The organism is Streptomyces sp. NPDC059524 (genome assembly GCF_042749255.1).
In the GTDB taxonomy this organism is placed as follows: Bacteria; Actinomycetota; Actinomycetes; order Streptomycetales; family Streptomycetaceae; genus Streptomyces; species Streptomyces xanthii.
The window spans coordinates 40,938-98,608 of the sequence record NZ_JBHYTK010000001.1; the positions used below are offsets into that span (position 1 = coordinate 40,938).

Sequence of the window (57,671 nt, forward strand, 5' to 3'; positions counted from 1 at the left end):
GGTCAGTCCGGCGCGCAGGGCGCTGTAGCCGAGTCCCCCCAGTAAGGGGCGCGGGTGGACGCACATGTATCCGGCGGGGGTGGGGCCGTAACGCGCGGGCCGCCCGGCGGCGCGGGCCGCGTCGTCGTCGCGGCCCGCGAGCCAGCCCAGGTAGGCGCGGTACGGGGTGACCGGCGGCAGGCCTGCGTCGTCGCCCGCGCTGCCGTACAGCGTGAAGAGTTCCTTCACGAGCAGCGGCATCGACCAGCCGTCGAGGAGCAGGTGGTGCGTGGTGAGCACGAGTTTGTGGTGGTCCGGGCCGAGCGCGAGCAGACCGAACCGGATGAGCGGCGGGGTGCCCGGGTCGAAGCGCTCGGTGCGGTCGTCGGCGACGTACGCGGCGACGGCGCGCTCGCGTTCCTCGTCGCCGAGCCCGGTGAGGTCGCGGGTGCGCCAGGGCAGCGGCACCTCGTGGGGCACGAACTGCACGGGCCGCTCGACGTTCTGCTGCCAGAAGCCGGCCCGCAGGTTCGGGTGGCGGCGCAGCAGACCGCGTACGGCCGCCTTCAGGTCCTCCTCGACGAGGGGGCCGCGCAGCTCGAAGACCATCTGGACGGTGTAGACGTCCGTGCCCTCGGTCTCGGCGCCGTAGGCGACCTGGAAGAGGAGTCCTTCCTGGAGCGGGGACAGGGGCAGGACGTCGGCGAGTCCGGACTGCGTCATCGGGCTACCTTCCAGGCGGCTTCGAGCTGGTCGATCTGGTCCTGACTGAGCGAGACCAGGGACAGGTCGGAGGGGGTGATACCGCCCGCGTCGGGGCGCGTGGTGTGGGTGACGAGGGCCTTCAGGGCGTGGAACCAGCTCTCGGCGAGGTCGCGGACGGCGGCCTCGTCGAGGAGCCGGCCCGCCCAGGTCCAGACGGCCTGCAGACGGGGACCGGAACTCTCGTCCCGGGTGTGCGCGTTGACCTCGACGGCGTGCGCCAGGGGCAGGGTGGGATCGGTGCCGTCGCCGATCAGGTCGGCGTCGGGGGCGGCGGTCCACAGGCTGCCGTCGGCGGCGGGGAAGCGGCCCAGGTAGTTGAACCCGATCGCGGGGGTGCCGTGCGGGGCGAGCGCGGCGAGGCTGCGGCCGGTGCGGGCGTCGAGGTGGCGCAGCAGGCCGTGGCCGATGCCGCCGTCGGGGATCTCCCGCAGCTGTTCCTTGACGCGTTTGACGGCCTGTCCGGCCGCGGGTCCGCCGGCCAGCGCGTCGGCGCGGTCGAGCGGTCCGGGCGCGATCCGTACGGGGTACATGCTGGTGAACCAGCCGACGGTGCGGGAGAGGTCGGCGCCGCTGTCGCCGCTTTCGCGGCCGTGGCCCTCCAGGTCGATGAGGACGGCGTCGCTGTCGCCGAGGCCGCGGCGCCGGCGCCAGTCGGCGACGGCGAGCGCGAACGCGGTGAGCAGCACGTCGTCGACCCGGCCGTGGAAGGCGGCGGTGACGGTGGTCAGCAGGGCGTTCGTGGTGCCGGTGTCGAGGTCGAGGCTGATGCCGCGGGCGGTGGCCGCCGTGTCCAGGGCGGGGTCGAGCGGCTCGGCGGTCACGGGGGCGCCGCCGCCGGCCAGGGTGCGGGTCCACAGCTCCAGTTCGGCCGCGCGCTCGGGGCGGGCCGCCTCGGCCTCCAGGTGGCGGGCCCAGGCGCGGAAGGAGGTGCCGACCGGCAGGGGGGCGCCGGTGGCTCCGGGTTCGGTGGCCTCCCAGGCGGTCTTCAGGTCGGGCAGCAGGATGCGCCAGGAGACGCCGTCGACGACCAGGTGGTGCAGGGTCAGGAGCAGCCGTCCGGGCCGGTCCGGGCCGGCGTCGAGCCAGACGGCCTGGCCGCAGCGTCCGGCGAAGGGGTCGAGGCGGTCGCGGGCGGCGGCGGCCTGCTCGGCGGCCAGGGCGCGCAGCCCCGCGTCGTCGAGTCCGGCGGCGTCGACGCGGCGCACCCAGTCCTCGGCGCGGACGGTGCCGGGGGCGCCGACGCGCATCGACCAGCCGGTGCCGGTGTCCTCGCGGGTGAACACCGCGCGCAGCACGTCGTGGTGGTCGAGGAGGGTGCGGATCGCGGCGGTGAGCCGTTCGAGGCCGAGGTCCGGCGGGACCGGGACGACCATGGACTGGCTGAACGCCTCGACGGGGCCGCCGCGTTCGCGCAGCCAGTGCATGATCGGGGTGAGCGGCACCTCGCCGGTCGCCTCCGTGTCCAGGGCGCCCTGCCCGGCGGGCTCGGGTGCCTGGTCGAGGGACTCGGCGACGGTGGCGAGCGCGGCGACCGTCTTGTGCTCGAAGATCTGCGCGGCGTTCAGGGAGAGCCCGGCGCGGCGCGCCTTGCCGACGAGCTGGATGACCATGATGCTGTCGCCGCCGCGGTCGAAGAAGCTGTCGTCGATGGAGACGCCCTCGGCGCCGAGGACCTCGCCGAACAGCACCGCGAGGAGTTCCTCGCGCGGGGTGCGCGGGGCCCGGCCGGCCGCGTCGGCCGCGCCGAAGTCCGGGACGGGCAGGGCGCGCCGGTCCAGCTTCCCGTTGGGGGTGAGCGGCAGGGCGTCCAGGCCGACGAACGCGGCGGGCACCATGTAGTCGGGCAGCGCCGCCGCGATGTGCGGGCGCAGCACGGCGGCGTCGGCCCCGGCGCCGGGCGCGGGCACCACGTAGGCGACGAGCCGCTTGTCGCCGGGCCGGTCCTCGCGCACCAGGACGGCGCACTGGGCGACGTGCGGGTGGGCGCCGAGCACGGACTCGATCTCGCCGAGCTCGATGCGGAAGCCGCGCACCTTGACCTGGTGGTCGGCCCGGCCGAGGAACTCCAGGACGCCGTCGGGGCGGCGCCGGACGAGGTCGCCGGTGCGGTACATACGGGCGCCGGGGGCGGGGGCGAACGGGTCGGCGACGAACCGTTCCGCGGTGGCGTCGGGGCGCTTGAGGTAGCCGCGGGCCAGACCGGCGCCGCCGATGTACAGCTCGCCGGTGACGCCGGGCGGGACGGGCCGGAGCCGGTCGTCGAGGACGTGGCAGGTGGTGTTGTCGAGCGGGGTGCCGATGGGGACGGTCGTCTCCTGCTCCCAGGGCGCCCGCATGAAGTGGTGGGTGGCGAAGGTGGTGGCCTCGGTGGGCCCGTACCCGTCGACGACCATCGTGTCCGGGGAGGCGGCGAGGACCCGGCTGACGGCGGCCGGGGAGACGACGTCGCCGCCCGTCCACACCTCGCGCACGCCGGTGAAGCAGTGTGGGGACTCCTCGGCCAGCAGGTTGAACAGGCCGGAGGTGAGCCACATGCCGGTGACGCCGCCGTCGACGATCGCCCGTTCCAGGGCGCGGGTGTCGAGGTCCCCGGGCGGTGCGACGACGACGGCGCCGCCGGACAGCAGCGGCACCCACAGCTCGTACTGGGAGGTGTCGAAGGAGTACGGGGAGTGCAGCAGCACCCGGCGCTGGTGGCCGGTGCGCCAGCAGCGGTCGGCGGCGAGCGCGGCGACGTCGCCGTGGGTGATGGCGACGCCCTTCGGGTTCCCGGTCGACCCCGAGGTGTACATGACGTAGGCGAGCTGGTGCGGGTGGACGGGGACCACGGGGAGTACGTCGCCGTCGTCGGGGAGCGCGTCGACGACGAGCACCTCGGCGTCGCCCGCCCAGGAGGCGCAGGCGTGCTCGGCGTCGGTGACCCGGTCCGTGAGCAGCACCCGGGCGCCGACGTCGGCGGTGATCAGCCGCATCCGGGAGGCCGGGTAGCGGGTGTTGAGCGGTACGTAGAAGCCGCCCGCGCGGACCACGGCGAGCAGGGAGACGACGAGGTCGGCGGAGCGCTGCTGGAGGACGGCGACGGCCGACTCGCGGCCCACGCCCGCGTCCGCGAGCCGCCGGGCGAGCCGGCCGGACCTGCGGTCGAGTTCGGCGTAGGTGAGTTCGCGGCCGTCGTCGCCGACGACGGCGACGGCGTCGGGGGTGCGGGCGGCCTGTGCGGCGAACTGCTCGGCGAGGCCGCCGGGCGGCACGGGCCGGGCGGTGTCGTTCCAGCCGTCGAGCAGCGCGCGCTCCGCCGCGTCGAGCAGCTCGTGGCCGCCGACGGGTGCCTCGGGGGCGGTGACGGCCGCGTCCAGCAGGACGAGCAGGCGGCGTACGACCGACTCGGCGGTGTCGCGGTCGTAGAGCGCGACGTCGTACTCGAGGTCGCCGTCGATGCCGGCGAAGCCCCCGGTGTCGGTGCGGTGCTCGACGAGGTTGAACGTGAGGTCGAACTTGGCGACGCCGAAGTCGACGGGCTCGGGCCGTACGTGCAGGCCGCGCAGGGCGGCGCGGGCCTCGAAGTCCTGGTAGGAGAGGACCACCTGGAACAGGGGGTGGCGGGCGGCGGAGCGTTCGGGCTGGAGCCGTTCCACGACCCGGTCGAAGGGCACGTCCTGGTGGGCGTAGGCGCCCAGGGCGGCAGCGCGGACCCGGCCGAGCAGTTCGGTGAAGGAGGGGTCGCCGGAGGTGTCGGTGCGCAGTACGACCGGGTTGACGAAGAAGCCGACGAGGTCGTCGAGGGCGCTGTCGGGGCGGGCGGCGGTGGGGCAGCCGATGGGGATGTCGGTGCCCGCGCCCAGCCGGGTGAGCAGTCCGGCCAGCGCGGCCTGGAGCACCATGTGGCTGGTGGCGCCGTGCTCGCGCGCGTACGCGTCGATCCGGGTGTGCAGGCCGGCGCCGATGCGCAGCGGGACGGAGCCGCCGCGGTGTTCGGCTACCGGCGGGCGGGGCCGGTCGGCGAGGACGTCGAGCTGGTCGGGCAGTCCGGCCAGGGTCCGTTCCCAGTAGGCGAGCTGCCGTCCGGCGAGGCTGTCGTCGGCCCGCTCGTCGCCGAGGAGCTCGCGCTGCCACACGGCGAAGTCGCCGTAGGTCACGGGCAGCGGCGGGTAGTCGGGGGCGTGTCCGGCGAGGCGGGCGGAGTAGGCGGTGGCCAGGTCGGCCAGGAGCGGGCGCAGCGACCAGCCGTCGCCGGCGACGTGGTGCATCAGGACGAGCAGCACCTTGTCACCGTCGGGCAGTGTGAACAGGTGGGCGCGCAGCGGGAGTTGGCAGTCGAGGTTGAAGGGGGTGCGGGCGGCGGCGGTGAGCGCGGCGGCCAGTTCCTCCGGCTCGGTGCGGGTCTCGACGATCCAGGGCCTGGCCTCCTCGGGCGGCAGCAGTCGCGGGGCGGCGCCGCGTTCGCCGCGCGGGTAGACGGTGCGCAGGCTCTCGTGCCGGGCGACGAGGTCGTGCAGGGCGTCGCGCAGGGCGCCGCGGTGCAGCGGGCCGGTGATCCGCAGCGCGATCGGCATGTTGTAGGTGGGCGCGGCCCCCTCGACCTCGCGCAGGACCCACATGCGGTGCTGGGCGTACGACATGGCGGGCTCGGTGCCGTGCGGCACGGGGCGCAGCGGCGGGCGGTCGGCGCGGGCGGCTCCGGCGGCGCGCTCGGCGAGGCCGGCGGGGGTGGGTGCCTCGAAGAGGTCCTGCACGGTGAGTTCGGCGCCGAGGCGCTCGCGGACGGCGCCGATGAGCCGTCCGGCCAGGAGGGAGTGGCCGCCGAGGGCGAAGAAGTCGCTGTCGCCTCCGATGCGGGCGCCCGTGCCGAGTCCGAGCACCTCGGCGAAGACGTGGCGCAGGGTCTCCTCCTCGGGCCCGGCCGCGGGTTCGAGGTCCTCGGGAGTGTCGTCGGTGGCGGTGGCGGGGGCCGGGAGCGCGGTGCGGTCGAGCTTTCCGTTGGCGGTCAGCGGCAGCGCGTCGAGCGGCGTGAAGGAGGCGGGCACGCAGTGGGCGGGCAGCGTCGCGGCGAGCAGCCGGCGCCAGTCGGCCGGGTCGGGGGCACGGCCGGCCACGGGCACGGCGTAGGCGGCGAGGCGCCGGTCGCCGGGCCGGTCCTCGCGGACGACGACGACGGCCTCGGCGACGCCGGGGTGGGTGGTCAGGGCGTTCTCGATCTCGCCGAGTTCGATGCGGAAGCCGCGGATCTTCACCTGGTGGTCGCCGCGGCCCAGGTAGGCGAAGGTGCCGTCGTCGAGGCGGCGGACGAGGTCGCCGGTGCGGTACATGCGGGAGCCGGGCGGGCCGTAGGGGTCGGCGACGAAGCGTTCGGCGGTCAGCGCGGGGCGGCCGAGGTAGCCGCGGGCGAGTCCGGCACCGGACACGTACAGCTCGCCGGTGAATCCGGTGGGGACCGGGCGCAGGGCCGCGTCCAGGACCCGGGTGCCGAGGTCGGGCAGGGGGCCGCCGACGAGGGAGCGGGCGCCGGGGACGGCGTGCTCGGGGCCGAGCGGGGCACAGGTGACGTGCACGGTCGTCTCGGTGATGCCGTACATGTTGACGAGCCGGGCGGTGGTGCCGCGCCGGGCGTACCAGTCGGCGAGCCGGGCGGGTTCCAGGGCCTCCCCGCCGAACACGACCTGACGCAGGGCGAGTTCGGGCGCGTCGGCGCCGCGTTCGCGGTCGGCGGTGTCGAGCTGGTGGAAGGCGGTGGGCGTCTGGCTGAGCACGGTGACCCGTTCCCGCGCGAGCAGGTCGAGGAAGTCGCCGGGCGAGCGGCTGACGGTGTACGGGACGACGACGAGGCGGCCGCCGTGCAGCAGGGCGCCCCAGATCTCCCACACGGAGAAGTCGAAGGCGTAGGAGTGGAACAGGGTCCACACGTCGTCGGTCCCGAAGTCGAACCAGGGGCGGGCGGCCGTGAAGAGGCGGAGCACGTTGGCGTGCGGGACGACGACGCCCTTGGGGCGGCCGGTGGAGCCGGAGGTGTAGATGACGTACGCCGGGTGGCCGCTGCCGACGGCGGCGCCGGGGTCGGTGTCCGGGTACGCGGAGAGGTCCTGGGCCATGGCCTCGGGGTCGAGCACGAGGACGGGCCGGGCGTCCTCGAGCATCCAGGCGAGCCGGTCGGCCGGGTAGTCGGGGTCGAGCGGCAGGTAGGCGGCCCCGGACTTGAGGACGGCGAGCAGCGCGACGACGAGGTCGGCGGAGCGCGGCAGGGTGAGCGCGACGAGCCGCTCGGGCCCCGCGCCGGCGGCGACGAGGTGGTGGGCCAGGCGGTTGGCGCGGGCGTCGAGTTCGGCGTACGTGAGCCGCTCGCCCTCGTGGCTGACGGCGACGGCGTCGGGGGTGGCGGCGGCGCGGGCGGCGAACAGGGCGTGCAGGGTGTCGCCGGTTCCCGGCGCGGGGTGCGGGGCGACCGGGTCGGGCGGCTGCTCCTCGCCGGGCAGGCGGGCGGGCGGCACGTCGGGGCCCGCGTGCGCCGCCGCGGTCAGGAACCGGGTGAAGCGGGCCAGGTGGGCGGCGGTCCCGGCGTCGTCGTACAGGTCCGCGTTGGCCTCGAGGTCGAGGCGGAGTCCGGCGTCGCCGGGCTCCTCGTAGAAGGAGAACTTCAGGTCGTCGACGGGTCCGGTGGACACCGGGTGCACGGTCGCGCCGAGGTCGCCGAACCGGGGGGCGTGCCCGTACGGCATCACGTTGACGACCGGGCCGTGCGTGGTGGTGCCGACGAGGCCGAGTGCGCGGCGGATCTCCTCCTGGCCGAGGCGCTGGTGGCGCAGCACGGGCGTCATGGCGTCGCGGGCGGCGCGCACGAGGTCGGCGAGCGGGGCGGCCGGGCGCGGCTCCAGGTGCAGCGGGTGCACGTGGGCGACGGTGCCGGCGGCCTGACGGGCGGCGGAGGTACCGCGCACGGTCACCGGCAGGCTCAGGGTGATGCCCGCCTCCCCGGTCAGCCACTGCAGGTACGCGGCGACGACGGCGGGCGCGGCGACCGGCCAGCCGGTGTCGGCGGCGCGGGCGATGTCCTCCAGGCCGTCCAGGACGTCCCGGCCCAGGAAGACGGTGTGCCGGTGCGCGTGCGCGGCGGCGGGCGCCGTGGCTCCGGCCGGGGACACGGGGGTCCGCAGCGGCTGGGCGAGCCAGTGCGCGCGGTCCCGGTCGTGGGCGGGCGATGCGCGCCACCGCGCCTCGGCGTCGGTGAGGTCGCGCACGGAGCCGTCGGCGGGCCCCGGGGTTCCGGTGTAGGCGCGGGCGACGCGGTCGGCGACCAGCCGGAAGCCGAAGCCGTCGAGCAGGAGGTGGTGCACGTGCTGGAACCAGCGGTGGTGCCCCTCCCCCAGTTTCAGCAGCGCCTGGGTGAACAGGGGGCGGCCCGCGGTGACGTCGAGGGGCCGGCCGATGACCTCGCGCATCCAGGCGTCGGCCGCGGCGGCCGGGTCCGCGGCCGTGCTGACGTCGACGAGGTGGACGGTGAACTCGGGGTCCGGGGCGGGGCTCTGGCTCACGGTGCCGTCGGCGTCCGTGTGGAAGCGCAGCCGCAGCGCGTCGGTGCGGGCGACGACCTCGCGCAGGGCCCGCTCGAAGCGGTCCGTGTCCAGCGGGCCCGTCAGCTCGATGTACTCGCCGGTGTTGAAGACGGGGCTGCGCGGGTCCCGAGCCTGGGCGAACCAGATGCCGAGTTGGGCCGCCGTCAGCGGCAGGCGCGCTACGTCGGGAACGGGAACAGGCACTCTTCCCCCAAAGTCCGGGCCGTCCGCTGCTGGTCGGCGCAGTACCGGCTCAGCCTCGCGGTCGGGGTTGACGGCGCGCTGACCCGGACCTGATGCGGGGCGTCAGCGCAGCCCGGACTCGAAGGCGTAGATGGCCACGTGGACGCGGTTGCGCACGCGCAGCTTCTGCAGCAGGTTCTGCACGTGTGTCTTGACGGTGTGTTCGGACAGCGTCAGGGACTGCGCTATCTCGGTGTTGGACAGGCCGCGCGACACGAGGTCGAGGACCTGCCCCTCGCGGTCGGTCAGCGTGTCGGGCGGCACGTCGGACACGGTGCCCGTGCCCTGGCCCGTACGGGTGCCGACGCCGCGCGGCCGGGCGGGCGCGGCCTGCTCGGGTTCCGGACGGGCGCCGCGGCTCAGCGCGTAGCCGGCGGCGGCCAGGGACACGGCGGCGGCGAGCTGGCGCGCGGTGGTGGTGGCGGGCAGGTGTCCGCGCAGGAGCCGCGCGCTGTGCGCGTCCGGGTCGCAGCCGCCCACGGTGAGCACGGGCAGTTCGGGGTCGACGCCGGCCAGAAGCGCGGCGACCTCGTGGGGCTCGCGCGGTCCGTGCACGACGAGGACGTCGGGGCGGTGCGCGCGCAGCGCGGCCAGCGCGCGGGGGCCCGGCTCGTCGTCGCCGACGAAGGCGAGGCCCTCGTGGTCGGCGAGCAGCGCCATCACGCCCGCGCGGGCGAGGGCGTCACCGCCCATGAGGAAGATCCGCACCGTGCCCGGCGCGGGCGCGGCGGCACCGCCGGGCAGTACCCGCAGCCTGGTGGACCGTACGAGCTCGGCTCCCGCTTCCGGCATGACGTGCCCCCTCACGCACTCGGTGGATGCCGAGCACGCTATCCGCCACCGGGCCCGCGGCCCCCGGGGCTCCAGCCGGTCTCGAGGGCCGGGCGAGCGCTTCCGGAGCAGGCCCCCTCCGGGAGCGGGTCCTAGAAGACGTCGGCCATGGCCGCCGCGAATCCCGGGTCCAGGGTGGTGCGCGCCGAGGTGTCGTGGGAGGTGTCCAGGCCCGCGTCGTGGCAGGCGGTGCTCAACAGGTAGCGGTCCAGGGCGTGGTGGGTGGCGAAGGACCACTCGCCGCGCGAGGCGCGGTGGCCGTCGGGGGCGAGCAGCCGGCCGGTGCGCAGCCCGAAGCCGAACTCGGTGAAGCCGAGCCGCATGCCCTGGCCGAGCGCCTTCGTGTACGCCTCCTTCAGCGTCCACAGCCGCAGGGTCTCGGCGGTCTGCTCGTCCTGGGGCAGCGGGGCGAGTTCGGCGGCCTCCGACGGGGTGCACATCTGCGCCTGCAGCAGGTCGAACCGCATCTGCCGGTCCGCGGGTTCGGCGTCCACGCCGATGCGTCCGTCGCGGCTGAGCCCGACGGACATGAGGTCGCCGGTGTGCGTGAGGCTCAGGTCGATCTGGTCGAACCCGCGCAGGTAGGGCCGCCCGCCCAGCCGGTACGACACCTCCAGCGACTCGGGGTCCACGCGCAGGGCCGCGGCCGCCGTGTACTTCATCAGCAGCCGCGACGCGACGAACCGGAGCCGCACGGTCGGGTCGGGGAGCCGCCGGTAGCGGGTCCAGTCCCGGCCGAGCAGCCGGCGCAGCCGGGGCTCGGTGACGGCGGCCGGCACCCATTCGCCCCAGGTCGTGTACACGACGGCGTTGCCGTACGCGGCCAGGTGCTCGGGCACTCTGCGCCACGGCCCTGTGGGCCGGACGTGCAGGGGCGGAGCGATCCTCGGCTGGTCCACTGCAGGCTCCCTTCTAGCCCGAGACGTGCGTGTCGTACACGTCGAAGCTGCGCCCCTCGCGGTGCCGCAGGAGCACCTCGTCCAGGACGGACCGGGTGACGGTGTCGGGCAGTTCGGGGACCGGTACGCCGAGCCTGCGGCCGATCCGGCTGAGGGCGAGGACCGCCCAGTCCGGCTGGGCGAGGAAGGAGTCCGTGCCGTCCTGGCCCTGCCACACGCCCAGGCAGGCGGCGGCGGCGAGCACCAGCACGTACCGGTCGGCGAGCGCGCAGACCCGGGGGTCGGCGAGCAGGTCACGGGCCGACTCCGGGAGCGCGGCGCACTGCTCGCGCAGGGCCCGCGTCTCCTGGACGAAGGCGTCGGCGAGGTCGGCGAGCGCGGCCCAGGCCGGGCCGCCGCCGCGCAGCGGTCCCAGCCGGTGCGCGACACCGATCAGGGCGGCGGTCAGCACGTCGTCGCCGCCGGTCAGGGACAGCTTGCGGTAGTCGAGGGGCGGGACGGGCGCGGTCAGCAGGAACAGCCGCGCGGTCGGTTCCTCGGTGGCGAACCACGAGGTGCGGGCCAGCGCGCGCAGCCTCGGCACGAGCACGGCCCGGCAGGCCGCGTTCCCGGCGTGGCCGAGCCCGGCGACGGGCAGGTCGCGCACGAGTTTCTGGAAGCCGCCGTACGCGGGTCCCCGGTCGTAGCCGCGGGCGCCGAGAACGGTGGCCAGTTCCTCGAGGTCCTCGCGCAGCAGGTCCGGCATGGTCAGCTTGACCGCCGCCGCGGTCAGATGGGCGCTGTCGGGCAGCAGGCTCAGGGACCGCAGCCCGGTGACGGCCATGCTGTCGCAGGCCAGCAGGTCGGCGAAGACCCCGGCGAGCGCCTTGTGATGGCGCCGGGCCGGCTGTCCGCCCTCGCGCCCGGCCGTGGCGGCGCGCACCGCGAACCGCAGGGCGCTGTCCACCCCGGCGACGACGGTGCCGGGGATGAGGCAGCGGTTGACCATGTAGGTGCGCAGTGCGAGGGGGACGCCGTCGCCGACGTCCCCGACGAGCGCGTCGGCGGGGGCCGGGCAGTCGGCGAACTCCAGCCCGGAGAAGTGGCTGCCGCGCATTCCGGGGGTGGGAACGCGCGGCAGCCTGCGCAGGCCGCCCGGCGGGAGCCGCTCGGGATCGAGCAGCAGCACGGAGTGACTTCGTGAGCCGGCCGTGGTCGCCGTGCGGGCGTACATGACGAGCGCGTCCGCGCGGTCGGCGTTGATGACGACGTCCTTGCGGCCGCCGAGCACGAAGCCGCCGCCGACGGCGGAGCGCGCCGTGAACTCGTCGCGCAGGATCGCGTTGGCGTGCGCGAGTTCGTGGTGCACGATCGTGACCCGCCCGCCGCCGCCCTGGAGGAGCAGGCGCGCGGTGTGCGCGCGCTGGCGCTCGTCACCGGCCGCCCAGACGGCGGAGGCGCCGAACAGGGAGGTGATCCCGTGGCCGAAGCCGAGCGCGACGTCCCGCCGGAACACCGGCCGCAGGACGCGGGCGAGCACGTCCGGGCGGGCGAGCCGGCCGCCGAGGCCGCGGGGGACGAACTCGGCTCCCAGGCCCACGTCGGACAGCAGCGCCTCGGTGGCCTCCGGGGTGCGGCGCGCCTCGTCGGCGGCGAGCAGGGCCCGGTAGCCGTGCGGATTGTGCGGGTCGTGGGGGTCGCCGAGGAGCCGCTCGAGGCGGGCGGCGCGCTCGGTCCCGTCGAGGGGCTCCTGCGGGGGCGGGCCCGGCCGGGGCGCCGGGGGCGCGTCGAGGACGGACGACGCGTTCACAGGACGGTGACCGCGCTCTCCGCGTGCCGCTTGGCGAGTTCGAGGGTGGCCGTGCTGTTGCGGCCGAGCGCCTCGCGGACGTAGCGGCGGGCCCGGGCGACGTCCGCGTCCTCGCCCAGGACGCGCGTGATGTTCTCCTCGCGCAGCACGACGCTGTGCTGGGAGGAGACCGTCACGCCCGTCTCGTCGGGGACGACGGACCATTCGCCGGTGTGCGCCGACATCAGCAGCGGGGTCGCCGTCTGCTTGTAGACGATGCGTCCGGCGTGCGGGAAGCAGACGCGGACCGACTCGGTCGTGTGCGTGCCGCCGTCGGCGGTGCGGGTGTCCATCGACATGACCTGCACACCGGGCTCGTCCTCGGTGAAGTCGAGCCGGGAGACGTGCGGCACCAGCTCGGGCCAGTCGCCGATCCGGTAGAGGAAGTCGTAGACGAGTTCGGCGGGGCCGTTCACGCGCACGGAGTCCTCGAACGACAGGACCAGTTCGTCCAGGCGGCCCCAGCGCTCGGCGAGGCGGCGCAGGTTGTCCAGTTCCGCGCGGCTGTTGGTGTCCGTGGCCCGCCGCACCCAGGCCACGTCGTCGGCGTCGTCGTCGGCGACGGTGAACTCGTGCAGCAGGGTCAGCCGCGACCGGTCGGCGCCGAGCGCGTCGACGATCCATGTACCGCCCATGGACTGGACGGGCCGGGCGGGCAGTTCCTGGCGGAACTCGACGCGCCGGCGGCCCGGGTCCAGGAGGCGGCGCGAGGTCCAGGACCTGACCTCGTCGTTGGCGACGGCCCACATGCGCAGCCGTTCGCTGTCGCCGTCGAACTCCAGCTGCTCCACGTGCACGTTGGGCGGGAAGAACAGCGGCCAGCGGACCGCGTCGGAGATCAGTCCGTAGACCACACCCGCGGGCGCGGCCACCGTCACCTCGTGCGTCGTGCGGTGCACTCGCTCAACGGCCATGTCCAGTCCCTCACTTCCTGCTCAGGGGGCGGCCCGGGACGGCCCGCCCGCCCTGTACGCCGGTATCGACCCTGTCCTGAACGGCTCGAAGGGCACCGGAGCCGCGCTCGAGGGGCGCCTCAGGTCCGGCGGGAACCGGGTGGGCGGGGGCCAGGGCGGTGTCCAGCGCGGCCGGGGTCAGGTACTCGCCGCGCGCGGCGAGGTAGCCGTCGGGGCGGACGAGCGCCCAGCCGCCGGCGGCGAGGCCCAGCGCGGCGCACAGGGCGCCGTCGGGGTCGGGCAGCGGTGCGGGCCCGGCGCCGCTGCCGCCCACGGAGCGCACGGACAGCCAGGCCCCGTACCGGTCGGCGGCCTGCTGTGCGGCGCGCACGGGCCGGCCCGACGGGTCGTGGCCGCCGGGGGCGACGAGCAGGCTCCAGCGCACGTCGCGCAGTTCGCTCACGAGGGCGTCGCTGACGCGGGCGGCGCCGGCGACGCGTTCGCCGGGCGCGGGCACGTGGCGCCGGCGCGGCACCATGACGGGCGCCGCGACGGGGGTGGCGACGGGGACGGGTTCGGGTCCGGCGCCGGTGGTCAGCGGGGAGTCGGCGTAGTCGAGGCGCAGGCCGGACATGCCGCCCAATACCTTGCGCTGGATGGCCCGGCGCAGGGCGGGCAGGGCGCGGACGACGGAGAAGACGACCGGGAGGGCCACGCCCGCCAGCGCGTTGCGGAACTGGACCAGCGCGGTGGCCGTGCGGGTGGAGCCGAGCAGCGCCTTGCCGACGGGGACGCGTTCCTCGCCGTAGGTGTCGAGCAACCGCGCTCCCGCATGGCCCTGTTGGACCGCGGCCAGTTTCCAGGCGAGGTTGTACGCCTCCTGGATGCCGGTGTTCATGCCCTGGCCGGAGGCGGGGCTGTGCACGTGGGCGGCGTCGCCCGCGACGAACACCCGGCCCTCGTGCATGCGCGGCACCATGCGCTGCTGGAACGTGAACACGGAGGTCCACTCGGGTTCGCCGACCCGTACGTCGGTGCCGAGGCCCCGGGAGAGCTTGGCGGTGAACCGGTCGGCGGCGCCGGTCGCGTCGGGGGTGTCGGGGGCGGTGTCGAGCAGCCTCCAGCGCCCCTGGTCCGCATAGGGGACCATCATCAGGGCCTGGCCGCCGGTGTGCACCCAGTAGATGCTGTCGGGCGGCAGGTCGGTGCGGACGGGGGCGTCGGCGAGCATCCACGTGTCGCGGCTCTCGCCGAGCAGGGGCAGCCCGAGCGTCCTGCGGACCGTGCTGTGGCCGCCGTCGCAGCCGACCAGCCAGGGCACCGTGCACTGTTCCTCGCTGCCGTCGCCGTGCCGCAGCCGCACCCGGACGCCGTCCGCGTCCTGCTCGAAGCCGGTCAGGCGTACGCCCCATTCGACCTCGGTGCCGAGCCGGGAGACGGCCGCGCGCAGGACGGCCTCGGTGCGGGTCTGCCCGATGATGACGCTGTAGGGGTGGCGGGTCGGCATCGACGCGTAGTCGGCCTCCAGGCGCACGAGGCGGCGTCCGCCGGCGTACATCGTGAACGCCCGGTTGCGGCGGCCGTGTTCGAGGATGCCGTCGACCGTCCCCATCTGGTCGAACGTCTCCAGGGTGCGCGGGTGGACGGCGACCGCGCGGCTGGTGCGGGAGGGGCCCGAGGCGGCGTCGACGAGGCGCACCCGCAGGCCCCGGCGGGCCAGTTCGTGGGCCGCCGTGAGGCCGACGGGCCCGGCGCCGACGACGAGGACCTCGGTGCCGGGGCTCATCGGGCGCCGGCCGTGACCGGCTCGGCGGGGGTGCTGCTGCGGTCGGCCAGCAGCTCGTACAGGCCGGGCTCGGGGGTGGCAAGGCCGCGCAGGCCGCCGACGAGCGCCTGGAAGTCGGGGTGGGTGACGGCGGCGCGGTGGGCGGCGGCGTCCTGCCACTGGGCGAGCTCGAGGAAGACGGGCTCGCCGCCGCACAGGCGCAGCGTCTGGTGACCGAGGTAGCCGGGCTGGGCGCTCATGTAGGCCGTGACACGGTCCTTGGCGGCGAGGAACTCCTCGACGTCGCCGTGGACGGTCAGCTTGTTCACGAAAGTCACCATGTCGGGTCTCCTGTCAGGCGTACGCGGAACGTGCGGGGGTGGGAAGAGGTGGGTCAGGCGGACAGCCGGCGGCGCAGGACGCGGCGTTCGGGCTTTCCGGTGGGGGTGCGCGGCACGGCGTCGAGGGCCTCGGCGGTGTGGATGCGCTCGAAGACGGCGAGGCGCCGGTTGGCCCGTTCGGCGACGGACGCGAGGACGGCGTCGCGGGTCCCGGGCTCCGGGTCGCGCAGGACGATTCCGGCCCACACCGTGGCGCCGTGCACGGGGTCGGGCCGGCCGACGACGACGCACTCGGCGACGCGCGGGTCGTCCTCGATGACGCGCTCGACGGCGGTCGGCGACACGAGTTCGTTGTCGTGCTTGAAGACGTCGCCGAGCCGGTCGACCAGGTACAGGCGGCCGTCCTCGTCGAGGTAGCCGATGTCTCCCGTGGAGAACCAGCCGTCGGCGTCGATCCGGGACGGCTCGTCGTCGTCCAGGTAGCCGGCCATGACCTGCGGGCCGCGCACCTGCACCTCGCCGGAGGCCCACACCGGCACCGGCTCCCGTGAACCGAGGTCGACGACGCGGCACTCGGTCCCGGGCAGCGCCCGGCCGACGGCGCCGCGCACCGCATCGTCGCCGAAGCTCTGGGTGTGGGAGAGCGGGGAGAGCTCGGCGAGTCCGTAGCCCTGGACGACGGGGACGCCGAGGGCGGCCCGAAGCCGGCTCGCGGCCTCGGGGGACAGCGCGGTACCGCCGGACAGGACGGCCTTCAGGCGGGGCCCGGCCGGGACGCCCTCCGGGCCGTCGGCCAGGCGCGGGTCGCCGGCCAGCCGGTGCAGCCGGGCCGGGAGCCCGTAGTAGTGGGTGCAGCCCTCGCGTGCGGCCACGGCGAGCGAGGCCACCGGGTCGGGGTCGGGGCACAGGATCTGCGAGGCGCCCGCGGACACAGCCGAGTTCAGGTGCATCACGTGGAACAGCGGCAGGTGGTTGAGGGTGACCGAGGCGGCGTCGAGGCGGTGGGCCAGGGCGGTCTGCGTGGCGTTGGCGACGAGGTTGCGGTGGGTGAGCCGTACGCCCTTGGAGCGTCCTGTGGTGCCGGTCGTGAACTGCAGGCAGGCCACCGCTGCGGGGTCCGGGGCCGGGCCCGCCGACTCGAACGGGTCGTCGGGCACGCCGTCGAGGGCGACGTGCAGCGGCACGGTGTCCCCCGGGACCACGCCGTCGTCGGCGTCGGTGACCAGGACGGTGTGCAGCAGGGGAAGCCGCTCGCGCAGCTTGGTCAGCTGTTCGGCGGTGGACCTCGGCACGACGGCGACCTCGATCCCGGCGGCGGCGCACACGTGGTGCAGGGCGTGCTCGTTGACCAGCGGATTGATCAGGGCGACGGTCGCGCCGCTGCGGCTCGCACCGTAGTAGGCGGCGGGGAACACCGTGTCGAGGGTGTGGGCGACGCCGACGACGGCGCCCGGGCCTCCGGCGAGCCGGGCCAGACCCCGGGCGATGCGGTCGGCGCAGGCGTCGAGCTCCCCGTAGGTGACGGTGTGCTGTCCGGTGGTGAGGGCGGCGGAGTGCGGGGCGCGTGCGGCGGCACGGCGCAGCAGTCCGTCCAGCGGCAGTTCCGGGTACGTGAAGCGCGGCACGGCGAGCGGCCCCCTTCGACGGGTTGACGGGCTGTCGCTCACCAAGCTGTGCGCCGGTGCTCGAGAAAGGTTCGAAAGCCGCTCGATCCCCGCCTCAGGAACCGCCGGGAAGCGCCGGAGGGCGGGCCCCGTGCGGCGCGAGCGGTCCTCCACCCGTCGTCCAGCGGTCGTCGACCCGTCGTCGACCGATCCCTGAGAGCGTCACGGACGACCTGTCCACGGAGCGAGGGAGTCGGCGTGAGCGCGTACCGGCGTTGGCACTACCGTCTGCTGCGGCAGACCTGGAAGGGGCTCATCGCCATGGGCACGGTCCATCTGGCGGGCGAGATGGGCCAGTTGGCCGTCGAGACGGGCCGGACGGATCCGCCGCGCACCGCCCTCCAGGGGCCGCCGGCGGGGCACCCGGAACAGCTGTGCCCCGAGGTGCCGCTGAGTGTCCTGGAGCTCAGGCTGATGCGGGAGCTCGGCCGGATCTGACGGTGAGCTCCGGCCCGCGGCCGTTCAGGCGGGGCGGATGCCGAGGCCCTGCCCGAACAGGCCGCGCGGGTCCCAGCGGGCCTTCGCGCGTTGCAGACGGCGGTAGTTGTCCTTGTAGTAGAGGCGGTGCCAGGGCACGCCCGAGGTGTTCCACCGGGGGTCGGTGAGGTCGGGGTCCGGGTGTCCGGCGAGGCAGCCGTCGTTGCCGCCCGCTCCGGGCACGGGCACACCGCCGGTCGCGGCGAACACGTCCCGGTACAGACGGCGCAGCCGGTCGACGGCGTCGTCCGAGGGCCGGCCGTCGACGGTGAACTCCGCCGCCAGGACGGAGTCGCGGTGCGCGCCGGCGGTGGCGAACGTGGGCCGTGTGTTGGCGCGGCCGCCGCCGGAGCCCAGCGTCACGGTCGGCGCGCCGTGGGCGCCGGGGGCCGTGAGGTGCCGGTGCAGGGCGTCGATCTGCGCGTCGTCGAGTCCGCGCCGCAGCCAGGCCGACTTGGTGGGCCCGCCGTGCCCGCCGCCGTCCCGGTCCGTGTCCGGCGCCGACTGCCAGGGGACGACGGTCAGTTCTTCGGTGAGCGTGCCGGGGTCGAGGCCGTCGGTGAGCTCGTCGGCGTAGCGGCGCAGCAGGCCGCGCGCGTCGGGCAGGGTGGCGTCGAAGCGGGTGCGGACGACCGCGGCGTTCGTGTCCCCTCCGGGCAGGACGAGGCTGCTGTGCAGCGCCGCGTAAGGGGAGTCGGCGTCGGCGTGCTGCTCGTGCCAGTCCCCGTGGTTGCGGACGAGACGGTGGAAGCCGGCGCGCTCGGTGGTCGCGCGCGGGAGAGCCATGGTGTGGGCGAGGAGGGTGCCCGGCGGGCGGGGCAGCAGGGTCGTGGGGTCGGATCCGCCGGCGTCCGGGGAGCGGAACCAGCATCGGGTGACGACACCGAAACTTGCGCCGCCGCCGGTGTGGGCCCACCACAGGTCGCGGTGCGGGTCGTTGCGTTCGCGGCTCGCCACGACGGCGCGGGCGGTGCCGAACACGTCGACGACCACGACCTCGATCGCGAGGAGGTGGTCGGCCATGAAGCCGAAGGAGCGGGTGAGGGCGCCGGGGCCGCCGGCCGTGACCTGTCCGACGACGCCGCCGTGGTCCGGGCCCGCTGCGGGGAGCGTGACGCCCCAGCCCTCGTACAGGGTGCGCCGCACGTCCGTGAGCCGCGCCCCGGTCTCGACCATGAAGGCCCGCCGGTGCGGGTCGTGGGCGACGGCGTTCATCCGCCCCAGGTCGACGACGGCCGCCGCGCCGCCGTCCGCCACCGGACGCCCGGCGTCGTGGCCGCCGTACCGCACCTCGACGCGCTGTCGACGCCGCGCGGCGTCGGCGACGGCCCGGACGACCTGTGCGGTGGTGACGAGGGCGGGGAACGACGACGGTGCCGGTGCCGGTGCGGTGGGACGGGTGACGGGGCGCGGGACGCTAGGAGCGGTGGTCATCGTGCACCTTTCTCGCGTGGACGGCACGGGACGCGTGGCGGGCGGGGCCCGCGGCGCGCGTGCCGGTCGGGACGGGCTCGGGGTGCGTGAACAGGTCCGTCCGCACGTGGACGGGGGCGGCCCCGTAGGCCACCTTGGCGGTGATGCGGGCGCCGATCGGGGTCCGGGTGACCAGGTGGGCTGCGGCCGCCCTGGCCAGCGTGGCGGCGCGTCCCGCGGTCCCGAAGAACGCCTTGGCCTGGAGGCGCTGGGCTCGGGTCACCGCGTCGGCGGCGGGCGCGCGCAGTTCCTGGAAGCGGGCGAGGCGGGTGTGGCTCGTGTCGCCCGCGTGCAGGGCCTCGACGAGGACGGGGTGCAGGGCGGCGGCGTCCTGGAGGGCGAGGTTGACGCCCTGGGCGCCGAGCGGTCCGTGGGTGTGGGCGCTGTCCCCGAGGAGGACGAGTCCGTCGCGGGACCACCGCGGGGCACGGGCGGCGAACACGTCGAGCAGCTTGAGGTCCGACAGGCCGGTGAGGTGCTCGGTGACGAGGTCGGCGAACTCCGGTACGGCGGCGGCCAGTCGGTCCTTCACCACGCCGATTCCCCGTTCGGCGACGGCGGGCCAGGACCGGTGCGGCAGGGTCCAGCCGATGCGGATGCGGTCGGGGTGGGTGTCGTGGACGAGGACGGCGGTGCCCTCGGCGCGGTGGACGCGGACGTGCCGGGTGGTGCGGCCGGGCGCGGGCACGGAACACCACACGAGGTCCTGGTCGAAGGTCTCGGTGCGTCCGGCGTCGATGCCGGCGAGGGCGCGGGTGCGCGAGAAGCGTCCGTCGGCGCCCACGACGACGCGGGCGCGCACGGTGAGGGGGCGCCCGTCGGGGCCTTTGGCGACGGCTCCCGTGCGGGGGCCGTCGTCCTCGGTCAGCGCGGAGAGCCGGTGTCCGTCCCGGTAGGTGAAGCCGGGCTGGGTGCGGCAGGCCGCGAGCAGGGTCTCCAGCAGGTGCCGCTGGGGCAGAGCGAGGAGCCGGCCGTAGGGGGCGTCCAGGCGGGTGTAGTCGATGTCGAGGAGGAGCCGGTCGCGTTCGAGGACCTGGAATCCGCGCAGGGCGCGGTCCCCTCGGGAGCGTGCCGCGTCGAGCACGCCGAGTTCGTCGAGGATCCGCTGGCCGCCGGGTTGCAGGATCTCGCCGTGGAAGTCGCGGGCGAAGGACCGGGACTTCTCGAGCAGGGTGACGGCGACGCCGGAGCGCAGCAGCATCAGGCTCAGGGCGAGGCCGGCCGGGCCCGCGCCGACGACGCAGACGTCGGTGTTCTGCGCCCGGGTCACGGCGCGCCCAGGGGCGTCGGGGCGGCGGCCGCGTCGATCCGGGCTGCCACCCGGCAGGCGCGTCCGACGAGCCGGGGCAGTTCGGGGCCGCGTACGAAGAAGTGGTCGCCCGGCACGGTGCGGCGCACGAAGGTGCCGTCGGTCCACTGCCGCCAGGCGTCGAGCGCCTGCGGTGTCACGACCGGGTCGTGGCTGCCGCCGACGGCGAGCACGGGCACGGGCAGGCGCCCTGGGGCGTCGAGGGCGGCGGCGCGCAGGGAGCGGGCCAGCCTGAGGTCGTCGCGCAGCACGGGCAGGACGGCGCGGTGCCAGACGCTGTCGGGCTCGGCCAGCGTCCCGCCGGGCGCGGAGCCGACGTCGCCCACGAAGCGCAGGAGCTGCTCGTCGCTGATGTCGTCGTCGGACGCGGCCGGGGGCCGCACGGTGTGCGGGGCGGGGCAGGCTCCGACCGCGAGCAGCCGCGGCCCGGGCAGCCCCGCGTCGAGCAGGGCCCGGGTCAGGGTGTGGGCGACCATGCCGCCGAGGCTGTGCCCGTAGAACACGTACGGGCCGTCCGAGGCCGCAGCGGCGATGTCGTCGAACAGGGCGTCGAGCAGTGCCCGTCGCCCGGTCGGCCGCGTCTCGTGGCGGCGGGAGTCGCGTCCGGGCAGCAGCACCGGGACGACCTCGACCCCGGGGCCGCAGCGCCGCGGCCAGCGGCCGAAACCCGACACCCCGGCGCCGGCGTGCGCGAAGCAGTACAGCCTTACGTCCATGGCACTCCAGCCTCCGCGCGTTCCCTGGAGAACGGCTCGAACTCCTCGTCGGGTCCCGCCGCCGGCGTCATCGGACGGCCCGTCAGGCGGCGTACAGGTCGAAGGTCGAGGAGCGGCGCGGGCCGCTCATGACGTCGAGCTGCGGGTCCACGGCGAGCATCGCCTGGTGCAGCCGCTGGAGCTGGGGGGCGGGTTCGACACCGAGCTCCTCGATGAGGCGGCGCCGCAGCCGCTGGTAGACGTCGAGCGCGCTGGCCTGCCGGCCCGAGCGGTACAGGGCGACCATCGCCTGCGAGTGCAGGCCCTCGTGCTGCGGGTGACGGGCGATCAGGTCGGTGAGCTCGGCGATGACCTCGACGTGCCGGCCCAGGCGCAGATCGGCGTCGATGCGTCGCTCGCGGGTGACGAGACGGCTCTCCTCCAGGCGCATCACCTCGATCGTCAGGATGGGCCCGACCCGCACGTCGACGAGCGCGGGGCCCTCCCACAGGCCGAGGGCCTGCCGGTAGGTGGCGGCGGCCTTCTCGTCCTCGCCCTCGTCGGAGGCCTGCTGGGCCTCGCCCACCAGACGCTCGTACTCGTGCACGTCGACGGCGTCGGACGGGACCTGGAGCAGGTAGCCGCCGTGCCGCGTGGCCAGTACGTCCTTGGCGGCGCCCGGCACCCCCGGCCCCATGGCGGTGCCCAGGCGGCGGCGGAGCTGGAGTATGTACGTCTGCAGGGTGGTGAGCGCGCTCTGCGGCAGCTCGGTGCCCCAGACCTCCTCCATGAGCGTGGGGACGGGTACGACCCGCCCCGGGTAGAGCGCGAGCAGTGCGAGGATCTGCCGTGGCTTGGCCGCCGTCGGAACGATCGACATCCCGTTGACGGCGGCACTCAGCGGACCCAGAACCTGAATCTTCATGGTCTCCTCCGTACCGGTATCCGATGAGCGTCGATATTGCGCCGCAGAACGGATTCCTGTCCTTTCCTGACAAGCGTGGAGCGAGTCGAACCGTAGCCCCTCGCGAACTTTCGGCACGTCATCTTCCAGTAGTCTTCGAGCAGTTCTCCACGTGTCGCTTCCTGACACGGCACTGACGCGGACCTGACCCTTTCGGGAGAGGGTCTCGAAGTGCCTTCCGGAAGATTCCCGGCGCCATTAGCTTCGGCCCCATGGAAAACGGTGGAAAGCACGACGTGCCGGCCGCGGCCGACCCGCTGACCCGGCAGCTGCTGCGTCAGATGGTGGCCGGCGCCATGCAGCTCGACCCCTCCGAACTCCCCGACGACCAAGGCGATCTGGTCGACCACGGGCTGGACTCGATCAACACGATGCGGCTGATCTCCGCATGGCACCGGCGTGGGATCGAGGTGGGCTTTCCCGAGCTGATGGCCCGGCCCACCCTCGGTCACTGGTGGGATCTGATTTCCCGGTCCGACCCCGCACAGCACCTCGAGGCCGCACCCACAGCTCCTTGAGAGACGCTCGCGTACGCCCCGCGGCCACGCCGCACCGTCTAAGGTCCGATAGCCGAAGAGCTGCCCATGGTTTTCCGGGAAACCGGAAAAGGACCACCAGACGGAGCCCCCATGAAATTCGGCGTGAACTTCTTCCCGGTCATCGATCCGGCGAAGAAGAGTGCGAGCACCTATTACGACGAAAGCCTTCGGCTGGTCGAACTGGCCGAGGCCCTCGACTTCGAACACGTGCAGACGGTGGAGCACTACGGCTCCCCGTACGGCGGTTACAGCCCCGACCCGGTCGTGTTCCTGACCGCCGCGGCGGCGCGCACCAGCCGCATCCGTCTGGTCACCGGCGCCGTCATCGCCTCGTTCGCGCACCCGGTGCAGACGGCGGCGCGTCTGGCGCTGCTCGACAACCTCTCGCACGGCCGCCTCGACGTCGGCTTCGGCCGCGGCTTCCTGCCCGACGAGTTCGAGCTGTTCGGTGTGCCGATGGAGGAGAGCCGCACCCGGTTCACCGAGGTCGTCGACGCGTGCACCGCCCTGTGGAGCGGCGAGGAGGTCCGCTTCGAGGGCGAGGTGCACCGCTTCGGCCCCGTCACCGGCTTCCCCCGCCCCCACCAGCACCCGCACCCGCCGGTGTTCGTGGCGTCCGCGACCAGCGCCGAGTCCTGCGCGCTGGCCGGCGCCCGGGGCCACCACCTCCAGGTCGTGCCCTCGGTGACCAGCCGTGAGCAGCTGATCGGGATGACCACCGCCTACCGCGCCGCACGCAGCGCCGCGGGCCACGAGGGCCCGGGCCGCATCCAGATCAAGTACACCTGCTACCTCGGCGAGGACCGCGAGGTGGCGCTCGCCGACGCCCGCGCCAACGAGCGCAACTACGTCGAGATGATGGCCGGCGCCGTGGCCTCGTGGGCCGAGGCCCGCTCGGAGCAGTACCCGGGCTACGAGAAGTTCGTCGAGAAGGCCCGCGCCTACGACTTCGACAAGGCACTCGCCGACCACAAGGTGCTGGCCGGCACGCCCGCCGACGTCCGCGCGCAGATCGAGACGATCCGCGGCTGGTACGGCGCGGACATCTGCCTGAGCCTGCAGTTCAACCCCGGGCACGTGCCCTACGAGCGGGCCGAGCGCGCGATGGAACTCTTCGCCGCCGAGGTCGCCCCCGCGTTCACCGGGTCCCACGACGGCGCGCCCGTGCCCGCCGCCGTGGCCGCGTGAGGGGGAACGGCATGCACTCCGACCAGCCTCTGCGCCTGTACGTCTTCCACCACGCGGGCGGCTCCCATCTGCTGTACCGCGAATGGCCCGCCCTGCTGCCCGCACACTGGGACGTCCGTCTCATGGACGTGCCCGGCCGCGGCCGTCTGGCCGGCCGCCCCCAGATCGACGACGCCCGGGAACTGGCCGCCTTCTTCCTGCGCTCGACGGCGGCGGAGCCCTCGGGCCCCTTCGCGTTCTTCGGCCACAGCATGGGCGCCCTCGTCGCCTACGAGATGACCCAGCGCCTGGCCGCGGAAGGCCGCGAACTGCCCGTGTGGCTCGGCCTGTCGGCGCGCGGCGCGCCACGTCCGCAGGGCGAGGCCACCCGCCGCCACGCACTGCCCGACGAGGAGCTGCGCCTGCACCTCGCCGCGATGGGCGGCACGCCGGTGGAGGTGCTGCGCGACGCCGACCTGTGGGAGATGTTCTCCCCCGCGATCCGCAACGACCTGAAGCTCGTGGAGAGCTGGCGCCCGCTGCCGGACACCCCGAAGCTGACCATGCCGGTCGCGGTCTACGGCGGCACGCAGGACGTCGTCGTCGCGCCCGAACGCCTGGCGGCCTGGGAAAGCTTCGCCGAGCGGTTCCAGGGGCTGCGGATGCACGAGGGCGGCCACTTCTACTTCCAGACGGACCCGCGCCCGCTGATCGAGAAGATCACCCGGGACGCGACGGCGGCCCTGACGGCGGCGGTGAGCCCCTCGTGACCGCGCCGGACGCGGACATAGCCGTCGTCGGTCTCGGCGCCTGGGGCGCGAGCGCCCTGTGGCAGCTGGCCCGGCGCGGCCTGCGCGTGATCGGCGTCGACCGCTACGGCCCGGCGAACATCAACGGCTCCTCGTACGGCGAGAGCAGGATGTTCCGCACGGCCTGCCTGGAGCACCCCGGCCTGGTGCCGCTCGCGCAACGCTCGCGGGAGCTGTGGCAGCAGCTGGAACGGGAGAGCGGCACCCGGCTGCTCGAGCCGACCGGCGCCATGCTGATCGGCCCCGAGGACGGACGGATCGTCGGCGGCGCCCTCCGCGCGGCCCGCGAGCACGGCCTGGACATCGAGGTGCTCGACCGCGACGCCCTGCGCCGCCGCAGCCCCGCGCACGAGGGCCTTCCGGCGGACCACATCGCGGTGGTGGAACCCGCCGGCGGCCTGACCCTGCCCGAGGCGACGATCCGCGCCGCGCTCGCCTCGGCCCGCACGGCCGGGGCACAGATCCTCACCGACACCCGGGTCACCGCCCTGGAGTCCGAGAGCGCGGGAACGGCCGTGCACACGGCGGCCGGACGCGTCCTGCGCGTGCGGCAGGTGGTGGTGACGGCCGGCCCGTGGCTGGACCAGCTGGTGCCCGGACTGCCGCTGGAGGTCGTCCGGATGCCCACCACCTGGTTCACCCCGCGCGAGCCGGACGAACGCTTCACCCTGGAGCGGCTGCCGGTGTTCATGCGGGAGGTCGAGAACGGGGACGTGCTGTGGGGCCACGGCACCCTGCCGGGCCGCACCGAGCTGAAGCTGGGGCTCGAGGACGGCGGCCGGCACTTCCGCGTCGTGGACCCGGAGACCCTGGACCGCTCCGTGTCCCCGTCCGACTGGTCCGTCCTCGGCCACCGGCTCGCCGACGCGGTGCCGGGCGTCGGCCGGGAGCCGTCCCGGGCCACCGCGAACATCTACGCCCGCACGCCGGACGGCCAGTTCCTCATCGGACGGCCCCGCGGGCATCCGCGCCTGGTGGTCGCGGGCGGCTGCAGCAGCCACGGGTTCAAGCACGCCACGGGGGTCGGGGAGGTCCTGGCCGACCTCGTCCAGGGCAAGGAGCCGGCCTTCCCCCTGGGCTTCACCGATCCCGACCGGTTCGAGTGACGCGCGCGGCGTGACGCGCGGGGAGGTAGGGGGAGATGCAGTTCCGCATTCTCGGTCCCGTGGAGATCCAGGACGAGCGAACCGGTCTGAGGATCCTTCCGACGGGCGCCAAGCAACGCGCCCTGCTGGGCGCGCTCGTGGTCAAGTCCGGGCACGTCGTGTCCGTCCACCGGCTGATCGACGAGCTGTGGGGGGAGAACCCGCCCGCCAACGCGACCAACGCGCTGCAGGCGCACGTGGCGCGGCTGCGCCGCCTGCTGCCCGTGCCCGAGCCGGGATCGGGGGAACCGCACCACGAGTGGATCGTGACGCGCTCCCTCGGCTACGTCCTGCGTCCGGGCCACAGCACGACGGACGCGCAGCGGTTCAACGAACTGGCCGCGCGCGGGCGGGCAGCCGCCGCGGACGATCCGCAGCAGGCCACCGAACTGCTCCGCGACGCCCTGGCACTGTGGCGGGGGCCCGCCCTGGAGGGCAGTGTGCGCGGGGACATCTGCGCCGCCGAGGCGGCCCAGCTGGAGGAGAACCGGCTCACCGCCCTGGAGACCCTCTACGACGCCTGCCTGCGGGCGGCCCGGCACGACGAGATCATCGGCGAGCTCGAGGAGCTGACGACGGACCATCCGATGCGGGAGCGGTTCTACGACCTGCTCATGGTGGCGCTGTACCGGTGCGGGCGGCAGGCGGAGGCGCTCAGCGTGTACGACCGGGCGCGCAAGCGCCTGGTGCACGAGCTGGGCGTCGAGCCGGGTCCCGCACTGCGCGGCCGGATGGACGCGATCCTCCAGCACGACCCGGGCCTCGCGGCGCCGGGCGCGCCCGACCGGGTCGCCTCCGTGGTGGCGATGCCGCTCCCGCCGCGCCCACCGGGCCCCCTGCCCGGGGCCGGCCCGGACGCGACGGTGCTGAGCCTGAGCGGGGAGATCGCCCGGCTGCAGCACCGCATCGAGCGGCTCTCCCTGGAGCACGAGGAACTGATGCGCCGCTTCGACCGGCTGGTCGCACAGCCCGCCGCGGGCCAGTAGGCACCGCCGCGGCGTCCGCCCGCACGGCCCGCTCACGCGCCGTGCGGGCGGGCCGTGTGGAATCCGCGCCGGTACCAGAGCAGCGGGGCGTTGTCCGCCGTGCCGTGCCGGAACTCGACAGGGGTGGCGAGCACCAGGTCGTGGTCCCCGGCGCGCACGATCCGCGCCGTGCGGCAGCGCACGAGCAGCGCCGCGTCCGGCAGGTACGGCGTCCCGGAGCCCTCCCACGCGTCGAACGCGCCGCCCGCGAAACGGTCGACGTCCTGCGTGGCGAAGCGCCGGGCGAGGTCCCGGTGCTGCGCGCCGAGCACGTTGACCACGAACTCGGGGGTGGTCGTCAGGGTCGCGTGGCAGCTCGAGGTCAGCGCGACGCCCGCGAGGATCAGCGGCGGGTCCAGCGACACGGAACTCACCGAGCTGGCGGTGAACCCGCGCCGCCGCCCGTCCGGGTCGAGCGCGGTGATGACGCTGACGGGGGCGGCGAGCTGTGCCATCGCGTCCCGGAAGGACTGGGCTGACGACGGCGCGGCCTGAGCGGCCTCTGCGGACCCGCCGGACCCGCCGGACCGGCCGGCGTCGCCGGTTCCCGCGGGCCTGTCCCGCACCGCTGTCGTGTCCAGGGCTGTCATACGGTCTCCTCGGTCATGCGCCGGCGCCGACGAGCGGGGCCAGGGCGCGGTGGGGTGCGGGCAGCGGGATGTCGCGCGGCACGGCGCGGCCCCAGGGGAAACCGTCGTGCATCTCGATCCGGCCGGGAGCCGAACCGTCACGGCTCCGCTCCACGGCGAGCGACACCAGCACCTGCGGGCGCGGGTTCAGTTCGACGAAGCACCAGCGGTCCGCGTCGTCGCCCTCCGGCGGCCGGAACCCCACCACGCCCTGCTCCTCGTCCAGTTCGAACGAGAACGAGTCGAAGGGCAGGCCGAGGCCCAGGCCGCGCGCCTTGGCGTAGGCCTCCTTCAGGGTCCACAGGCGCAGGGTGGCCCGGTCGCGGCGGCCGCCCGCGGTGAGTCCGGCGAGATAGGCGCGCTCCTGGGGGGCGAAGGACTCCACGACCCAGTCGAAGCCCCGCTCCCCGCCCCGGTCCAGGCGTTCGATGTCGACGCCGACGCGGCGGTCGCGGGCCACGGCCATGACGTTGAACCCGTGCGCGTGCGACAGGTTGAAGTCCAGGTCGCGCGCTCCGTCGGGCAGTCCGCCGGGCGGGGCCTGGAGGAAGGGCCGGCCGCGCGAGGAGCGCCACAGGACGGCCTCCGCCTCCGGGATGCCGGTCTCCAGCGACAGCACGCGCCGCACCAGACAGTGGGCGACGAGGTACTGCCGCCGGTCCCGCTCGAACAGGAAGCGTCCGGCGGTCTCGCGCTCGTGCTCGTCGAGCCAGTGCGGGGCGAGCAGGGCGCTGGTCGGCTGGTCGAGCCCGTCGTTGGGGCAGAACCAGAGGCCGACGGTGTCCTCGCGGGCTGTGGGGTGCACAGGGTTCATCGCGCACCCGCCCCGGCCGGCACGCGGGCCTGGTCCCGTTCTCGCCGGATCTGCCGCAGCAGGCCGGCGAGGACCCGGCCGGTGCCGATCTCGGTGAACTCGGGTTCGGGTCCGTGGACTTCGTCGAGGATCGCCGCGACGGTCTCGTGCCAGCGCACCGGCTGGTGGATCTGCTGGAGCAGGGTCGCGCCGACGAGGTCCTGCGCGTAGGGGCGGGCGGTGGCGTTGGCGATGACGGGGAAGGCGAGCGGGGCGAAGACGGTCCGTGCCACGACGGGTTCGAGCCGCTCGGCGGCCGGTGCCATGTAGCGCGAGTGGAAGGGGCCGCTGACGTCGAGCCGGCGGACCATGCGGGCGCCCGCGTCCTCCAGGATCGGGCCCGCCTCGGCGAGGTCGTCGACCGGGCCGGCGAGCACGATCTGGCCGGGGGTGTTGAGGTTGGCCAGGTCCAGGGTGGCGAAGCCGGCCCGCATCAGGAGGAAGCGGAGCCGGGTCTCGGGCAGGCCGACGACGGCGCTCATGCCGCCACCGGTGATCTCGGCCATCGCGGCGGCCCGGGCGGCGACCAGGCGCAGTCCGTCGGCGAAGCCGAAGGCGCCCGCCGCGTGCAGGGCGTTGTACTCGCCGAGGCTGTGGCCGACCGCGAGATCGGCCGGCTCCCCGCCGTCCTCCAGGTAGGCGCGGTGGGCGAGGGCGCCGACCGCGAACAGGGCGGGCTGGGTGTAGCGGGTGTTGCCGAGTTGCCCTTCGGGGTCCTCCAGGCAGAGCCGGCTCAGGCTGTAGCCGAGGACGTCGTCCGCCTCCCGCACCAGGTCGGGGAAGCGTGCGAACAGGTCCCGGCCCATGCCGACGCTCTGGGCGCCCTGGCCGGGGAACATGAGGATCCGCGTCATGGTGGTCATCGAGTCTCCTTCGAGGATGCCCTCACTTTTAGGTGGGGGAGGAATCGGAGTTCCCGTGTGAGCGGGGCAGGGAAGGCCGATGTGCCGTCAGGGCGGATGGGGGTGCACCAGAACCGCTGGTGAGGGGCCCTGCAAGGATCAATGGGGCTCAACTGTCAGTCCTCCCGGATAGGTTCGGATGCGTGATGGCGGAGGCGAGCACTGCGACGACCGGGTACGCCCGGTACACGTTCCGTGTGCGCTTGTCGTCCACGGCCCGGCGGGAGCTCGAGGCCGAGTGGGACCGCTGCCGTTGGGTCTGGAACGAGTCGGTCGCGAAGTCCAAGGCCGTGCACGCGCACAGCCGGGCGACGGGCGAGAAGGTGACCTGCGGTCCGGCTCAGCTCGACAAGATGCTGACCGAGGCCCGCAAGCGCACCCCCTGGCTCGCGGAAGGTGCGAGCGTTCCTCAGCAGCAGGTGATCCGCGACTTCGGCAAGTCGAGAGCGAAGGCACTCAAGGACATCAAGGCGAGATTGCCGGTGCGGCAGCGGGCTGGGATGCCCCGGCATAAGAGGAAGCGTGAGGCGCTGCCCAGCCTGAACTACACGCGGCGCGGATTCCGGCTGAACGACGGGCGTTTGCACCTGGCGGGCGGGATCGTTGTACGCCCTGTGTGGTCGCGGGAACTTCCTGAGGCACCGTCCAGCGTCCGCCTGTACCGGGATGCGGTCGGGCACTGGTGGGCGTCGTTCGTCGTCGCCGCGGTAACCGAGGAACTGCCCAGGACGGGCCGTTTGATCGGAATCGACTGGGGAGTCAAAGAGACCGCGACCACCACGAGCGACACTCACGATCTGCCGCATCCACAGCACGGAAGGACGGCCGCGCAGAAGCTTGCGAAGTACCAGCGGATGATGGCCCGTCGTAAGCCGAAGCGCGGTCAGCCCAGCTCGCGGGGCTACCGTGAGGCGAAGCGGCAGACTGCGAAACTGCACCGCAGGATCGCGAACCAGCGGACCGACACCGCCCGCAAGTGGGCCAAGCGAGTGGTCCGCGACCACGACGCCCTTGCCGTGGAGGACTTCCGGCCGAGGTTCCTCGCGAAGACCACCATGGTCAGGAAGGCGGCCGATGCCGCTATCGGCGCCGCCAAGAAGGCCCTGGTAGAGATGGCCCGCAAGCACGGCCGGACCGTGCATCTGGTCAACCCCGCGCACACCACGATGGACTGTGCGCGGTGCGGAGCGAGAGCCAAGCACCGCCTACCTCTTTCCGAGAGAACGTATACGTGCACCGTGTGCGGAACCGTCTCGTCCAGGGACAAGAACTCCGCCCGCGTGATACTCGTCCGGGCTGGTCTTCAACCCGGCTAGTGCTGATCTTGTAAGCCCTGAACCCCCGCCGGGGGTCAGGCGAAGTGAGCTAGGAATCCCCCTCGTTCACGAGGAGGAGGAGTCAATGCTTTCGGCTCAGACGCCACCGGGGCAGGGAAGGCGTGTTCGGCCAGATCGCCGAGGTCGGCGGTGGTGAAGAGGGTCTCCAGGGAGATCTCCCGGCCGCCTGCGGCGGTGATCCGGGCGGACAGGCGCAGGAGTTGACGGCTGGTGGCGCCGAGTGCGAACAGGTCCTGGTCCGGGGTGATCCGGCCGCCCGTCCCGAGTTCGGCGGCGACCAGCGGCGCCAGCAGTTCGAAGGGGGTGCCGGGCGAGGTCGGTCGCTCCTGCGGTGTCGACGGCTCCTCGGCGGGGCCGATGCCCCACACCGAGCCGAGCCGCGCGGACAGTGCGCCGGTGGCCACGGGCGCGGGCGCGGGTGCCTGTACGGGGTCCTGCGCGCCTACCGGTGCCGGGGCGGCGGCGCCGGTGGGCAGCGGCGGGCGGGTGCGGGCGAGCGGGGTGGCCGGGAGCGCGGCCCGGGGTGCGGTGATCGCGGGCCAGTCGACCCGCTCCCCCGCGACCCACGCCGTCAGGGCGTCCCGCTCCGGTGCGGGGGCCTCGGGCCCTGACTCGACGGCTCCGCCGCCTTCGGTGCGCACGCGGTGCGCCAGCAGGCGCAGGCCGGCGGCCGCGCCGGCGGCGTCCGTGATCAGGCCGGCGCGCACGGGGCGGTCGGTGCGGCCCTCGCGCAGGGCGCGGGCGACGCGGCCGGCGCCGAGGGACGGGTCCCGTTCCCACAGGTCGGCGATGCTGTCGGCGAGCGCGGCGAGGTGCTCGGGGGTGTCGGCGGACAGCGGCAGTGCCCAGGTGCCCGTGTCGTGCGGTCCGGGTCGCGCGGTGGGCGGTTCCTCGACGACGAGGCTGCCGTACGAGCCGCCGCCGGCGAATCCGTTGACCAGGACGCGGCGGGGGGTGCCGGGGGCGGTGCGCCAGTGGCCGGCGTCGCCGGTGGCGAGGGTCACCGACTTCGCGGCGCCGGCGAGTGCCGGGTTGACCGCGGAGGTGAGGAGCGTGGGATACACGTCGCGGCGCCGGAACTGGGCGATCACCTTGCCGAGTTGGGCGAAGACGGAGGCCGCCTCGAGGTGCCCGGTGTGGGGCTTGACCGTGCCTACCGGGACCGGTGCCGCCTCCTGGGCTCCCCCGGAGCCGGCGGTGTCGAACAGCCGTCCGAGGGCGGTGAATTCGAGGGCGTCGGCGAGCGCGGCACCGGCCGCGGCGGCCTCGACGTAGCCGATGTCGTCGGGGCGCAGTCCGGCGTCGTCGAGCGCGGAGCGCATGGTGGCCTCCTGCCGTACCGGGTCCGGGACGCCGAACTGGCGGGTGGTGCCGGAGTGCTGGAGGGCGCCGCCGCGCAGCACCGCGTGGACGGGGTCGCCGTCGGCGAGGGCGCGGTCCAGCGGCTTGAGCAGGAGCGCGCCGACGCCTTCGCCGACCAGCCAGCCGCTCGCGCGGTCGGTGAAGGCGCAGGAGTCGTCGTTCTCGGCGACGAGGCCCATCTCGGAGAGGACGTCGAGGTGGTCGGGGTGGAGCACGAGGTTGGCCCCGGCGGCGAGCGCGGCGTCGCAGCGGCCGTCGGCGACGGCGCGGTACGCGGCTTCGACGGCGGCGAGTCCGGACACGCAGCCGCTGTCGACGAGCACGCTGGGTCCGGTCAGGCCGAAGGCGTGCGAGGTGCGGTGGGCCAGACCGCCGCGGGTGGCGTGGGTGCCGTCCTCGGGCCGTCCGCCGGCGCGGGCGGCGACCCCGTACAGCGCGTGGTCCTGCCACATCGAGCCGACGAAGACGCCGACCCGGTCGCCGGCGCGGTCGGGGGTGAGGGCGGCGTCCTCGAAGCAGCGCCGGGCCACGGAGAGCAGCAGGCGTTCCTGCGGGTCGACCGCGCCGGCCTCGTCCTCGGGGATGCGGAACTCCTCGCCCTCGACGGCGAGTACGTCGTCGAGGTAGCCGCCGACGGCCGCGCCGGCCCTGCGTGCCCGGGAGTGCAGGGGCTTCCAGCGGCCGGCCGGTGCGGGTCCGGTGGCGGGGGTGCGGGAGGCGAGCAGGGTGTCGAGTTCGTCGAGGGTGCGGGCGCCGGGCAGGTCGGCTGCGAAGCCGACGACCGCGACGGCCCGGTCGGCGGGCCGGGCCGCGGGGGCCGAGGCGGTCGGGGCGAGGGCGGCGCGGCGGGTCCGTGCCTGTTCGGTGAGTGCGCCTCCCCACAGGGAGAGGAGCAGTTCCTGTCCGTCGTCGACGCCGAAGTCGGCGCGCACCGCGTCGAAGTCCATCTCGCCGACGGCGCACAGTCCGAGCCCGCGCTCGGGCGCTCCGGTGAGCAGTAGTTGGGCGATGTGCCCGGCCTCGATCGTGGAGAAGCGGGCGGCGTTGCGCTCGCCGTAGGCGGGGGCGATGGCGGCGGGGGTCGACACGAGGAAGACGCCGAAGCCGGCGGCGTCCACGAGCGCCCGGTTGTGGTGGACGTGCAGGTCGGTGCCGTAGCGGGCGTCGGGCGCGAGGGCGACCAGGGCGCGCTCGGCCGGGTGCAGGTAGTAGAGGCCGGCGTCGAGGCCGCGGACGGCGCCGGGGGCGGCGTAGACGTAGACCTGGACCGGGTAGAAGCCGCCGCCGGAGGGGTAGCGGCGCTTGGCCCGGCCGTCGAGGTCGCCCCAGGTGACGGCGGCGAGCAGCGTGAGGAGGTCCTCGGCGGGCAGCGGGTCCTCGGCGAACTCGCGGAAGGAGGAGGCGTCGAACAGGGCGCGGGGCTCGTCGTCCGTGACCGGCGGGACGGGGACGCGGCGCAGGGCGGCGGGCAGGCGCCGTTCGGCGATGCGGGCCTCCTTGAACGCGGCCTTGGCCTGGGGGTCCAGGGCGATCCGCACGTCGGTGCCGGTGCCCGTGCCCGTGGTGGCAGGTCGCGGGTGTCCGGGGGCGGGCGCGGCGGCCGGGGTGACGCTGCGGGCGATGGAGCGCGGGGTGGGGCTCTGGATGAGGACGTCGACGGGGACCTGGGCCCCGGTCTCCGCCTCGATCTCCTGGGCCAGCCGGATCATGGTGAAGGAGGTGGCGCCGAGGTCGAACAGGTCGTCGTCCGGGGCCACGTGGCCGACGCCCAGGACGGCGGCGGCCCGGCAGGCGATGTCCTGCGCGTCCAGGGCGCGGGGTGCGGCGGCGGGCTCGGCGGCCTGTTCCGGGGCCTGCTCGGGCAGGGCGGCCTTCAGGAGGGCGCCGAGCGTGGGCTTGCTGATGAGCGCGTCGACGGGCAGGGCCGTTCCGGTGAGACGCTCGATCTCCTGCGCGATGCGGATCATGGTGAACGAGGTGGCGCCGAGGTCGAACAGGTCGTCCGTGTCGGCCGGTTCGGCCACGCCGAGCACGTCGGCGACGACGGCGCGGATCTCGCGGCCCGCGGCGTCGGCCGGAGCGGCGGCAGGCACGGCGGCAGGGACGGGTTCCGCCTCGGGCGCGGCGCCGAAGAGCGCGGCGGCGGCCCGCCGGTCCAGTTTGCCGTTGGTGGTCAACGGGAGGTCCTCCACGAAGCGGAAGCGGTTCGGCACGAGGTAGCCGGGCAGGACGTCGGCCAGCGCGCGGCGGATCTCCGGGACACCGGGGGCGTCGCCGGGCGTGCGGGGGACGCAGAGGGCGGCCAGGATCTGTTCGCCGGAGGCCGGCTCGTCGACCGGGAGCACCCGGGCGTCGGCGACGCCGGGCACCCCGGTCAGGGCCGCCTCGATCTCCTCCGGTTCGATGCGCAGGCCGCGCAGCTTGAACTGGCCGTCGATCCGGCCGAGATAGCGGATCTCCCCGTCGTGTCCGAGCAGCCCGAGATCGCCCGTGCGGTAGAGCCGGGGCGAGTCGTCGAGGTCCGGGAACGGCGACGGGACGAACCGCTCCGCGGTCAGCTCCGGCCGGTCGTGGTAGCCGAGCGCGACCTGGCGGCCGCCGATGAGGATCTCCCCCGCGACGCCCGGCGGCACCGGGCGCAGGCGGTCGTCCACGACGTGGATGCGGGTGTGGCTGACGGGGCGGCCGATCGGCACGGTCGGTTCGTCCCAGTCGGGGCGGCACGCCCAGTGGGTGACGTCGACGGCCGCCTCGGTCGGCCCGTAGAGGTTGTGCAGGGCGGGCCCGGAGGTGCCGAAGGCCTCGTAGAACCGCCGCATGGTCGCCACGGGGAGGGCCTCGCCGCTGGTGAACACGGCGCGCAGGGAGGTGCCTTCGGCCGCGTCGGGGTGGCGCAGGAACATGCCGAGCACCGAGGGCACGAAGTGCGTGACGGTCACGCGCTCCTCGCGCAGCAGGCGGGCGAGGTAGGCGGGGTCGGTGTGGCCGCCGGGGCGGGCGACGACGAGGGAGGCGCCGGCGACGAGCGGCCAGAAGAACTCCCAGACGGAGACGTCGAATCCGTAGGGGGTCTTCTGCGCGACCCGGTCGCGGGCGGTGAGCCGGAAGCGGTCCTGCATCCACAGGATGCGGTTGGCGACGCCCTGCTGGCTGTTGCGGCAGCCCTTGGGCCGGCCGGTCGTGCCCGAGGTGTAGATCGTGTAGACCGGGTCGTCGGGCCGCACCGAGACGGCCGGGCGGGTGCCGGGCAGCGCGTGGAGCGCGGCACGGTCGGCGTCCCGGTCGGGGCAGATCACCGTGGCTCCGGCCGCTTCCGGCACCTCGGCGAGGGCGGCGTCGGCGACCACGACGCGGGCGCCGCTGTCCTCCAGCAGGTAGCGCACCCGCTCCGGCGGGTTGGCCGGGTCGACGGGCACGTACACGGCACCGGAGCGGACGATGCCGACCAGGGCGGTCACCAGGCGTTCGGAGCGGTCCATGTGGACGGCGACGTGGTCGCCGGGCCGCACGCCGAGGTCGTGCAGCCGGCGGGCGAGCCGGGCGCTGCGGCGGTCGAGGTCGCCGTAGGTGAGGGTGCCTCCGGCGTGATGGACGGCGTCCCGGTCCGCGCGTCCGGCGAACGCGGCCTCGACGAGCTCGACGAGGGTGAGCGGGGTGTCGGGGTCGACGGGAGCGACGACGCCCAGATCGTCCAGGGAGGCCTGCTCGGTCCGCTCTGTCTGCTCGGTCTGCTCCGGCTGCTCCGGCTGCTCCGGCTGCTCCGGCTGCTCCGTCCGTTCGACCTGTCCGGCGGCGAACTCCCGTACCCGGTGCGCGTACCGGTCGAACATCGCGTCCAGGCGGTCCGGGCCGAGGGCGCCGTCGGCCGCGTCCCACTGCCCCATCAGGTCGTCGCCGACGAGCAGCGGGACGTGGTCGAGCGCCACCTGGGCGGTCTGCGACTGGCTGGTGCGCAGGTCGACGTCCGCCGGGTGCAGCGCGGGGTCGATCTCGGGTACGCGGGTGAAGACGACGGGCAGCCGCAGCGCGCCGCCCGAGCGGAACACCCGGGTGCGCAGTTCGCCGAGCCCCGGCACGAGTCCGGCGCGCTCCAGATCGGCGCGGACCCGGTCCCACAGGACGCGGGCGCGCGCGGCGAAGTCGTCCGGGAGCGTGTCGTCGACGGTGACCCAGGCGAGCTGGGTGAAGTCGGCGACCATCGCGTCGGCGTGAGCGAGCGCGGCGGGCCGGTCCCAGGAGACGACGGTGACGGTGAACGGGTCCGTGCCGCCGAACTCGGCGCGCAGTTCGTCGGTGTACGCGGTGAGCAGCACCATGTCGGCGGGTACGCCGATGGCCGCCGCCCGCTCGGTGAGCGCGCGCCACGAACCCAGGGGGGCCTTGCGGTGGGCGCGGGGTGCGCCGGGAGCGGGCTCGGGCAGGGCGGGGCCCGGGGGCAGCGCGGCGAACTTCTCGCGCCACGCGGCACGGGCCTCTTCCCCGGCCGGGGTGCGGCGCAGGGCGGGCAGCGTGCGCAGGTAAGCCGTGGGGTCGGCGGGGCCGGACAGCACACTGTCGTCGCCGTCGTGGAGGGCGAACAGCTGCCCGAACAGCAGGGCGAAGCTGCGGGCGTCGGCGAGGAGTGCGTCGAGCACGACGTGCAGGACGATCGTGCCGTCGGGCAGCGTGCTCGCCTCGAGGGCGTACATGGGGCTCGTGCCCAGCGGGAACGTGGTGTCGCGCAGGCGTGCCGCGGTCCGCGCGAGCTCGGACTCCGGATCGGCCGCGCCGGTCAGGTCGTGCCGGGCGATCCGGTAGCGGCCGGTGACCGGGGCGACGGTGAGGGTGCCGTCCTCGTGGACGGCGGCGCGCAGCATGGGGTGGTGGGCGAGCAGCCGGTTCCAGGCGTCCTCGAGCCGGTCGGTGTCGTGCCGGCGCAGCAGGAACTCCTGGTACACGCGGGTCTCGGCGTCGCCGCCGAGACCGCCGATCCGGCCGACGAGGTAGGCGGACTGCACCTCGGTGAGCGGGACGGGCTCCGACGCGCCCTGGCCGGACAGCGCGGCGGGTGCGGCGAGCGCGGCCCCGCCCTCGTCGGCGATCCGTTCCAGGGCCGCGCGCAGGGCGTCGAAGGCGGCCCGGGTCCGGGTCTCGTCGACGTCGGTCGGCGCGAAGTCCCAGGAGAGCAGGAGGGCGCCGTCGCGTTCCTGGACGCAGCTCTCCAGATGCACGCCCGGGGTGAGGGTCGCGGAGGCTTCGAGGTCGACGTGCGCCGCCCAGCTGTCCGGGTCGTCGCCCAGGGCGGTGAGGCTGCCGAGCAGGCTGGTGAAGACCATCGGGATCGCGGCGGTGCGGCGGCCCGGCGCGGACCGGGCGTGCTCGCGCAGGGCGCGCACCCCGCTGACGGCGGAGTGCTCGAGGTCGCTCCACAGCCGGGCCCGCACCAGGTCGAGCCGTTCCGCCGCCGTCCCGGTGGCGGGCGGCGCGACGAACACGGACGTGGAGATGAACGGGCCGACCAGGCGCGGCACATCGGGGTGCACGCGGCGCCGGTTGTACGTGGTGAGGACGACGGGCAGCGGCGCCGGCTCCTCCCCGCCGCCCTGCACGGCGGCGGTGCACAGGGCGAGCAGCAGTGCGGTCGGGGTGGCGCGGGCCTCCTTGGCCGCGGCCTTCACCCGCTCCCAGCGCTCCGGCTCCAGGCGCAGCGCGATCCGGCGGTGGGCCGGGCCCGACGCCGCACCGCCCGCCAGGGGAAGCGGCCGGGCGAGGTCGACGTCCGCCAACTGCTCGCGCCAGTACGCCAGGGACTCCTCGGGCACCTGGGTCCCGGCGCCCGCCGCGCAGTACGCGCGGAAGGTCAGCGCCGGTTCGGTGACGGCGCTCCCCCGCGCGTACCGCTCGTACCACTGCTGGAGCAGCAGGGAGACGCTCGGCCCGTCGGCGATCAGCTCGTCCACGGTGAACAGCACGCGGGCCCGGCCGCCGCCGAGGAGGGCGACGCGGATCGCGAACAGCGGCCAGCGGTGCGGGTCGGAACCGGCGAGGGCCTCGCGGCGCAGCCGCGCCAGTTCGGCGTCCCGTGCCCCGGTGTCGAGGCCGGTCAGGTCGGCGCGGACGAAGCGGTGGGCGGGCACCTGGGCGCGCACCACCTGGCGGGCGTCGGGCAGCATGTGGGCGCGCAGCATGTCGGTGGCGGCGACGACGTCGTTCCAGGCGCTCTCGGCGCGGTCGGTGTCGAAGTCGTCGGCCTCGAACTCCAGGTGGATCTGGGTTCCGGCGCCCGCGCCCGGGCCGGCGCCGAGCGTGCGGCCCACGTAGAACGACTCCTGGATCTCCGTGAGAGGGAACGGCTCGAACCGGTCGGTCGGGTCGGTCTGCGGCATGGCTGGGTTCTCCGGTTCCCTCTACTTGCTCTGCAGGTCGGACAGGTGGGCGACGAGTTCGTCGACGGTGAACTCGCTGAGGAGCTGGAGCGGCAGCGTCCGGCCGAACCGCTCGGTGATCTCGAAGCGCAGGTTCATCGCGCCGATGGAGTCCACGCCGAGCTCGACGAGGGTGCGTGCGGTGTCGATGGGGCCCTCGGCGCCGGGTCCCGCGGCCAGTTCCCCGACGAACTCCACGAGCCGGGCGAGCCGCGGGTCGGTGGTGGCGGGCTCGGGCACGGCTACGGGGGCGGGCTCGGGCGTGAACTCTGGGGCGGACACGGCGAGTTGAGCGGTACCAGGTGCCTCGTCGGCGAACCAGTGGCGCGTCGCGAGGTACGCCGACGGCGGCAGCGACACGATGCGGCGGGGGCCGGACTCCTGGGCCTCCGGGGCGTCCAGAGCCTCCAGTGCCTCCCGGTCGACGTCCCAGCCGCTCACCCACAGGTCGGCGACCTGTTCGAGACGGCCCGCCCGCCACAGCGCGGCCACGAGGTCGTCGGTCTCCGGTGCCTGGTCGCGGGCCGCGGTCGCCGTCCCCGTGCGCAGCGCGCCGCCGGGGGTGCCGTCCGCGGCGTAGCGGGCCAGTTCCGCGGCGAGTGCGGCGACGGAGTCGGTGACGACGGCCAGCCGGTGCTCGTGGCTCGCCCGGCCGAGGTGCAGGGTGCGGGCGAGGTCGGCGAGTGGGGTGTCCGCCCCGGCGCCGGTCAGCCAGCGGGCCAGGCGGGCCGCGGTGGCCGACAGGTGGGCCGGGCTCGGCGCCGACAGCACGACGAGCTGCGGGGTGCGGGTCTGCGGCCGCGCGGGGGCGGTCGTCAGGTGCTCCTCCAGGACGACGTGGGCGTTGACGCCGCCCGCGCCGAAGGAGCTGATGCCGGCGCGGCGGGGCAGTTCGCGTCCCTCGGCGTCGCGCAGCCGGGGCCAGGGCGCGGCGTCGTGCTGGAGCCGGAAGCGGGTCGCGGCCAGGTCGAGGGCGGGGTTGACGGGTTCGGCGTGCAGGGTGGGCGCGAGGGTGCCGTGGCGCAGCTGGAGCAGAACCTTGGTGAGCGCGGCGATGCCCGCGGCTGACTCCCCGTGGCCCACGGCCGACTTCACCGAGCCGAGCGAGCAGGGCACGTCGGCGGCACCGCCACGCCCGTACGTCTCCTGGAGCCCGGCCAGTTCGACGGGGTCGCCGAGTTCGGTGCCGGTGCCGTGCGCCTCGATCACGTTGACGGTGGCGGGGTCCACGCCGGAGCGGCGCAGCGCCTCGCGCACCACGCGGGCCTGCGCCCACGGGCTGGGCGCGGTGTAGCCGTTGGTGCGGCCGCCGTGTGCGACGGCGGTGCCGCGGATCACGGCGTGCACGGTGTCGCCGTCGGCGAGGGCGCGGGCCAGCGGCTTGACGACGACGGCCCCGGCTCCCTCGCCGGGCCCGAACCCGGCGCCGCCCGCGCCGAAGCTGCGGCACAGGCCGTCCTCGGCGAGGAACCCGGACTGCCGCAGCATGCGGAACCGGGACGGGTGCAGGTAGAGGTTGACGCCGCCGACGAGCGCGGCCGCGCACTCGCCGCGGCGCAGGGCCTCCACGGCCTGGTGCAGGGCGACCAGCGAGGACGAGCAGGCGGTGTCGACCGGCTGGCTGGGGCCGCGCAGGTCGAGGAGGTACGAGAGCCGGTTGGGCAGCGACCAGGCGTGGGCGGAGGGCATGTCCCGGCCGCCGGCGGCCCAGCGCTCGGCGCCGAGCAGCGGGTAGTCGGCGGAGGTGATCCCCGCGAAGACGCCGACGCTGCGGGGCTCTCCGTCGGGGGCGGTGAGCCGGTCCAGGCGGCTGCCGGCCAGTCCGGCGTCCTCCAGGGCCTCCCGGGCCACCTCCAGGAAGAGTCGTTCCTGCGGGTCGGTGTACGCCGCCTCACGGGACGACATGCCGAAGTACGCGGGGTCGAACCGGTCGACGTGGTCCAGGAAGTGGCCCCTGGCCCGGACGTCCCCGGTGTGCTCCCAGCGGTCGGTGGGCAGGTCGCCGACGGTGTCCTTGCCGGCGAGCAGGTTCTCCCAGAACGCCTCCGGGTCGTCCGCTCCCGGGTAGCGGCCGGCGAGTCCGACGATCGCCACGGCGTCGTCGAGAGCCGGATCCATGACCGGGACCGGGACCGGGAGCGGCGCCGGGACCGGGGTGGCCGCGACGGTCGGCTCCACGGGGGTCTCCGGGCCGGCCGGCGGGCCGGGTACGAGCCGTGCCAGGTGCTCCGCCAGCTCGGTCAGGTCGCGCAGGCCGAACAGCATCTCCGGGCCGACCGGCGCCACTTCGGCACTCAGCCGGGAGGCCAGCGTCCGGATCATCACCGAGTCGAGGCCGAGGGCTTCGAGGGAGGTGCGCGGCCCGATCGCGGAGCGGTCGTGCCCGAGGGCGTCGGCGACCGTCCGGCAGACCAGGTCGAGGAGGGCGCCGGAGCTTGCCGGTTCGGCGGGCGCGGGCGCAGGGGCCGCCGCCGGGGCGGGGGTGGGCTGCGAGGGCCCGTCGTCGGCGAGCAGGTGCAGGTCGGCCAGGCTCCGGTGCCAGCGGTCCCGGTCGCCGTGGAAGAGGGACACGACGACGGGGCCGTCCGGGCCGAGGACCCTTTCCAGGGCACGCAGCCCGAGTTCGGCGGGGAGCGGGACCATGCCGACGCGCTCCTCGACCTCCTCCCGGACCGGGCCGGGGATCGTCATGCCCGGCACGTCCCACAGCGGCCACTGCACCGACACGGTCCGCCCGTGCCGCTCCCCCGCCGCGACGCGTTCCGCGCGCCGCTCGGCGAGGGCGTCCAGGACGCCGTTGGCGTAGGCGTAGTCGGCCTGGCCGAGGTTGCCGCCGAGCGCGGCGACCGAGGAGAACAGGGCGAACACGTCGAGCGGCAGCCCGGCCGTGGCCTCGTCGAGCGCCAGGGCACCGGCCGCCTTCGGGGCGAGCACGGCGGCCACGTCGTCGGGGGTCTTGCGCAGCAGATAGGCGTCACGGACGACGCCGGCCGCGTGGAAGACGCCGTGCAGGGCGCCCTCGTGGCCGAGGATGTCGTCGATCAGCGCGCGGGCACCGGCGGGGGTGCTCACGTCGGCGCGTACGTAGCGGATGCCGCCCGAGCCGTCGGCGGGCGGGCGCACGGCAGGATCCAGCTCGGCCCAGGGGGTGCGCCCGCACACCACGACACGGGTGCCGCGCCGGGCGGCGAGCCGGCGGGCCAGCGCGCGGCCGATGCCGCCCGTGCCGCCGGTGACCAGGTGCACGCCGCCGGGACGGAAGGTCACGTCCCGCTCGGGCAGCGGCGCGGGGCGCAGCACGCGCCGGGCGCGGCGGCCCCCGCGGACGTCGGCGAGATGTCCGGCCTCGGCCTGGGGCGCGGTCAGTTCGGCCCGTACGGCGTCCGCGGCGGCGGCCCCGTCGTCGTCGACGAGCAGGGCCCGGCCGTCCAGGCGCGGGTTCTCCTGGCGCAGGGTCTGCACCAGGGCGCGGGCGGCGTCCGCCTTCAGCGGGTCGGCGGTGACGGCGAGGACGGTGACCCGCTGGGTGCGGAAGGCTCCGAGCACGGTGCGCAGCGCGGCGAACGCGGCGGTGTCGGCGCCGGGTTCGCCGCCGAGCCGCACGACCAGGGTGACTGCCTCGGGATCCGTGGCGCGCACGGCGTCGATCCCGTCGAGGCTCCGCCCGCCGAGCGCGGCACCGAGTCGCCCCGCGGTGTCGTGCACGAGCAGCGGCCCACGGGCGGGCTCCGGCACACCCGCCGGCAGGGGTGCGTCCTGCCAGCCAGGGGTGTGGAGCGCCAGCGCGGAGAGGTCGTCGTACGGGTCTGTGGGCGTGACCGGGACGGAAGGGGTGCGGCCGCCCGAGACCGCGTGCGGGTCTGTGACGACGTGCCCGTCCGAGACCGCGTGCAGGTCCGCGAGGGTGAGCGCACCCGGAACGGGACGCGGGTCCGGGACCAGGTGCCCGTCCGTGACCGGCTTCGGGCCCGAGACCGGTTGCGGGCCCGGGACCGCCTGGCTGTCCGTGACCATGTGCGGGTCCGGGACCGGGTGCCCGTACGAGACCGTGTGCAGGTCCGGGTCCACGTACCCGTCCGAGACCGCGTGCAGGTCGGCGAGGGAGAGCGCACCTGGGACGGGACGCTGGGCCGGGGCGGGCCGCTCGCCCATCACGGGCGGCTCAGCCGACACGGGCACCTCGCCCATCACGGGGGGCCGCTCGCCCGTCGCGAGATGCCCGCCGCGCGAGGGCCGGTCCCCCGGCACGTCCGGCTCGGGCGTCACGTAGTGGCGGTCGCGGGCGAAGGCGTAGCCGGGGGCCGGGATGCGGCGGTGGCGGGTGGGTGGGCACAGGCGGGTGAAGTCGATGGTGTGGCCCTCGGTGTAGAGCTCCGCGAGGTCGCGCAGCGCGCCGGGGCGGGCGGTCGCGTCGTCGGCCCGGTCGAGGAAGCGGTCGGCGAGGGCGGCGCGGGCCCGGCGGTGCTCGCGGTCGGCGAGGGGCTCGGCGGGGGCTTCGACGCGGCGCTCGTCGGGTTCGCCCGAGGCCAGCCGGTCGAGCGCGTCGAGGAGTTCGTTCCGGTCGGCGACGAGCAGGGCGGCGCGGTGGGGGTGGTGGTCGCGGGCGCAGGACAGGGTGTGGGCGAGGTCGCCGAGGGCGGCGTCGGCGCCGCCGGGCGAACGCAGCCAGCGGGCGAGTTCGGCGGCGCGGTCGGTGACGGCCGCGGGGCGGCGGCCGGACAGCGGGACGAGCACCGGGCCGTCGGGCCCGGGGGTGTGCGCGGGCTGCGGGGCCTGCTCGACGACCACGTACGCGTTGGTGCCGCTGAAGCCGAACGAGCTGACGGAGGCGCGGCGGGGCCGGTCCGCCGGCGCGGGCAGCTCCTGCCGTTCGAGGGCGACGGTGAACGGGCCGTCCGTGAAGGGGATGCCGGGGTTGAGCGTCCCGGCGGTGCAGTGCAGCGACGGCGGCACCTGTCCGGAGCGGACGACGCCGATGGCCTTGATGAGCCCGGCGAGGCCGGCGGCGGCGGAGGTGTGGCCGACGTTGCCCTTCACTGAGCCGATCGGCACGCTGCCCGCGGGTCGGCCCGCGGGGGCGAACACCTCGTTGAGGGCGGTGACTTCGATGGGGTCGCCGAGCGGGGTGCCGGTGCCGTGGCACTCGACGTAGTCGATGCCGTCGGGGGTCAGGCCGAACCGGTCGAGGGTGGCGCCGATGAGACGGGCCTGCGAGGCGGCGCTGGGCGCGGTGATGCCGTTGGTCCTGCCGTCCTGGTTGAGGCCGCTGGCGCGGACGACCGCGTGGACGGGGTCGCCGTCGGCGAGCGCCTTCGACAGGGGCTTGAGCACGACGACGGCGCAGCCCTCGCCGGGGACGATGCCGTCGGCGGACGCGTCGAAGGGGCTGCAGTGACCGCGGGGCGAGAGCATGCCGGCGCGGCTCATGAAGACGTGGGGCAGTTCGGTGAGGTAGAGGGTGACACCGCCGACGAGCATCATGTCGGCGTCGCCCAGCCACAGGGACTGGCAGGCCTGGTGGAGAGCGACCAGGGAAGACGAGCAGGCCGTGTCGACGGTGACGGCCGGGCCCTTCAGGTCCAGGTGGTACGCGATGCGCGCGGCGAGCAGCGAGTTGGAGTTGCCCTGCATGACCTGGGCGAGCCGGGCGTGCTCGCTCTCGCGCTCGACGAGGTCCTGGTAGTCGTTCATCATGACGCCGGCGTGCACGCCGACGCGGGCTCCGGCGAGGGAGCCGGTGCGCTGCCCGGCGTGTTCGAGGGCGCGCCAGGCCTCCTGGAGGAAGAGCCGGGCCTGCGGGTCGGTGAGTTCGGCCTCGCGGGGTGTCATGCGGAAGAAGTCGGCGTCGAAGCGGTCGACGTCGTCGAGGAACGCGCCCCACTTGGAGACGGACTTGCCCTCCGCGCCGGGGTCGGCGTCGTAGTGCTCGTCCGTGCGCCAGCGGTCGGCGGGCACCTCGGTGACGAGGTCGTCCCCGTCGAGGATCCGCTGCCAGAACGTGTCGGCGTCGCCCGCGCCGGGGAACCGGGCGCTGTAGCCGATGACGGCGACGGGTTCGAGCGCGGGCGCGGCCGGAGCGGCCGCCGGGGCCGGGGCCGAAGGCGTCGCCGGCGCTGCCGGTGCCGGGGGCGCGGCCGCGCTCAGCAGTGCCTCGGCCGTCGCGCGGTCCACGGCGGCCGGCTCGGGCGGGGCCGGGGCGCGCAGCAGCGCGGCGGCGGACGCGGCGTCCAGCGCACCGGTCTTGACTCGGGTCAGGATCTCTTTCGCGTCCATGCCGTCCATGCCGTCCATGCCGTCCTTCGGTTCCTTCGTCGCGGGGCTCGGGTCAGTGGTCTTCGGCGCCGTACGCGCCGACGATGCGTTCCATCACCTCGGGCAGCCGGAACGAGGTGCGGTGCAGGGCCGCCTCGCGTGCCACCGCCTCGCCCGTCGCGGCCAGCAGCGGAGCGGCCAGCTCCCGCTTGAGCAGTTCGATGGAGGCCCGGGGGGCGTGGGTCATGGACCGCGCGAGGTCCAGCGCGGTGCCCGGTACGTCGTGGTGCGGTACGACACGGACGGGCGCGCCGCGCTCGCGCAGTTCGGCGCCCCGGTAAGTGCGGGCGGTGAAGAGCATCTCGGTGCCCAGCTCGCGGCCGAAACGGCTCGGGAAGAGATGGGTGGCGCCCATGCCGGGGGTGAAGCCGTACTTCATGAAGTTGCCCGCATACATGGACCGTTCGCTGAAGACCGCGAAGTCGGCGTACAGGGCCAGCACGAGGCCGCCGCCGATGGCGTGGCCCTGCACCGAGGCGATGACCGGCAGCGGGCACCGGGTGAACACCCGGAAGAAGTCGTCGGTGTCGAAACTCCCGTTGCCCCGCGCGAAGTTGACCAGCTCGCGCTGGGTGCCTCCGGCGCAGAACAGCTCGGGCCGGCCCTCGACGACGACGGCCCGGGTGCGCGGGTCGGCGGCGGCCTGCTCGATGGAGTCGACGAGCCCGGACGTGAGCCCGGCGGAGAAGGTGTTGCGGCCGTCGGGGTCGTCCATGGTGACCACGGCGACGGGGCCCTGCCAGGTCAGCCGGACGACGGAGAGGCCGGTGGGGGCGGCCGGTGCGGTGGTCATGCGGCACGCTCCGCGATCAGTCGGTGCACGGCGGGGTCGGTGAGCCGGTCGAGGAAGGCGCGGCCCGCGTCCCGGCCCAGCCGCCCGTCGCGCGGGAAGAGCCGGGTGCGGTACGCCTTGAGCGCGCCGGCGGTGTCCCGGTCGACGCGGCTGAGGCCCACGAGGACGCGCCGCAGCGCGCCTTCGGCGTCCTCGGCGGCCGTGTCGGCGAGCCCGGCGTCGACGGCCGCGGCGGCGTCCAGGTCCTCGGCGAGCAGCGTCGCCGCGAAGGCCCGCTGCTCGCCGGTCCTGCGGGCCACGAACGGCAGGGCCATGGCGGGCACGAGGCCGACGAGCGCCTCGGTCAGCCGGAACCGCGCCCGGGGCCCCGCGATCACGAGGTCGCAGGCGGCGGCGAGCCCGACGCCGCCCGCGGTGGCGCGGCCGTCGACGAGGGCGACGGTGACCACGGGCGTCCGGGTCAGCCGGTCGAGGAGCCGCCAGTACGGCAGTTCCTCCGCCTCCGCGTCGGGCACGGTGGCGGGCACGCCGTCGGAGAGGTCGGTGCCGGCGCAGAAGTCGTCGCCGCGCGCGGACAGCACGAGAACCCGGCAGTCCGGGTCGGCCTCGGCGCTGTCGACGGCGGCGTGCAGGGTGTCCAGGAGCTGCGGGGTGACGGCGTTGCGCAGTTCGGGCTGGTCGAGCCGGGCCCGGATCACCCCGCGCACGCGGGTCAGGGTGACGGCGGTCATCGCTGCTCGCCCCCCAGCCACACGTACTCGCGGTGGTAGTCGTGCACGCCCGCGAGGACGAGGCGGCGGCCGCCGTCGAAGCGCGCCTTGGTGATCTGCGGGAAGCGGTCGAGGTCGAAGGTGAAGTCGCGGGCGCCGAACTTCAGCTCGGCGGTGGCGGTGAGCAGTTCGTCGTACTCCTCGACGCTCAGCGCGTACCGGGCGTCGAGCGCCTCGCGGATGCCCATGGCGCGGACGGCGCGCTGCGAGTCGGGGGTGACGACGGCGCTGTAGAACTCGGAGGCGCAGCCGGAGCCGTAGGAGAAGACGCCGACGCGGCGCTCGCGGTCGATGACGGCGTTGTCGATCGTCGAGGCGAGGGCGAGGAAGACGGTGCCGGCGTAGATGTTGCCGACCTGCTGCGGGTACTGGATCGCGGCGCCGAGGCGGGCGTCGAAGTCCTCCTCGACGGCCTGCGGGGCGATGCCGCGCTTGAGCTTGCGCAGCGCGGCGCGGTGGGCGCCCTTGACCATGCCGGGGAACGGGGTGTGCATGGCGAGCAGGTCGAAGGAGTCCACGAAGTCGGCCCCGTCGACCTTGGCCGCGTAGTCCGTGAACGAGCCCTTGAGGCACTCGATGTAGGTCAGCAGCGACAGGTCGGTGTCGCCGGCCTCGCGCTCCGGGTCGGGACGGCAGGTGTCCATGACCTCGTAGCTGTGGAAGCCGTTGGCCCCCTGGTCGAAGGCGGCCACCACGGGGTTGTCGCTCACCAGCATCGCCATGGCGCCCGCGCCCTGGCTGGGCTCGACGTAGGTGTGCGGCACGGGCCGGGCCACGTCGCTGCTGATGACCAGGGCCTTGGTCCCCTCGAAGGGGCTGGCGGCGACGACGGCGGCGGCCATCTGCAGGGCGGCGGTCCCGCTGTAGCAGGCCTGCTTGGTCTCGAACAGGCGGCAGTTGCGCGACAGGCCCAGGTGGTCGTGGACGTAGGTGGCGAGCGACTTGCCGAAGTCGACCCCGGACTCGGTGCCGACGATCAGCAGCTCGATGGAGTCGCGCTCCTCCTGGCTGAGGGCGTCGACGAGGGGCTTGGCCGCGTTCACGGCGAAGGACACGGCGTCCTCGCAGTGCAGCGCCACGCTCTTGCGGGCCATCATCAGGTTGCCGATCCGGCTGTCGTCGAGGCCGCGGGCCGCGAACAGGGTCGGTACGTCGATGTAGGTCTCACCGCAGTAGGCGTTGATGGCTTCGATGCCGACCTGCTTCATGCTCTTCTCCGTAACTGCGAGGCTGCTTCAGGGCTGGACGCGGATGACGACGGAGGCATTGATGCCGCCGAACGCGAAGCTGTTGCTGAGGGCGGTGCGCAGCGGCCGCCGCTCGGCCGTCCGGCCGGCCAGCGCCAGCTCGGCGACGGGGTGTTCGAGGTTCGGGTTGGGGTGCACGGCCTGGGCGCGCAGCTGGGCGATCGTGGCCACCGCCTCGACCAGTCCGGCGGCGGACAGGCAGTGGCCGGTGAGCGGTTTCGTCGAGTTGACGCGCAGGTCCGTCCGGGCGCCGAACACCTGGTGCAGGGAGGCCGCCTCGGTCTCGTCGCCGAGGACCGAGCCGGTGCCGTGGGCGTTGACGTAGTCGATGTCCTCGGGGGTGAGACCGGCCGTCGCCAGGGCCGCGCGCATCGCGGCGGCCTGGCCCCCGGCGTCGGGTTCGGTGCCGCGCCGGGCGTCCAGGCGCTGGCCGTGCCCGACGATCTCGGCGAGCACCTCGGCGCCGCGGGCGCGGGCCGCCTCCGGCCGTTCGAGGAGAACGGCGGCCGCGGCCTGGCCGCGGACGAAGCCCTGCCGGTCGCGGTCGAACGGGCGGCACATCCGGGCCGGTTCGCCGCGCAGGTTCTCGTGGGCGAGCGCGCCGGTGCGCCGGAAGGCCTCGGCCTCCACGGGTGACAGTTCGGCGGCGGGAGCGACGACGAGGACTCGCTCGGCCCAGCCCGCGGCGACGGTGCGCGCGCCGTGCACGAGGGCGAGCGTGCCGCTGGCGGAGGCGCCGCCCAGCGCCCAGCCCTCGCCCTGGATCCCGGTGAGTTCGCTGACCACGCCGATCACGTCGGCGTCGAGGTGGGTCAGGGCGTACGAGGCGCGCAGCCGGCCCGGGGCGCGGTCATGGCCCAGGACGGTCTCGGCCTGGTGGGCCAGCGCGAGGTTGCTCCCGGCGACGAGCAGCGCGGTGCCGTCGGCCAGTTCCCCTGCGCCGAGGCCGCTGTCCCGTACGGCCCGCAGCGCGACGCACGCGGCGGTGCGCGCGGGCAGCGCGGCGCGGCCCGCGACCTTGCGCAGCTGTGCCGCCGTCGCGGGCTCGTCCGGCAGGTGCCGGGCCGCCCAGTCCGCGAGGGTGAACCCGTCGAGCGCGGCGACGGGCAGGCACGCCTCGCCGCCGGCCGAGTCGTCCGCGGAGTCTTCCGGGGACGGCAGGGTCACGGCGCTGCGGCCGGCGAGCAGCGCGGCGGTGAAGCCGTCGAGGTCGTCGGCGAGCGGGCTGAGCACCGAGGCGGCGGTGACCGCCACGGCGCCGGGTATGTGCGTCACGCGTGGGCGCTCGCGTGGGCGAGGAACACGGCGACCAGGGAGCGCAGGTCGTGCGCCCGGGTCAGCTCCGCGTTGGGCACCTTGATGCCGAGCTCGTCCTGGGCGGCGATGACGACGTCCATGCGGTCGATGGAGTTGGCGCCGAGGTCGCGCATGCTGTGGTCGGGGGTGATCTCGATGTCGGCCGCCTCGGGCAGGACGTCGACGATCTGGGCGCGGATGACGGAGAAGATCTCTTCCTCGGTCATGAGGACGGTTTCCTTTCGGGGTGCTCAGGGCTCAGGGGGCAGGGGCTCAGGCGTGCTGGGGCAGGAGGGCCAGCGCCTGCTCCACGGTCATCCGGTTGTCGCGGACGGCACCGAGCAGGGCGTCGAGGTCGGCGGCGCTGATCTGCGCGGGCGCCGGGGCGGAGGGGGCCGTGGAGGAGGCGGTGGCGGCGGGTGCGGAGCGGTCCGCCGAGCGGGCGGCGATGTGCGCGGCGAGGGCGGTCAGGCTCGGGTGGTCGTAGAGCACACCGGCCTTCTCGTCGAGGCCGTAGGCGTTGTTGAGGAACGCGACGAACTCGACGCCGAGGATCGAGTCGAGGCCCAGCGCGTTGAAGGTCGCGTCGACGTCGACGTCCCACACGTCGCAGTAGAGGGTCTCGGCGAGCTGCTCGCGCAGGGTCTCCAGCACGGCGGCGGAACGGGCGCCGTCGGCCGGGGCGGGTGCAATCGGGGCCGGTGCCTGAACGGGTGCGGGCGCGGCCGCAATCGGGGCCGGCGCCTGAACGGGTGCGGGCGCGGGCGCGGCGGGCTGCCCGGCGACCGCAGCGGCGACCCGGCGGGCGAACGCGCTCGGCGTGGGGTGGTCGTAGAGCTCGGTGGCCTTGAGGTCGGTGCCGAACTTGGCGTTGACCAGCGCGATGAACTCGACGCTGAGGATGGAGTCGACACCGAGCGACTGGAACGTGTGCTCCGGATCGAGGTCGCCCGGCTCCATGTAGAGAACCCCGGCGAGCACGTCCCGCAGATCCTCGGCCACCTGGTCCGTCCTGGGGGCGGCGGGCGGGGCTGCCGCGGGCTGCGGCACCGGCGGCGCGGCGGCCGGAACCGGGGCCTGCGCCTGCGGCGGTGCCGGTGCCGGTGCCGGGGTCGCGGCCCCGCCCAGCGGTCGGAGGGAGATCTTGCGGGCTCGGGTCATGGGAGACGCCTCCTGAGGCGTGGTCGTGTTCGTCACGGGCGGCGCCGCGTTCAGTGGCCGGAGCACGGCGGTCGCGGCGGCGGGCGCGGGGGCCCGCACGGGTACCGGCTCGGCGACCGGCCCGGCCGTAGGCGCGGGGGCCTGCGAGGCGGCGGCACGCAAGAGGGCCTGTACGGCGGCCGACGCGGGCACCTGGGCGGCGGCCGGTTCGGCCACCGGCGCCGGGGCGCGCCCGGGGACCCGTACCGGAGCCGGCTCGGCCGCAGGCGGGGGCCCGGCCGGTTCGGGCGCAGGCGCCGCGGGCTGCGCCGGGCGGCCGAAGTCGCGGAGGTGGGAGCGGAGTTCGGGGGGTGTGGGGGACGCCGTGCCGAGGCCCTGACGGTGGAGGCGTTCGATCTGGAGGTCGTACCAGCAGCGGACGCGCTCGAAGGGGTAGTGCGGCAGCGGTACGCGCCGGGCGTCCGGTCCGGCGCCGCAGACGGCGACCCGGTCGATCCGGCCTCCGTCGAGCCACACCCGTACGGGATCGTCGGCGGCCACCTCGGTGCGGCGCCAGGGCCGGGGGCGGCCCGCCGCGACGGCTTCGAGGCCCGCGAGAAGCTCCGGAAGCGACCCCGCCGCGACCGCGGCCCGGTGCTGCAGATCGGCGCGTCCGGCGGCGAAGGTGTGGGCGACGTCGGCGGGCCGCACCGGTTCGCCGCGCTCGGCGGCGGCGGTCAGCGCGTCACGCAGCGCGCCGGCGTAGGCGGCGAGTGCGGTGTCGGTGCGCGCGGAGAGGAACACCACGACGGGTTCGTTCTCCTCGGGGCCGCGCGGGGCCCGCGCCGGCGGTCCCTCGACGACGACGTGGGCGTTGCCGCCGCCGGCGCCGAAGGAGCTGATGCCGGCGCGCAGCGGCCGGTCGGTGCCGTCGCGGGTGGTCCAGGGCGCGATGTCCTGCTGGACGGTGAACGGCACGCGGTCGAAGTCGATCTCGGGGTTGGCGGGGGTGGCGTGCAGCGAGGGCACGAGGGTGCGGTGCCGCATCTGGAGCAGCACCTTGGCGAGCGCGACGGCGCCCGCCGCCGATTCGAGGTGCCCGACGTTGGACTTCACCGAGCCGATGGGCAGGTCGCCGGGTCCCTTGACGCCGTCCCGGGAGAACGCGGAGGCGAGGCCCCGGATCTCGATGGGATCACCGAGCGCGGTGCCGGTGCCGTGGGTCTCCACGTAGTCGAGGTCGCCGGCGCTCAGCCCGGCGTCGCGCAGGGCCTTGGTGACGAGGTCGGCCTGGGCGCGCGGGTTGGGCACGGTGTAGCCGTTGGTGCGGCCGCCGTGGTTCGCGGAGGTTCCGCGGATCACTCCGTGGATGTGGTCGCCGTCGCGCAGGGCGTCGGCGAGCGGCTTGAGGACGAACGCGCCGACGCCCTCGCCCGGTACGTAGCCGTCGCCGCCCGCGCCGAAGCTGCGGCAGCGGCCGTCGCTCGCGGCGAACCGGCCCTGGCCCAGCATGAAGTACTTGTTGGGGTGGATCAGGACGTTGACGCCGCCCGCGATGGCGACCTTCGAGCTGCCGGCGCGCAGCGACTCGACCGCGAGGTGGATCGCGGTGAGGGCGGAGGAGCAGGCGGTGTCGACGGCGGTGCTCGGGCCCTGGAAGTCGAAGAAGTAGGAGACGCGGTTGGCGATGGACCAGTAGGCGCTGTTGGCGAGCACGTGGTTGCCGCGCAGCCGCTCCTCCGCCTCGTGGAGCTGGTACTCGCCGTACATGGCGCCGACGAAGACGCCGACGTCCTTGCGGTGCACGGGGTCGCCGCCGGTGACGAGGGTGTCGGGTGTGTACCCGGCGTCGTCGAAGGCGGCCCAGCAGGACTCGAGGAAGAGCCGGGACTGCGGGTCGACGGTGCCGGCCTCGCGCGGGGAGATGCTGAACAGCGGCGCGTCGAAGTTCTCGACGCCGTTCACGAAGCCGCCCCACTTGGTGTACGTGCGGTCGGTGCGGGTCTTGTCGGGGTCGTAGAGGGCCTCGGCGTCCCAGCGTTCGCGGGGCACCTCGGTGATGCTGTCGCGCCCGGCGACGAGGTTGTCCCAGAACGCGTCGAGTCCGTCGGCCTCCGGGAACCGTCCGGCGACGCCGATGATCGCGACGGCGCGGGGGTCGACGGCCTCGGGCGCGACGTCCGGCGCGGGCCGGGGCGTGGCGTGGAGGCGGGCGCTCTCGTCGAGCGGCGCGGTGGAGGAGGCGGGCGGTTCGGCGGCGGCCGGGGCGGGTTCCGGCTGTGCGGCGCCGGTGAGTTCGGCGCAGCGTTCGGGGAACTCCTCGACGAGGTGCTCGGCGAGCTCGGCGACCGTGCGGCACTCGAAAAGGAGCGTCTTGGAGAGCCGGCCGAAGTCGGCGGCCAGGAGTTCCACCACGCGGATGGCGAGGAGCGAGTCGACGCCCAGGTCGTCGAAGGGCCGGTCGGGGGTGACCTGTTCGACGGGCGTGCGGGTCGCCTCGGCGACGACGGTCCGCAGCCGCTCCTCCAGCAGTCCGGCGACCGGGGCCGCCGCGGTACCGGTGGCGGGGGCCGCGGCCGGGCCGGGTTCCGGAGGCGTCACCTGTGTCACCGGCGTCTCGGGGGTCTGGGGAGCGGCGACGGGTTCCGGGTCGAGCAGCGCGAACGCCTCCCGCATCCGGTCCAGGTCCCCGTACAGCACGACCGGCGTGCTCTCCTCGCCGGCCCGCTCGGGGGCGCCGAGGAGGGCTTCGAGGACGGCGGTGCCGGTGGCGGCGGGCATCGGGCGCATGCCGAGCGCTTCCAGTTCCCGCTCCGCGTCCGGGCCGGTCCGCATGCCGCCCTCGGCCCAGTACGGCCAGCTGACGGAGAGCGAACGGCCGCTGCGGGAGGCGGACTTGGCGAGGCGGGCGCGGCGGGCGACGAACGCGTCGGCGGCCGCGTTGGCGAACGCGTAGTCGGCCTGCCCGGGGCTGCCGAGCGCTCCGGAGACGGACGAGTAGACGACGAAGAAGTCCAGCGGCCAGTCGGCGGTGGCCGCGTCGAGCGCGGTCGCGGCGGTCAGCTTCGCCGCGATCACGTCGGCGGCGTCGGTGGTCTCCTTGCGCAGCACGTACGCGTCGCGCAGGACGCCCGCACAGTGCAGCACGCCGTGGACCGGGCCCGCGGCCCTGATCCGGTCCGCGCAGGTACCGACCGCGACGGCGTCGGTGCTGTCGAGCCGGTGGTACGTGACCGATCCGCCGGTGCGTGCGGCGTGTTCGGCGAGCCGGGCGATCTCCGCGCCGCGTTCCCCGTCGGCGGCGGACCGGCCGGTGAGGACGAGGTGCGCGGCGCGGGTGTCGAGCAGGTGGCGGGCGAGGAGAGTGGCGAGGCCGCCCATGCCGTTGATCCAGTACCGGCCGCCGTCGCGGAACGGAGCGCCGCCGCCGGCGGGGAGCGCGGTGGGGCGCAGGACGGAGGTGGTGAGGGCGCCGTCGCGGGCCACGGCGAGCCGGCGGGCCGCCGGGGGCCGGGTGACGGCGGCGCGGACGGCGGAGGCGAGCGCGTCGGGTCCGGCCTCGGCGTCGAGCGCGAGCGCGGTCACCTCGAAGCGCGGGTTCTCCCCGGCGAGCGAGCGGCCCAGGGCGGCGACGCCGTGGCCGGTGACGGCCGCCGCGTCGTCGAGGGCGTCGGCGGGGTGGGGGACGAGGACCTTGGCGCCGCGCCGGGACAGCGGGCGCAGCAGTGCCTTGAGGAGGGCGAGCAGGCGCAGGGCGTCGGCCGGGGAGCCGGTGGCGGCCCGCTGAAGCGGCCACACCACGACGGGCGCGGTGGTGCCCTCGCCCAGCCGGGCGACGAGCTCGGCGCCGGTGGCGGCGGCCTGCTCGGCGTCCTCGGGGTCGGGCAGCCGCACGTCGGCCCCTTCGAGGGGTGCGTCGCCGATGACGACGAGCGGGGCGTCGGGGCGGTCCTGCGGGGACGCGTCGAACGGGGTGCTCGCGGGCGCGAACAGGTGGACGCCGTCGGGCAGTTCACGGGGTTGTACGGAGGAGCCGTCCGTGCGTGGGACGGGGCGCAGGGCCAGGCCGTCCAGAGTGAGGACGACGCTTCCGTCCGGGCCGGCGACCGTCACGTCGTACTTGCGCACCCGGCGCCCGCCGCCGGCCAGTCGCACGGGCCGCACCCGTACCCATGCCTCGCGCGGCAGCGGGGCGTGCACGGTGAGGGCGTCGACGGCGAAGGGGATGAACGTCTCGCCGTCGAGGTCCTCGCGCAGGACGCATCCGATGACGGTCTGCAGGGCGCCGTCCAGGACGTACGGGCACAGGGTGTCGCCGCCGGAGGGACCGTCGGCGGCGATGCGGGCGAGGGCGCCCTCGCTGCCGTGGCGCAGTTCGCGCAGCACCTGGAAGGCCGGGCCGTAGGTGACGCCGTGTTCGGCGAAGTAGCGGTACAGGCCGGCCGGTTCGGCCGTGTCGGGGAAGGCGGCGCGCAGGGCGGAGAGGTCGAGCGGGGCGGGGGCCTGCGGGGTGCCGGTCGTGGGGCGGGCCTCGGCGTGCTCGGTGTCGGACAGGACGCGCACGCTGTCGCCGGTGACGGCGGCGGTCAGGGTCAGGGGGGCGGTGACCTCGACCGGCCGGTGGAAGGCGATGTCGGCGAGGCCGGTCGTGGCGGGGTCGGCGCGGCGGGCCGCGGTGAGGGCGAGGTCGAGCTGGGCGGCGGCGGGCAGCACCGGGCGGCCCGCGACGACGTGGTCCGCGGCGACCGGGTCCTCGGGGCGGACGGTGCGGGAGGGGGCGGCGCCGGGGCGGGGCCAGAGCGTGCGGGCGAACGGGTAGCCGGGCAGCCGGACCCTGCGGCCCGCCGGTGCGTCCGTGTCCGGCAGCTCGCCGGTGCCCGCGGCCCAGGCCCGGTAGGGCTCGGGCGCGGTGGCGGCGACCGGTTCCGCGCCGGCGGCCAGCTCGCGCAGTCCGTCGGCGAGTTCGGTCACGGACGCGGCGTGGAGGACGGCGCGCACCCGGCGGGTGCTTCGGCCCGTGCGCAGGGTGTGGGCCACGTCGGTGAGGGGGTGCTCAGTGACGGCACCCGCGAGTTCACCGGCGAGGGCGCGCAGCGCGGTCTCGGTGTGGGCGGACAGGACGCACCACCGCGCGTCGCCGTCCCCTTCGGTGCCCTGCGTCTCAAGTCGCTGGACCGGCGGGGCCTGTTCGAGGACGACGTGGGCGTTGGTGCCGCCGATGCCGAAGGAGCTGACGGCGGCGCGGCGCGGCCCGTCGGGCACGGGCCAGCCGCCGGAGACGAGGTCCGCGTCGGCGACGCGCAGTCCCCCGGCGCCGCGCAACGCGCGGTTGGGCGTGGAGAACGGGGCCTGGACCGGCACGGTGCCGTGTTCCAGGGCCAGGACCGCCTTGACGACGCCCGCGATGCCGGCGGCCGTGTTGAGGTGGCCGAGGACCGACTTGACGGAGCCGAGCGCGGCGGGGTGCGGGCGTTCGCCGCCGTAGACCCGCTCCAGCGCGGCGAACTCGACCGGGTCGCCCAGGTGGGTGCCGGTGCCGTGGGTCTCCAGGTAGCCGACGGAGTGCGGGTCGGTGCCGGAGACGGCCAGGGCCTCGCGGATCACGGCTTCCTGTCCCTCGGGGGAGGGCGCGTGGTAGTCCATCTTGCGGCCGCCGTCGTTGTTGACGGCGCTGCCGCGCAGCACGGCGCGTACGGGGTCGCCGTCGCGCACGGCGTCGGCGAGGCGGCGCAGCACGAGCGCCCCGCCGCCGTTGCCGAAGAGGGTGCCGTCGGCGGTGTCGTCGAAGGGGCGGCACTCACCGGTCGGGGAGAGGATCATGCCGGGGGCGGCCAGGTATCCGGCCTGCGGGAAGTGCAGGGAGGCGGCGGCCACGACGGCGAGGTCGCACTCGTGGCCGAGCAGGCTCTCGGCGGCCAGGTGCAGGCCGACGAGCCCGCTGGAGCAGGCGGTCTGGACGGTGAGGCTGGGGCCGGTGAGTCCGAGCTTGTAGGAGACGCGGGTCGCGGCGAAGTCCTTGTCGGACGAGGAGAAGCGGATCATGCCGGCGGCGTCGAGCTCGGTGATGCCCACCGGCGGGAGGGTCGGCTGGCCGACGGAGACGTAGGCGGCGGTGCGCAGTCCGGTGCGGTCGGGGGCGAAGCCCGCGTCCTCCAGGCCGTGCCAGGCGACCTCCAGGAGCAGACGCTGCTGCGGGTCCAGCCATTCGGCGTGCTGGGCGCTGTAGCCGAAGAACTCGGCGTCGAAGGCGTCCGCGTCCGCGAGGACGACGCCGGCGGGCACGAACTCCTCGCGGGCCACGGTGGCGGGGTCGTGCCCGAGGGCGATCAGCTCGGCGTCGGTGTGGCGCCGGATGCCGGAGCGTCCCTCGTCGAGCAGCTGCCAGAGCCGGCCGACGGAGGTCGCGGGCCCGAACCGGCAGGCCATGCCGACGACGGCGATGGCGTTGGGGTCGATTCCGTGGGCGTCGTGGGTCATCGTTCGTCTCCGAGTCGGAACGCGCGCCGCAGCTCACGGCGGGAGGGTCGGTCGGGGGCGGCGGCGGTCGCTGCGGGGGCGGAGGGGGTGGTGGCGCCGAGGCGTCCGGCGAGCAGGCCGACCTGGTCGTCGACGGTGGGCCGGGCGAACAGGTCGGCGAGTTCGATGCCGGTGTCCGGGTATGCCGCGTCGAGCCGGGCGAACAGCTGGCCGAGCAGCAGGGAGTTGCCTCCGAGGTCGAAGAACCTGCGGTCGGCGGGGACGTCGTCCGTCTCCAGCAACTCGCGCCACAGGCCGAGGACTTCGGCACGCAGCGCGTCGGTGTTCACCGATACCGATGCCGTCTCCCCGGGGACCGCCTTCGGAGGAGTGCCTGGCGACGGAGCGGCGGGGGTCTCCTGCGCGGCCAGCCGGACGGCCTCCTTGCGGTCGACCTTTCCGTTGGGCGTGAGCGGCAGTTCCTCCGCCGCGACGAGCCGGTCGGGCAGCATCCACGGCGGCAGGCTCGCCGAGGCGAAGTCGCGCAGCGCGGCGAGGTCGGGCAGCGGGCTGCCGGCGCGGGGCACGGCGATGACGAGGAGCCGGGCGGAGGGGCCTTCGCCGCGCACCGCGAGGACGACGCGGGCGAGCGCCGGGTGGGCGCTCAGCACGGCCTCGATCTCGCCGAGTTCGATGCGGTGGCCGCGGATCTTGACCTGGCTGTCGGCGCGGCCGAGGAAGAGCAGGCGTCCCGCCTCGTCCCGCCGGACCAGGTCCCCGGTGCGGAACCAGCGGCCTCCGCCGGTGGCCCGGACGGGATGGCCGGTGAAGCGTTCGGCGGTGAGGCCGGGCTGCCGCCAGTAGCCCTGGGCGACGCCGGCTCCCCCGATCCACAGTTCGCCCGGCTCCCCCGGCGCCGCGGGACGGTGTCCGTCGACCTCGGTGAGGACGAGTTCCGTCGCGCCGATCGGCTCGCCCAGGTGGACGGGGCCGTCGTCGGTGACGCGCGCGATGGTGGACCAGATGGTGGCCTCGGTGGGTCCGTAGACGTTCCACAGGCTGCCGGTGCGTCCGGTGAGAGCGGTGGCGAGGCTGCCCGGCAGCGCCTCGCCGCCGCAGAGCGCGACCAGTCCGTCCGCGCCGCTCCAGCCGCCGTCCACGAGGAGCTGCCAGCCGGCCGGGGTGGCCTGCATCGCGGTGATGCCGCGGGACTCGATGAGACGGGCCAGACGGCGGGCGTCGACGACGTCGGTGCGTTCGGCGACCACGACGGTGCCGCCGGTCAGGAGCGGCAGGAACAGTTCGAGGACCGAGATGTCGAAGCAGACGGTGGTGACGGCGAGCAGCCGGGCCGGGTCACGCTCGTCGATGCCGGTCTTCGCCGCGATGGCCTCCAGGGTGTGGACGACGTTGGCGTGGGTGACGCCGACGCCCTTGGGCCTGCCGGTACTGCCGGACGTGAACATCAGGTACGCGAGGGCGGTGGGCGCGGGCGGGCTCCCGGCAGGCGCGCCGGTGCCGCCGTCGTCGCGCAGGTCCGCGGGGTCGAGGGTCGTGAGGCGTCCGGGCAGCAGCCAGGTCAGGTCCCGGTCGGCGACGGCGACGGCGCAGCCCGCGCCCTCGACGACCAGGGACAGCCGTTCGCTGGGATAGGAGTCGTCCAGCGGGACGTAGGGGCGGCCGCTCTTGAGGATGCCGAGCAGGACGGCGGGCAGCCGTGCGGAGCGGTGCATCAGGACGGCGACCGGCTCGCCCGGCCGGGCCGCCGCGTCGACGCGGCGGGCGACGGTGTCGGACAGGGCGTCGAGTTCGGCG

32 protein-coding genes (1 of these 32 only partly in view) are annotated in these 57,671 nt (G+C 75.2%); 7 read left to right on the forward strand and 25 right to left on the reverse strand.

From position 1 onward, the window contains the following. From ACFW9D_RS00095 to ACFW9D_RS00135, 9 genes are all read right to left on the reverse strand, one after another. Nucleotides 1-702 (reverse strand): condensation domain-containing protein (locus ACFW9D_RS00095; RefSeq protein WP_384616316.1); only part of this gene is annotated, 702 nt, incomplete at its 3' end. After that, the gene (locus ACFW9D_RS00100) at nt 699-8,492 is read right to left on the reverse strand and encodes an amino acid adenylation domain-containing protein (RefSeq protein WP_384616318.1); all 7,794 of its coding nucleotides are present in this window, start codon (nt 8,490-8,492) and stop codon (nt 699-701) included. The genes ACFW9D_RS00100 and ACFW9D_RS00095, both read right to left, overlap by 4 nt. Nucleotides 8,493-8,594: 102 nt before the next feature. Next, nucleotides 8,595-9,323: a DNA-binding response regulator gene (locus ACFW9D_RS00105; RefSeq protein ID WP_384616320.1), complete on the reverse strand. Its 729-nt coding sequence runs from the start codon at nt 9,321-9,323 to the stop codon at nt 8,595-8,597. 131 nt (nt 9,324-9,454) lie between these two features. Continuing rightward, a complete protein-coding gene (locus ACFW9D_RS00110; RefSeq protein WP_384616322.1) occupies nt 9,455-10,261 on the reverse strand; it encodes a 4'-phosphopantetheinyl transferase family protein in 807 nt (268 codons plus the stop codon). 13 nt (nt 10,262-10,274) lie between these two features. Beyond that, nucleotides 10,275-12,050 (reverse strand): acyl-CoA dehydrogenase, encoded by a 1,776-nt coding sequence (locus ACFW9D_RS00115; protein ID WP_384616323.1) that lies wholly within the window; start codon nt 12,048-12,050, stop codon nt 10,275-10,277. Next, entirely contained in the window at nt 12,047-13,003 is a 957-nt protein-coding gene (locus tag ACFW9D_RS00120; protein ID WP_384616325.1) for an aromatase/cyclase, read from the reverse strand. Before ACFW9D_RS00120 ends, ACFW9D_RS00115 begins: the two co-directional genes overlap by 4 nt. 10 nt (nt 13,004-13,013) lie before the next feature. After that, complete coding sequence (locus ACFW9D_RS00125) at nt 13,014-14,768, reverse strand: FAD-dependent oxidoreductase (RefSeq protein WP_384616327.1); 1,755 nt, start codon at nt 14,766-14,768, stop codon at nt 13,014-13,016. Beyond that, a complete protein-coding gene (locus ACFW9D_RS00130; RefSeq protein ID WP_188341897.1) occupies nt 14,765-15,088 on the reverse strand; it encodes an antibiotic biosynthesis monooxygenase in 324 nt (107 codons plus the stop codon). Before ACFW9D_RS00130 ends, ACFW9D_RS00125 begins: the two co-directional genes overlap by 4 nt. Before the next feature lie 53 nt (nt 15,089-15,141). Further along, entirely contained in the window at nt 15,142-16,713 is a 1,572-nt protein-coding gene (locus ACFW9D_RS00135; RefSeq protein ID WP_384616329.1) for a class I adenylate-forming enzyme family protein, read from the reverse strand. A gap of 237 nt (nt 16,714-16,950) precedes the next feature. Between ACFW9D_RS00135 and ACFW9D_RS00140 the strand changes: the two genes are divergently transcribed. After that, nucleotides 16,951-17,190, forward strand: coding sequence for a DUF6059 family protein (locus tag ACFW9D_RS00140; RefSeq protein WP_384616331.1), 240 nt, complete (start codon nt 16,951-16,953; stop codon nt 17,188-17,190). Between the two features lie 24 nt (nt 17,191-17,214). Here the strand turns inward: ACFW9D_RS00140 and ACFW9D_RS00145 are convergent, their stop codons facing one another. The 4 genes from ACFW9D_RS00145 to ACFW9D_RS00160 form a co-directional block, all read right to left on the reverse strand. Next, nucleotides 17,215-18,663 (reverse strand): FAD-binding oxidoreductase, encoded by a 1,449-nt coding sequence (locus ACFW9D_RS00145; protein WP_384616333.1) that lies wholly within the window; start codon nt 18,661-18,663, stop codon nt 17,215-17,217. Then, entirely contained in the window at nt 18,647-19,972 is a 1,326-nt protein-coding gene (locus ACFW9D_RS00150; RefSeq protein WP_384616335.1) for an FAD-dependent monooxygenase, read from the reverse strand. Before ACFW9D_RS00150 ends, ACFW9D_RS00145 begins: the two co-directional genes overlap by 17 nt. Beyond that, complete coding sequence (locus tag ACFW9D_RS00155) at nt 19,969-20,727, reverse strand: thioesterase II family protein (RefSeq protein WP_384616337.1); 759 nt, start codon at nt 20,725-20,727, stop codon at nt 19,969-19,971. The genes ACFW9D_RS00150 and ACFW9D_RS00155 overlap by 4 nt, the downstream gene beginning before the upstream one ends. An 82-nt stretch (nt 20,728-20,809) precedes the next feature. After that, nucleotides 20,810-21,631 (reverse strand): AfsR/SARP family transcriptional regulator, encoded by an 822-nt coding sequence (locus ACFW9D_RS00160; RefSeq protein WP_188341891.1) that lies wholly within the window; start codon nt 21,629-21,631, stop codon nt 20,810-20,812. Between the two features lie 251 nt (nt 21,632-21,882). Between ACFW9D_RS00160 and ACFW9D_RS00165 the strand changes: the two genes are divergently transcribed. The 5 genes from ACFW9D_RS00165 to ACFW9D_RS00185 all read left to right on the forward strand — a co-directional run bounded on the left by ACFW9D_RS00165 (nt 21,883) and on the right by ACFW9D_RS00185 (nt 26,316). Beyond that, nucleotides 21,883-22,188, forward strand: coding sequence for a phosphopantetheine-binding protein (locus ACFW9D_RS00165; protein WP_188341890.1), 306 nt, complete (start codon nt 21,883-21,885; stop codon nt 22,186-22,188). A 111-nt stretch (nt 22,189-22,299) separates the two neighbouring features. Beyond that, nucleotides 22,300-23,397, forward strand: coding sequence for an LLM class flavin-dependent oxidoreductase (locus ACFW9D_RS00170; protein ID WP_384616340.1), 1,098 nt, complete (start codon nt 22,300-22,302; stop codon nt 23,395-23,397). 11 nt (nt 23,398-23,408) lie between these two features. Then, nucleotides 23,409-24,146 carry a thioesterase II family protein gene (locus ACFW9D_RS00175; RefSeq protein WP_384616342.1) on the forward strand — a complete coding sequence of 246 codons (738 nt, stop codon included), beginning with the start codon at nt 23,409-23,411 and terminating at the stop codon, nt 24,144-24,146. Further along, the gene (solA, locus tag ACFW9D_RS00180) at nt 24,143-25,291 is read left to right on the forward strand and encodes an N-methyl-L-tryptophan oxidase (protein WP_384616344.1); all 1,149 of its coding nucleotides are present in this window, start codon (nt 24,143-24,145) and stop codon (nt 25,289-25,291) included. Before ACFW9D_RS00175 ends, solA begins: the two co-directional genes overlap by 4 nt. Before the next feature lie 35 nt (nt 25,292-25,326). Further along, on the forward strand, nt 25,327-26,316 hold the full coding sequence (locus tag ACFW9D_RS00185) for a BTAD domain-containing putative transcriptional regulator (protein ID WP_384616346.1): 990 nt from the start codon (nt 25,327-25,329) through the stop codon (nt 26,314-26,316). 32 nt (nt 26,317-26,348) lie between these two features. On the opposite strand, the gene ACFW9D_RS00190 is transcribed toward ACFW9D_RS00185, so the two are convergent. From ACFW9D_RS00190 to fabD, 3 genes are read right to left on the reverse strand one after another with little or no spacing between them, the layout of a single operon-like run. Next, nucleotides 26,349-26,945 carry a flavin reductase family protein gene (locus tag ACFW9D_RS00190; RefSeq protein WP_384616348.1) on the reverse strand — a complete coding sequence of 199 codons (597 nt, stop codon included), beginning with the start codon at nt 26,943-26,945 and terminating at the stop codon, nt 26,349-26,351. A 13-nt stretch (nt 26,946-26,958) separates the two neighbouring features. Then, complete coding sequence (locus ACFW9D_RS00195) at nt 26,959-27,798, reverse strand: 4'-phosphopantetheinyl transferase superfamily protein (RefSeq protein WP_188341884.1); 840 nt, start codon at nt 27,796-27,798, stop codon at nt 26,959-26,961. Next, nucleotides 27,795-28,700 carry an ACP S-malonyltransferase gene (fabD, locus tag ACFW9D_RS00200; protein ID WP_384616350.1) on the reverse strand — a complete coding sequence of 302 codons (906 nt, stop codon included), beginning with the start codon at nt 28,698-28,700 and terminating at the stop codon, nt 27,795-27,797. Before fabD ends, ACFW9D_RS00195 begins: the two co-directional genes overlap by 4 nt. Before the next feature lie 185 nt (nt 28,701-28,885). On the opposite strand from fabD, the gene ACFW9D_RS00205 reads away from it, so the two are divergent. Next, nucleotides 28,886-30,055 carry an RNA-guided endonuclease InsQ/TnpB family protein gene (locus ACFW9D_RS00205; protein WP_384616404.1) on the forward strand — a complete coding sequence of 390 codons (1,170 nt, stop codon included), beginning with the start codon at nt 28,886-28,888 and terminating at the stop codon, nt 30,053-30,055. 35 nt (nt 30,056-30,090) lie between these two features. Here the strand turns inward: ACFW9D_RS00205 and ACFW9D_RS00210 are convergent, their stop codons facing one another. The 9 genes in view from ACFW9D_RS00210 to ACFW9D_RS00250 are tightly spaced (at most 46 nt apart) and all read right to left on the reverse strand, a layout consistent with a single transcriptional unit that may run on beyond the window. Further along, nucleotides 30,091-37,803: an amino acid adenylation domain-containing protein gene (locus ACFW9D_RS00210; protein ID WP_384616352.1), complete on the reverse strand. Its 7,713-nt coding sequence runs from the start codon at nt 37,801-37,803 to the stop codon at nt 30,091-30,093. Nucleotides 37,804-37,824: 21 nt separating this feature from the next. Next, complete coding sequence (locus ACFW9D_RS00215) at nt 37,825-44,133, reverse strand: SDR family NAD(P)-dependent oxidoreductase (RefSeq protein WP_384616354.1); 6,309 nt, start codon at nt 44,131-44,133, stop codon at nt 37,825-37,827. A 34-nt stretch (nt 44,134-44,167) separates the two neighbouring features. After that, on the reverse strand, nt 44,168-44,947 hold the full coding sequence (locus ACFW9D_RS00220; RefSeq protein WP_384616356.1) for a polyketide synthase: 780 nt from the start codon (nt 44,945-44,947) through the stop codon (nt 44,168-44,170). Then, on the reverse strand, nt 44,944-45,678 hold the full coding sequence (locus tag ACFW9D_RS00225) for an enoyl-CoA hydratase/isomerase family protein (protein WP_384616358.1): 735 nt from the start codon (nt 45,676-45,678) through the stop codon (nt 44,944-44,946). The genes ACFW9D_RS00220 and ACFW9D_RS00225 overlap by 4 nt, the downstream gene beginning before the upstream one ends. After that, the gene (locus tag ACFW9D_RS00230) at nt 45,675-46,925 is read right to left on the reverse strand and encodes a hydroxymethylglutaryl-CoA synthase family protein (RefSeq protein WP_384616360.1); all 1,251 of its coding nucleotides are present in this window, start codon (nt 46,923-46,925) and stop codon (nt 45,675-45,677) included. The genes ACFW9D_RS00225 and ACFW9D_RS00230 overlap by 4 nt, the downstream gene beginning before the upstream one ends. A gap of 27 nt (nt 46,926-46,952) precedes the next feature. Then, nucleotides 46,953-48,239: a beta-ketoacyl synthase N-terminal-like domain-containing protein gene (locus ACFW9D_RS00235; protein ID WP_384616362.1), complete on the reverse strand. Its 1,287-nt coding sequence runs from the start codon at nt 48,237-48,239 to the stop codon at nt 46,953-46,955. After that, the gene (locus ACFW9D_RS00240) at nt 48,236-48,487 is read right to left on the reverse strand and encodes a phosphopantetheine-binding protein (RefSeq protein ID WP_384616364.1); all 252 of its coding nucleotides are present in this window, start codon (nt 48,485-48,487) and stop codon (nt 48,236-48,238) included. The genes ACFW9D_RS00235 and ACFW9D_RS00240 overlap by 4 nt, the downstream gene beginning before the upstream one ends. Nucleotides 48,488-48,533: 46 nt before the next feature. Further along, complete coding sequence (locus ACFW9D_RS00245) at nt 48,534-55,877, reverse strand: beta-ketoacyl synthase N-terminal-like domain-containing protein (RefSeq protein ID WP_384616366.1); 7,344 nt, start codon at nt 55,875-55,877, stop codon at nt 48,534-48,536. Beyond that, nucleotides 55,874-57,671: the final stretch of an amino acid adenylation domain-containing protein gene (locus ACFW9D_RS00250; protein WP_384616368.1), read on the reverse strand. Its footprint extends 13,265 nt past the window's final position; only the last 1,798 of its 15,063 coding nucleotides appear in the window; its start codon lies beyond the right edge, outside the window — the gene reads right to left on this strand; its stop codon occupies nt 55,874-55,876. Before ACFW9D_RS00250 ends, ACFW9D_RS00245 begins: the two co-directional genes overlap by 4 nt.

Excerpts from the sequence above, each read along its gene's own strand:
- ACFW9D_RS00105 (WP_384616320.1), bottom strand. The coding sequence starts at position 9,323 with ATGCCGGAAGCGGGAGCCGAGCTCGTACGGTCCACCAGGCTGCGGGTA.
- ACFW9D_RS00120 (WP_384616325.1), bottom strand. The coding sequence starts at position 13,003 with ATGGCCGTTGAGCGAGTGCACCGCACGACGCACGAGGTGACGGTGGCC.
- ACFW9D_RS00125 (WP_384616327.1), bottom strand. The coding sequence starts at position 14,768 with ATGAGCCCCGGCACCGAGGTCCTCGTCGTCGGCGCCGGGCCCGTCGGC.
- ACFW9D_RS00130 (WP_188341897.1), bottom strand. The coding sequence starts at position 15,088 with ATGGTGACTTTCGTGAACAAGCTGACCGTCCACGGCGACGTCGAGGAG.
- ACFW9D_RS00145 (WP_384616333.1), bottom strand. The coding sequence starts at position 18,663 with ATGACCACCGCTCCTAGCGTCCCGCGCCCCGTCACCCGTCCCACCGCA.
- ACFW9D_RS00155 (WP_384616337.1), bottom strand. The coding sequence starts at position 20,727 with ATGGACGTAAGGCTGTACTGCTTCGCGCACGCCGGCGCCGGGGTGTCG.
- ACFW9D_RS00160 (WP_188341891.1), bottom strand. The coding sequence starts at position 21,631 with ATGAAGATTCAGGTTCTGGGTCCGCTGAGTGCCGCCGTCAACGGGATG.
- ACFW9D_RS00165 (WP_188341890.1), top strand. The coding sequence starts at position 21,883 with ATGGAAAACGGTGGAAAGCACGACGTGCCGGCCGCGGCCGACCCGCTG.
- ACFW9D_RS00170 (WP_384616340.1), top strand. The coding sequence starts at position 22,300 with ATGAAATTCGGCGTGAACTTCTTCCCGGTCATCGATCCGGCGAAGAAG.
- ACFW9D_RS00175 (WP_384616342.1), top strand. The coding sequence starts at position 23,409 with ATGCACTCCGACCAGCCTCTGCGCCTGTACGTCTTCCACCACGCGGGC.
- ACFW9D_RS00185 (WP_384616346.1), top strand. The coding sequence starts at position 25,327 with ATGCAGTTCCGCATTCTCGGTCCCGTGGAGATCCAGGACGAGCGAACC.
- ACFW9D_RS00190 (WP_384616348.1), bottom strand. The coding sequence starts at position 26,945 with ATGACAGCCCTGGACACGACAGCGGTGCGGGACAGGCCCGCGGGAACC.
- ACFW9D_RS00195 (WP_188341884.1), bottom strand. The coding sequence starts at position 27,798 with ATGAACCCTGTGCACCCCACAGCCCGCGAGGACACCGTCGGCCTCTGG.
- fabD (WP_384616350.1), bottom strand. The coding sequence starts at position 28,700 with ATGACCACCATGACGCGGATCCTCATGTTCCCCGGCCAGGGCGCCCAG.
- ACFW9D_RS00205 (WP_384616404.1), top strand. The coding sequence starts at position 28,886 with ATGGCGGAGGCGAGCACTGCGACGACCGGGTACGCCCGGTACACGTTC.
- ACFW9D_RS00210 (WP_384616352.1), bottom strand. The coding sequence starts at position 37,803 with ATGCCGCAGACCGACCCGACCGACCGGTTCGAGCCGTTCCCTCTCACG.
- ACFW9D_RS00215 (WP_384616354.1), bottom strand. The coding sequence starts at position 44,133 with ATGGACGGCATGGACGGCATGGACGCGAAAGAGATCCTGACCCGAGTC.
- ACFW9D_RS00220 (WP_384616356.1), bottom strand. The coding sequence starts at position 44,947 with ATGACCACCGCACCGGCCGCCCCCACCGGCCTCTCCGTCGTCCGGCTG.
- ACFW9D_RS00225 (WP_384616358.1), bottom strand. The coding sequence starts at position 45,678 with ATGACCGCCGTCACCCTGACCCGCGTGCGCGGGGTGATCCGGGCCCGG.
- ACFW9D_RS00230 (WP_384616360.1), bottom strand. The coding sequence starts at position 46,925 with ATGAAGCAGGTCGGCATCGAAGCCATCAACGCCTACTGCGGTGAGACC.
- ACFW9D_RS00240 (WP_384616364.1), bottom strand. The coding sequence starts at position 48,487 with ATGACCGAGGAAGAGATCTTCTCCGTCATCCGCGCCCAGATCGTCGAC.
- ACFW9D_RS00245 (WP_384616366.1), bottom strand. The coding sequence starts at position 55,877 with ATGACCCACGACGCCCACGGAATCGACCCCAACGCCATCGCCGTCGTC.